This window comes from Cupriavidus necator (assembly GCF_040578825.1).
Taxonomy (GTDB): Bacteria; Pseudomonadota; Gammaproteobacteria; order Burkholderiales; family Burkholderiaceae; genus Cupriavidus; species Cupriavidus necator_E.
In genome coordinates this window covers 1-52,151 of the sequence record NZ_JBEFLI010000050.1, presented here as the reverse complement: position 1 = coordinate 52,151, position 52,151 = coordinate 1, and the positions used below count along the sequence as shown (strand labels likewise).

The window sequence follows — 52,151 nt, the reverse complement described above, 5'->3', positions numbered from 1 at the left end:
CAGCATCATGAACTGCGTCGATGTGTGCCCGAAGGGACTGAACCCGACCAAGGCCATCGGCAAGATCAAGGAGCTGATGGTCCGCCGCGCGGTTTGATCCTGCGGCTGTCTGCAGTAGTAAGCGGCGTGTCAGCCAGAGCGGCTATATCTGGCTGGCGCGCCGAAAGTAGGAAGCCATGACTGAGAGTCCTGCCACCACCTTCTCCCACCAGGCCGACCCGCACAAGCGCGCACGTCTGCGCTGGCGCGCCCGCCGCGGCCTGCTGGAGAACGACATCATCGTCGAACGTTTTTTCAACCGTTACGAGGAGAGCCTGTCCGACGAGGACGTGGCTTCGCTGAGCACCCTGTTCGAACTCAGCGACAACGAGTTGATGGACCTGCTCCTTGCCCGCAAGGAACTGGACGGTGAGCTCGACACGCCCCCGATGCAGCGCGTACTGAGCCTGCTGCGTTCGGTCTGAGTTTTGGTCAACATTATTATTCACAGCATTTGAAGGATCCGACATGACGCCGTCCGATGTGAAAGCCACGCTATCGTTCTCCGATGGTTCCCCCAGCGTTGAGCTGCCGATTTATACGGGCACCGTTGGCCCGGACGTGATCGACATTCGCAAGCTGTACGGACAAACCGGTAAGTTCACCTACGACCCCGGTTTCATGTCGACGGCTTCGTGCAATTCCAAGATCACCTATATCGACGGCGACAAGGGCGAGCTGCTGTACCGCGGCTACCCGATCGAGCAACTGGCGCAGAAGTGCGACCACCTCGAGACCTGCTACCTGCTGCTCAAGGGTGAACTGCCCAACGCCAAGCAGAAGGAAGAATTCGTCGGCCACGTGATGAACCACACGATGGTTCACGAGCAGATGCAGTTCTTCATGCGCGGTTTCCGCCGCGATGCGCACCCGATGGCCGTGCTGACCGGCATGGTCGGTGCCATGAGCGCGTTCTACCATGACGCGATGGACATCGACGATCCGCACCAGCGCGAGATCTCGGCCATCCGCCTGATCGCCAAGATGCCGACCCTGGTCGCCATGGCGTACAAGTACAACATCGGCCAGCCGTACATCTACCCGCAGAACGACCTGTCCTACTCGGGCAACTTCATGCGCATGATGTTCGCCACGCCGTGCGCCCCGTACACCGTGAACCCGGTGCTGGAGCGCGCGCTGGACCGCATCTTCATCCTGCACGCCGACCACGAGCAGAACGCGTCGACCTCGACCGTGCGCCTGGCCGGTTCGTCGGGCACCAACCCGTTCGCAGCCATTGCCGCCGGCGTGGCCTGCCTGTGGGGCCCGGCCCACGGCGGCGCCAACGAAGCCGCGCTGAAGATGCTGGAAGAGATCGGCAGCGTCGACAACATCGGCGAGTTCATCAAGCAGGTGAAGGACAAGAACTCGGGCGTGCGCCTGATGGGCTTTGGCCACCGCGTGTACAAGAACTACGATCCGCGCGCCAAGCTGATGCGCGAAACCTGCCACGAAGTGCTGGAAGAGCTGGGCCTGCACAACGACCCGCTGTTCAAGCTGGCCATGGAGCTGGAAAAGATCGCGCTGGAAGACGAGTACTTCGTCAGCCGCAAGCTGTACCCGAACGTCGACTTCTACTCGGGCATCGTCCAGCGCGCGCTGGGCATCCCGACGTCGCTGTTCACCTGCATCTTCGCGCTGGCCCGCACCCCCGGCTGGATCTCGCAGTGGGAAGAGATGATCACCGATCCGGAATACAAGATCGGCCGTCCGCGCCAGCTGTTCGTTGGCGCCGCCACCCGCGAGGTGCCGGACGTGGCCAAGCGCTAAGCGCCGCGCCTTTCGCCGTGCTGCGCACTGCAGCAATTTCAAACGCCCCGGCCCGCCGGGGCGTTTGTTTTTGTAGCGTCAGCATCCTTTGTGCACTGCGGCGGTGCGAAGGGCAGGAAATTGCACCCCACGCAGTCCGGAGCGCAATACGTGAAAAATTGTGTCGCGTTTTGCCAAAACAGTTCCGCATATATTGTGCGATTCCCCTTTGCAGCAGGAAATTTGACCCTATAATGCGGGCTGCTTTGCCGACGGCAGCCGGGCCACCCTTCCGGCGTGCGGTGCGGCAAGCGGGGCAGGCGAATCGCTTGCGCAATAGAGAACGCATCAACGTTGTCTTTCCGAACCTTGGTCCCCATACGTCAACGGGGGCTGACACATGCCGGGCCCCGCATACGCTGTCTCTTCTTGCAGGCCCGTCTTCCGCGTCTCGGGCCGCTGTTCCGCCAGTCCGATCTCTGTAGCCCGCGGGTGTTGTTCGATTGCGCAGGTCATACCGTTTCTGCCCGGTTGACCCAAACATAAATCGAGGAGCTCCTGATGACGCTGTCCCGTCTTACGTCCCGCATTACGTCCCGCATTACGTCCATTTCGCTGGCCGCCATGCTGGCCACCTTTGGCGCCGCCGCCAATGCCGAAACCGTGAAGATCGCCATTGCCGGCCCGATGAGTGGCTCGGTGGCGCAGTATGGCGACATGGTCAAGGCCGGTGCGCTGACCGCGGTCGAACAGATCAACGCAGCCGGCGGTGCCGGCGGCAACAAGTTCGAAGTGGTGATGATGGACGACGCCTGCGAGCCGAAGCAGGCCGTGGCGGTTGCCAACAAGATCGTCAGCCAGAACATCAAGTACGTGATCGGCCACGTGTGCTCGGGCTCGACTATCCCGGCTTCGGACATCTACGAGAACGAAGGCATCGTGATGGTGACGCCGTCGGCCACCGCCCCGCAACTGACCGAAACCAAGAAGCGCAAGTTCATCTTCCGCACCATCGGCCGCGACGACCAGCAGGGCCCGGCCGCCGCCCAGTACATCATCGGCAAGGTCAAGCCCAAGAAGGTCGCGGTGCTGCACGACAAGCAGTCGTACGGCCAGGGCATCGCCAGCTCGGTCAAGAAAGACCTGGAAGCCGCCAAGATCCCGGTCGCGGTGTTCGAAGGCATCAACGCCGGCGATTCGGACTACTCGGCCGTCATCACCAAGCTCAAGTCGCAGGGCGTGGACTTCGTCTACTTCGGCGGCTACCACCCGGAAATGGGCCTGCTGCTGCGCCAGGCGCGCGAGCAGGGCGTCAAGGCCGCCTTCATGGGCCCCGAGGGCGTGGGCAACAAGGACGTGACCGCGATCGCCGGCCCGTCCTCCGAAGGCATGCTGGTGACGCTGCCGGCCGACTTCTCGGCCGATCCCGCCAACGCCGCGCTGGTGAAGGCCTTCGCCGACAAGAAGCGCGATGCCAACGGTCCGTTCCAGATGCCGGCCTATGCCGCCCTTAAGATCATCGGCGACGCCATCGCCGGGGCCAAGAGCACCGACCCGGCCAAGGTCGCTGCGTACATGCACAAGAACGCCTTCACCACCCCGATCGGCAAGGTCGACTACGACGAGAAGGGCGACCTGAAGTCGTTCAAGTTCGTGGTCTACACCTGGCACAAGGACGCCAGCAAGACCGCGGCCAACTAAGGCATTCGCATCCCGACGGGGTGCTCCCCTCTCCCGCTTGCGGGAGAGGGGCAGGGGGAGAGGGCAGGAGGGTCAAAGGCTGATGTCTTGGGTTTAAACCGTTGGCCCGGCTTGATGTGGCTCCTTGCTAGCCCACCCCTCACCCCAACCCTCTCCCCATGAGGGGAGAGGGACACCTTGCTTTGGCAAGTTCGAATGGTTTTGGCGCATCCCTGCCGAGGCCAGTTCCGGCGGCTTCGAGGCTTCCTCCAATGAATGAATTCCTTCCACAGTTCACCCAGCAGCTCGTCAACGGGCTGACGCTGGGTGCGATCTATGCGTTGATCGCCATCGGCTACACAATGGTCTACGGCATCATCGGCATGATCAATTTCGCGCACGGCGAGATTTACATGATCGGTGCCTATGTCGGCCTGGTCACGCTCACCGCGATCGGCGCCCAGGCGGGCTATCCGCTGCCGCTGGTGCTTGGCGCCGCCTTGCTGGTCTCGGTAATGGTCACCGGGGTCTACGGCTTTGCGGTCGAGCGGGTGGCATACCGGCCGCTGCGCGGCGGACCGCGGCTGGTGCCGCTGATCTCCGCCATCGGCATGTCGATCTTCCTGCAGAACTATGTCCAGATCGGGCAGGGCGCGCGCGATGTCTCCGTGCCGGTGCTGATCTCGGGCGCCATCGAGTTCCAGATGGGCGGCGATTTCATGGTGACGGTGCCGTATTCGCGCCTGCTGATCGTCGGCGTGACGCTGGTGCTGATGATCGCGCTGACCATGTTTATCGGCCGCTCGCGCATGGGCCGTGCCTGCCGCGCCTGCGCCGAGGACATGCGCATGGCCAACCTGCTGGGCATCGACACCAACAAGGTGATCTCGTTCACCTTCGTGCTGGGCGCGATGCTGGCGGCGGTGGGCGGCGTGCTGATCGGGCTGACCATCGGCAAGCTCAATCCCTTTATCGGCTTTATCGCCGGCATCAAGGCCTTTACCGCGGCGGTGCTGGGCGGCATCGGCAGCATCCCGGGTGCGATGCTCGGCGGCGTGCTGCTGGGCCTGGCGGAGACCTTCGCCTCGGGCTACATGCCGGCCGAATACAAGGACGTGGTGGCGTTCAGCCTGCTGGTGCTGGTGCTGCTGTTCCGTCCGACCGGGCTGCTGGGCAAGCCCGATGTGGAAAAGGTCTGAGGGAGGCACGACATGACCAACAATGTTTCTACCGGCGCTGTCACCATCGCTGCCGGGCAAGCGTTCGCGCGTGGCGCAACGCCGGGACAGTCGCTGAAGAATGCGATCACGGCCGCGGTAATGACGGCGATCCTGACCATCCCCATCCTGGGCCTGCAGCTCAAGCTGGAAGGCTACAAGGTCGTGCTCGAGCCGCACTGGCGGCCGGTGTGGATCGCGGTCGCCGCGGTGTTCCTGTTTCAGTTGTTCAAGCCGATGCTGTCGCGCGCGGGCAGCGCGGTGCGCCTGCCGGCGCTGCCGGCAATGGGCGCGCGCGAGCAGCGCGTGGCGGTGTGGGTGCTGCTTGCGGTCGGGCTGGTGTGGCCGTTCTTCGGCTCGCGCGGCGCGGTCGACGTGGCCACGCTGGCGCTGATCTACGTGATCCTGGGACTGGGCCTGAATATCGTGGTGGGCTTTGCCGGCCTGCTCGACCTGGGCTATGTCGGCTTCTACGCGATCGGCGGCTATACCTATGCGCTGCTGAACCAGTACTTCGGTCTGGGCTTCTGGGAATGCCTGCCGATTGCCGCGGCGATGTCGGCGGCCTTCGGGTTCCTGCTCGGCTTTCCGGTGCTGCGGCTGCGCGGCGACTACCTGGCCATCGTCACGCTGGGCTTCGGCGAGATCATCCGCCTGCTCGCCAACAACCTGACCAGCCTGACCGGCGGCCCGGACGGCGTCTCGGGCGTCCCGAAGCCGACCGTATTCGGCATCGAGATGGCGCGCAGTGCGAGCGTGGAGGGCGCGAAAACCTTCCATGACCTGATCGGCCTGGATTACAGCGGCCAGCACATGGTGATCTTCCTCTACCTGCTGGCGCTGCTGCTGGTGGGCTTCACGCTGTTCGTCACCAGCCGGCTGATCCGCATGCCGATGGGCCGTGCCTGGGAAGCGCTGCGCGACGACGAGATCGCGTGCCGCTCGCTGGGCCTGAACCCGACCCGCATCAAGCTGTCGGCGTTCACGCTGGGCGCATCGTTCGCCGGCATCGGCGGCGCCTTCTTCGCGGCGCGCCAGGGGCTGGTCAACCCGGAATCGTTCACCTTCATCGAGTCGGCGCTGATCCTGGCCGTGGTGGTGCTGGGCGGCATGGGCTCGCAGCTTGGCGTGATCCTGGCGGCGATCCTGCTGACCGTGCTGCCCGAAGTGGCGCGCGGCTTTGCCGAATACCGCATGCTGATCTTCGGCCTGGTGATGGTGCTGATGATGATGTGGCGTCCGCAGGGCCTGCTGCCCGCGAGCCGTCCCCACGTGGAGTTGCCGCGATGACTGGTTTGCAACAAGCCGAACTGCTGAAAGTATCCGGCCTGCAGATGCGCTTCGGCGGCCTGCTGGCCGTGGACGGCATCGATTTCGATGTCCGCAAGGACGAGGTCTTCGCCATCATCGGCCCCAACGGCGCCGGCAAGACCACGGTGTTCAACTGCGTGGGCGGCTTCTACAAGCCCACCGCGGGCGACGTCACGCTGGACGGCCACGCCATTGCCGGCCTGCCCAGCCACCAGGTGGCGCGCAAGGGCCTGGTGCGGACCTTCCAGAATATCCGCCTGTTCAAGTCGCTGACGGTGGTGGAAAACCTGCTGGTGGCGCAGCATCTGCAGGTGCAGTCCGGCATCCTGCGCGGGCTATTTGCTACCCCGGCTTACCGCCGCGCCGAGCGCGAGGCGCTGGAGCGCGCCGCGGTCTGGCTCGAGCGCATGGGCCTGACCAGAGTTGCCAACCGCGAGGCGGGCACGCTGTCGTACGGGCACCAGCGCAGGCTGGAAATCGCACGCTGCATGATCACCAAACCGCGCCTGCTGATGCTGGACGAGCCCGCTGCGGGCCTGAATCCGCAGGAGAAGATCGAGCTGCAGCAGCTGATCGACCAGTTGCGGCGTGAGTTCGGCATCTCGGTGCTGCTGATCGAGCACGACATGAGCCTGGTGATGGGCGTGTCGGACCGCATCCTGGTGATGGAGCACGGCAAGCCGATCGTGATCGGCAAGCCGGAGGAAGTGCGCAACGACCCGCGCGTGATCAAGGCCTACCTGGGAGAGGACTGATGCTGAAGCTGGAACAGGTCCATACCCACTACGGCGCCGTCGAGGCGCTGTCGGGCGTATCGATCGAAGTGAAGAAGGGGGAGATCGTCACCCTGATCGGCAGCAACGGCGCCGGCAAGACGACGCTGATGATGACCGTGTGCGGCACGCCGCGCGCTTCTAAAGGCCGCGTGCTGTTCGAAGGGCAGGACATCACCAACCGCTCGACGCACGAGATCATGCGTCTGGGCATGGCGATCTCGCCCGAAGGCCGGCGCGTGTTCCCGAGCCTGACGGTGCTGGAAAACCTGAAGATGGGCGCATTCTTCTCGAAGCGCGACGAGATCGAGGCGGGCATCGAGCACGTGTTCAAGCTGTTCCCGCGGTTGAACCAGCGGGCGGCGCAGCGCGCGGGCACCATGTCGGGCGGAGAGCAGCAGATGCTGGCGATCGGCCGCGCGCTGATGAGCCGGCCGCGGCTGCTGCTGCTGGACGAGCCGACGCTGGGCCTGGCGCCGCTGATCATCGCGCAGATCTTCGACATCATCAGGACGATTCGTGACGAGGGCGTCACGGTGTTCCTGGTCGAGCAGAATGCCAACAAGGCGCTGCAGGTGGCGGATCGGGGGTATGTGCTGGAGACGGGGAAGGTGGTGTTGGCGGATACGGGTGCCAACCTGCTGGCCAACGACCGGATCAAGGCTGCGTACCTCGGCGGTTGACGAAGCCGCCAAAACGCAAAAGAGGAGGGCGGTTTTCGAACTCGCCACGACGCGGACGAGGAGCGCGGTTTTGGGTGCGCCAAAGCCGCCCGAGCTAGCCCAAGCAAGGTGTTCCCTCAGGGGTAGAGGGACCGGGGAGAGGGGTGGGCTAGCAAGGAGCCACATCAAGCGGGGCCAACGGTTTTAACCCGCGGACGTCAGCCTTTGACGCTCCTGCCCTCTCCCCCCGGCCCCTCTCCCGCAAGCGGGAGAGGGAGAAAACCGGCGTCACGCAAACCTTTTCGCCATCCGCGAAATCCCCCTTTCGCCAATCACATTACATTCCCACCCCCACCAGGCCCGGCCCAGGGCCTGACCGCCATACCCCCTGTGGCATAATCGATTGCCAAGTCAAGCATCGCAGCAACGCTTGAAATAACGCTCGCTTCAGGCGGCTTGCGGCGCGATCATCGTCATCATCGTTGTCCGGCTCGTCACCGCGACCGAAGCGGATAAAACCCCTGCAAACTACTGCGCGGTCACCGCGGACCTCTCCTGTCAAGGAGTCGGTCTTCCGGCCCGCCATCGCATCATGGCCAAGACGCTCTACGACAAACTCTGGGATGACCACACCGTCCACGTCGAGGAAGACGGCACCACGCTGCTCTATATCGACCGCCACCTGCTGCATGAAGTGACCAGCCCGCAGGCGTTCGAAGGTCTGAAGATCGCGGAGCGTCCGGTATGGCGCATCAGCGCCAACCTGGCCGTGTCGGACCACAACGTGCCGACCACCGACCGCAGCCACGGCATTGCCGACCCGGTATCGAAGCTGCAGGTCGATACGCTGGATGCCAACTGCGACAGCTATGGCATCACCCAGTTCAAGATGAACGACCACCGCCAGGGCATCGTGCACGTGATCGGGCCGGAGCAGGGCGCGACGCTGCCGGGCATGACGGTGGTGTGCGGCGACTCGCATACCAGCACGCATGGCGCGTTTGGCGCGCTGGCGCATGGCATCGGCACGTCGGAAGTGGAGCATGTGCTGGCCACGCAGACGCTGCTGGGCAAGAAGGCCAAGAACATGCTGGTCAAGGTGGAAGGCAAGCTGCCGCGCGGCTGCACCGCCAAGGACATCGTGCTGGCCGTGATCGGCAAGATCGGCACCGCGGGCGGCACCGGCTTCACCATCGAGTTCGCCGGCTCGGCCATCCGGGACCTGACCATGGAAGGCCGCATGACGGTCTGCAACATGGCCATCGAGGCGGGTGCGCGCGCCGGCCTGGTGGCCGTGGACGACGTCACGCTGGAATACGTCAAGGGCCGCCCGTATGCGCCGCAGGGCGTGGAGTGGGAGCAGGCGGTCGCTTACTGGCGCACGCTGCATTCCGACGCGGGTGCGCACTTTGACCAGGTGGTCGAGTTGCGTGCCGAAGATGTCCGTCCGCAGGTGACCTGGGGCACGTCGCCGGAAATGGTGGTCAGCATCGAAGACCGCGTGCCGGATCCCGAGAAGGAAAAGGACCCGAACAAGCGCAACGCGATGGAGCGCGCGCTCGAATACATGGGCCTGCAGCCCAACGTGCCGGTCGAGAGCATCAATATCGACAAGGTCTTTATCGGTTCGTGCACCAACAGCCGCATCGAAGACATGCGCGCCGCCGCGTGGGTGGTGCAGAAGCTGGGCCGCAAGGTCGCCGCCAACGTGAAGCTGGCGATGGTGGTGCCGGGCTCGGGCCTGGTCAAGGAGCAGGCCGAGCGCGAGGGGCTGGACAAGATCTTCAAGGCCGCGGGCTTTGAATGGCGCGAGCCGGGCTGCTCGATGTGCCTGGCGATGAATGCCGATCGCCTCGATCCGGGCGAGCGTTGCGCGTCGACCTCGAACCGCAACTTCGAAGGCCGCCAGGGCGCGGGCGGGCGCACCCACCTGGTGAGCCCGGCGATGGCAGCAGCCGCCGCCATCGAAGGCCATTTCGTCGATATCCGCAAGCTGGGCTGAAGAAGCAAGGAAAGAGAACATGGACAAGTTCACCGTACACAGCGGCCTGGTGGCGCCGCTCGACCGCGAGAACGTCGATACCGACGCCATCATCCCGAAGCAGTTCCTGAAGTCGATCAAGCGCACCGGCTTCGGCCCCAACCTGTTCGACGAGTGGCGCTACAAGGACGTCGGCGAGCCCGGCATGGACAACAGCAAGCGTCCGCTGAACCCGGACTTCGTGCTGAACCAGCCGCGCTACCAGGGCGCATCGATCCTGCTGACACGCCGCAACTTCGGCTGCGGCAGCTCGCGCGAGCACGCGCCGTGGGCGCTGACGCAATACGGCTTCCGCGCCGTGATCGCGCCCAGCTTCGCCGATATCTTCTTCAACAACTGCTACAAGAACGGCTTGCTGCCGGTGGTGCTGACCGAGCAGCAGGTCGACCACCTGTTCAACGAGACCAACGCCTTCAACGGCTACAAGCTGACCATCGACCTGGACAAGCAGGTGGTGATCACGCCGTCGGGACAGGCCTACGAGTTCGATATCGCCCCGTTCCGCAAGTACTGCATGCTGAACGGCTTCGACGATATCGGCCTGACGCTGCGCCATGCCGACAAGATCAAGGCCTATGAGGCCGAACGCGTCGCCAAGATGCCGTGGCTGAACAACCGCCTGGTCGGATAAGACTCAACGAGGAAAGACAACAATGAAGATCGCAGTCCTGCCGGGTGACGGCATCGGTCCCGAAATCGTTGCAGAGGCCGTCAAGGTCCTGAACGCGCTCGACGAGAAGTTCGAACTGGAAACCGCCCCGGTGGGCGGCGCCGGCTACGAGGCCGAAGGCCATCCGCTGCCCGAGAACACGCTGAAGCTGGCCAGGGAAGCCGATGCCATCCTGTTCGGCGCCGTCGGCGACTGGAAGTACGACAGCCTGGAGCGTCCGCTGCGCCCCGAGCAGGCCATCCTGGGCCTGCGCAAGCACCTGCAGCTCTTTGCCAACTTCCGTCCGGCGATCTGCTACCCGGAACTGACCGGCGCCTCGAGCCTGAAGCCCGAGCTGGTGGCGGGCCTGGACATCCTGATCGTGCGCGAGCTGAACGGCGACATCTATTTCGGCCAGCCGCGCGGCGTGCGCGAGGCGCCGGACGGCTTGTTCCAGGGCGCGCGCGAGGCCTTCGACACCATGCGCTACAGCGAGCCGGAAATCCGCCGCATCGCCCACGTGGCGTTCCAGGCCGCGGCCAAGCGCGGCAAGAAGCTGTGCAGCGTCGACAAGGCCAACGTGCTCGAGACCTTCCAGTTCTGGAAGGACATCGTGATCGACGTCAGCAAGGAATATCCAGAGGTCGAGCTGTCGCACATGTACGTCGACAACGCCGCGATGCAGCTGGTCAAGGCGCCCAAGAGCTTCGACGTGATCGTCACCGGCAATATGTTCGGCGACATCCTGTCGGACGAGGCCGCCATGCTGACCGGCTCGATCGGCATGCTGCCGTCGGCGTCGCTGGATGCCAGCAACAAGGGCCTGTACGAGCCGTCGCACGGCTCTGCGCCCGACATCGCCGGCAAGGGCGTGGCCAACCCGCTGGCGACGATCCTGTCGGCGGCGATGATGCTGCGCTATTCGCTGAACAAGGCCGCGCAGGCCGACCGCATCGAGAACGCCGTCAAGAAGGTGCTGGCCCAGGGCTACCGCACCGGCGATATCCTGACGCCGGGTTGCAAGCAGGTCGGTACCCGCGAGATGGGTGACGCGGTGCTGGCAGCACTGTAAGTCACACCAGAAGGGGGCGCTGCGCGGGTAGTGCCCCTTTGTCTGATTTGTCCCCGTTATTTCCCGTATCTCCACGCTGCGGCAGCGCCGCAAAATCGTGTAGACTCTGCCGATGGCCCGATTTTCCCAGTCCACCCTGACTGCTGTTGCTGTCCTGACCGCTACCCGCGGCCCGGTCGGCACGATTTCGCTCGGCCAGACCGCAACGACGATTAAAACCATTATTAAAACCGCGATCGCCTAGATCCGTTCGTCGTGCCTGCCCGTCTTCCCCGCGCAGCCACGCCGGGCGAGGAAAATGGCGGGGAAGTAAAAATCACATCCGAGGTAAATCATGATTGTAGGTCTCGTCGGTTGGCGGGGAATGGTCGGCAGCGTCCTGATGCAGCGCATGCAGGAAGAGCGTGATTTCGACCATATCGAGCCCGTCTTCTTCAGCACGTCCAACGCCGGCGGCAAGGCGCCCGCCATGGCCAAGAACGAAACCACGCTCAAGGATGCCAACGACATCGAGGCACTGAAGAAGTGCGACGTGGTGCTGACCGCCCAGGGCGGTGACTACACCAACGAGGTCTTCCCCAAGCTGCGCGAGGCCGGCTGGAAGGGCTACTGGATCGACGCGGCGTCGTCGCTGCGGATGAAGGACGATGCCATCATCGTGCTGGATCCGGTCAACCAGGGTGTGATCAAGGACGCGCTGTCCAAGGGCGTCAAGAATTTTATCGGGGGCAACTGCACGGTCAGCTGCATGCTGATGGGCCTCGGCGGCCTGTTCCAGGCCGACCTGATCGAGTGGATGACCTCGATGACATACCAGGCCGCGTCGGGCGGCGGTGCCCAGCATATGCGCGAGCTGCTGACGCAGTTCGGCACGCTGAACGCGTCGGTCAAGCCGCTGCTGGATAACCCGGCCTCGGCCATCCTGGAAATCGACCGCACCATCCTGGCGACCCAGCACGGCCTGTCCGCCGAAGAGACCAAGCAGTTCGGCGTGCCGCTGGCCGGCAACCTGATCCCCTGGATCGACAAGGACCTGGGCAACGGCCAGTCCAAGGAAGAATGGAAGGGCGGCGCCGAGACCAACAAGATCCTGGGCCGCGGCGAAGGCTTCCTGGGTGCGACCGGCGCCACGCCGATCGCCGTCGACGGCCTGTGCGTGCGTATCGGCGCGATGCGCTGCCACTCGCAGGCACTGACCATCAAGCTGCGCAAGGACGTGCCGCTGGACGAGATCGAAGGCATGCTGGCCGCTCACAACCCGTGGGCCAAGGTGGTGCCGAATACGCGTGAAGCCAGCATGACCGACCTGACCCCGGCTGCCGTGACCGGCACGCTGACGATCCCGGTCGGCCGCCTGCGCAAGATGCAGATGGGCGGCGAGTACCTGTCCGCGTTTACGGTCGGCGACCAGCTGCTGTGGGGCGCGGCCGAGCCGCTGCGCCGCATGCTGCGTATCCTGATCGAGTCCTGATCGAGTCCTGATCGGCGCTGTGCCGCGATCCCCTGCCGCGGTTGCCTGCTGCCGTTGCCTGATTAGTCCGTTGCAGGCAGGCAACAGAATGCACCGCTTTGCCGACAACGCCGCGCCCATGCGCGGCGTTGTTGTATCCGGGCGCCTATTTTTCCGGGCGATGCGTCACAATACGCCGGCATGCGCCCTGGCTCGCAGGGGTCGGCGCCTGCGCGCGCGGGTTGGGGAAGGGATGCGTTCAGAATGTCCCGCCAGCCTGCCGGACCTGGTTTATGGGGTCGGTTTGTCGATTCATTTCGCTACTAAAACATAACGGAGCATAAAGGTGAGTGTGAGCCAACATCGCCGGAAAGATGCGCCTACTGCCCGTCAGCGCTGGTCAACGCTGGCCGTCACGGCTCTGGGCCTGCTGCTCGCGCAGCCGGCCGCGTATGCCGCGGGGTTCGGGCAATTGCGGGTTCAGTCGAATCTGGGGCAGCCGCTGCAGGCTGAGATCGACATCAGTGGGGTGACTGCCGAGGAGGCCAACGGGCTCAGCGTCAAGCTGGCGCCGCCGTCGGCCTATGCCGCGGCTGGGCTGACCTATTTGCCGGCGGTCGGCAGCCTGAAGCTGGACATCGAGCGCCGGCCCAATGGCAGCTACGTGGCGCGGGTCAGGTCGACCCAGCCGATCAGCGAGCCGTTCGTCGACATCCTGGTCGACATGAGCTGGTCCAGCGGCAAGGTGTCGCGCGCCTATACCTTCCTGCTTGACCCCGCCGGGTCCAAGCCTTCCAACCTGGCCTTCTCGCCGTCGACGGTGGTGCCGGCCGCGACGCCGGATGCGTCGCCCGCGGCCCCGCCGCAGGCAGCGGCGCCTGCCGCTACGGCGCCACAGCAAGCCGCACCGGCCGCCTCCACGGAGGCCGCCAAGCCTGCGGCGCCCGCACGCCCGGCCCGCCAGAGTGCCAGGCGCGCTGCGCCGGCCGCTGGCGCCAGCAGCGAGATGGCGCCCGGCGGCGGCTATACCGTACAGCGCGGCGACACGCTCTATGCGATCGCAAGCGAAGCGGTGCAGGGCCAGGAATCAGTGTCGCTCGACCAGATGCTGGTCGCGCTCTATCGCAACAATCCCAACGCCTTTATCGGCGGCAATATGAACCGGCTGCGCAGCGGCGCGGTGCTGCAGGTGCCGACCGCGCAACAGGCGCAATCCGTCACGCCGAAGGCCGCGCGCCGCGAGGTGGTGGCGCGCACGCAGGGCTTCGATGCCTACCGCAGCCGCCTGGCCAGCGCTGCCGCCGCCAGGGCGGTCGAGCCCGACAGCGGCCGCCAGCAGTCCGGCAACGTGACCGCCCGCGTGCAGGAGCAGGCCGCGCCGACCACGGCGCGCGACGAGCTCAAGCTGAGCAAGGCCGAGCGTGGCGCGCAGGCCGATGCCGCCGCCAGGGCCGAAGCCGGTGTCGCACGCGACCGCCAGCTCAAGGAAGCCCAGGACCGTCTGGCGCAACTCGAAAAGAACGTCGGCGACATGCAGAAGCTGCTCGAGCTGAAGAACGCCGAGATCGCCAAGCTGAGCCAGGCCAACCAGGCCGCGCTGGCCGAGAAGGACAAGGCGGTCGCCGCAGCCAAGGCTGAAGCGGCGGCGCCCGCTGTGGTGGCGACCCAGCCGCCAAAGGCGGATGCGGCAGCCCCGACAGCGCCCGCCACCACAGCAACGCCCGCGGCCAGCGCCCCGGCGCCGGTGACCGCCGGCGCCAGCGCCGCCGACGCCACGGCGCCCGCCGCGGTGGCGGCCGCAGCCTCGGCCCCGGTCGCCGCTGCAGCCAGCACCCCGCAGACGCCTGCAGCCGCATCGGCACCGGCCGCCAGGCCGGTACCGCCGGTGGCCGTCCAGCCGCCGCAGCCGGTGGCCGGGCCGTCGTTCCTCGACGGCCTGCTGGCCAATCCGATGCTGCTGCCCGGCGGTGGCCTGCTGGTGGCGCTGCTCGGCGTCTACGCGATCTATCGCCGCCGCCAGCAACAGAAGACCAGCGAGACCAGCGGTTTCGGCGACAGCATCCTGTCGCAGGAAAGCACGGTGATGGCAGGCGCCAACTCGCTGTTCGGCACGGCCGGCGGGCAGAGCGTCGATACCTCGCAGCACAGCGTGTTCGGCGCGGACTTCCGCATCGGCAACAACACGCCGGAAGCCAACGAGGTCGACCCGATCGCCGAGGCCGAGGTCTATATCGCCTACGGGCGCGATGTGCAGGCGGAGGAAATCCTGCGCGAAGCCCTGGAGAAAAACCCGGAGCAGCAGCCGGTGCGGCTCAAGCTCCTGGAGATTTACAGCAACAGACAGGATGTGGAAGGGTTCCGCGTGATTGCAGAAGAAATGTTCGCCCAGACCGGCGGACACGGTGCGGAATGGCTGAAGGCAGCAGAAATGGGGCGCGCGCTCGAACCGGGCAACGCGCTGTACATGGCGGTGACGGCCCAGGCCGCGGGGCCGGAGACGGCGTCGCCGGTCATAGACCAGTGGCGCACGCGCGATCCATCGCACGATCCGGCGTCGATTCCGCGGCTGGAGCCCTCGCTGGGCGACCTGGCGCTGCCGCTGGATGCCTTCCCGGCGCCGGCGGCGGGGGATCCGATCGTCGCGCCGGCTTCCGCGGCGATGGTGTTCGGCGCTGACGACGACCGCACTGAGCCCGCAGTTCGCCTTGATCAGGAGCTGGACCTGCCGCCGGCGAGTGCCGACCCGCTGGCCGACGTGCCGAGCCTCGATACGCCCACGCGCGGCCGACCGCTGGAATTCGACATGTCGGGCCTGTCGCTCGACCTCGGCACCGGCACGCAGGAGCCCACGCCTTCGAAGGCTCCGCTCGACGAGGCCACCATGCCGCTGCCCGCGCCGACCATGCTGCGCGACGGCAAGCTGACGGAGCCGATCGACCTGGAACGCGTGGCGGCCGAAAGCAGCGGCGATACCGCGCGCGGGGTGTCGCCCAGCACGCTGTCGACCGATGGCGTCGACGCCGCACGGGACATGCAGATCAAGCTGGACCTGGCCCGCGCGTATATCGAGATCGGCGACAAGGAAGGGGCGCGCGAGCTGCTGCAGGAAGTGGTCGAGCAGTCGCAGGAACCGCTGCAGTCCGAAGCCCGTTCGCTGCTGCTCGAAGTGGCCTGAACGGTGGGCTGAGCTATCATTGTCGGTCCGGCCGCGGCACGCGCTGCCGCGGCACGAAGCGATGCGCCGGAAGCGTCCCTTCCGGCGCATTTGCTTTTCTGGCGGGCCATCGATCCCATGGCCCGCCGCCGCACTGCCTGATCCCCTGACATGAACCGCATCGCTCTTGGCCTGCACTACGACGGCGCCGCCTTTTCGGGCTGGCAGTCGCAGCCGCACCGCAATACCGTGCAGGATCACCTGGAAGACGCCATCGAGCGCTTTGCCGGCGTGCGCCTGCTGACCACCGTGGCGGGGCGCACCGATACCGGCGTGCATGCGCTGGGCCAGGTCATCCACCTCGACACGACGCTCGAGCGCGAGCCCTTTTCCTGGGTGCGCGGCGTCAACGCCTTCCTGCCGCCATCGATCGCGCTGCAGTGGGCGCGCCCGGTCGACGAGGGCTTCCATGCCCGCTTCCTGGCGTTCGAGCGCATGTACTACTACGCGCTCTACACCGGCCCGAACCGCGTACCGCTGGTGCAGGGCCGCGCCGGCTACCAGATGCTGCCGCCGGGCCAGCGGCTCGACGTCGGTGCGATGCGCGAGGCCGCCGCCTGCCTGGTGGGCGAGCACGATTTTTCCGCCTTCCGCGCCGCCGAATGCCAGGCCAAATCGCCGGTCAAGACCATGTATGACGTCACCATCCGGGACGACGGCAACTGGGTGTTCCTGCGTTTTCGCGCCAGCGCCTTCCTGCACCATATGGTGCGCAACCTGATGGGGTGCCTGGTGGCGGTGGGACGCAAGCGCTACCCGCCGCAGTGGCTGGCACAGGTGCTGGCCGGACGCGACCGCAAGCTGGCGGCACCGACCTTCATGCCCGATGGCCTCTACCTGGTGGACGTCAAGTATCCTGATGCTTACCAGATCCCCGCGGGCGACCCGTCCGCGAGCCTCTTCCATGGAGTGTTCGATGACACAGCCTGAGGGCACTGCCGCGCACATGCGGCCCGCCCGCACCCGTATCAAGATCTGCGGCCTGACCCGCGAGGACGACGTGCGTGCCGCGGTCGACGCGGGTGCCGATGCGATCGGGCTGGTGTTCTATCCGAAGAGCCCGCGCTATGTCGACGTGGCGCGCGCCGCCGCGCTCGCCGAAGCCGCCGGTCCCTTCGTCGCGGTGACCGGCCTGTTCGTCAACGCCGACCTGGAAGACATCGCCCACGTGGCCGAGCGCGTGCCGCTGACGCTGCTGCAGCTTCACGGCGACGAGACCCCGCAGTTCTGCACCCAGGCGTCGCAACGCTGCCGGCTGCCCTTTATGCGCGCCGCCCGTGTGCGCCCGGGGCTCGATTTGGTAGAATTCGCCGATCAATACCGTGATGCCGCTGCCCTGCTGCTCGATGCCTTCGTCGAAGGCTACGGCGGTGGCGGCCACGTCTTCGACTGGACCCTGATACCCCAGGCATGGCTTCCGCCCACTGCTCCGGCCACAGCGCCGGCACCCAGCAACCCGAACGGAAACGGCGCTCCTCGCATCGTTTTGAGTGGTGGGTTGAACGCGCAAAACGTCGCTGGCGCGATTGAACGCGTGCGGCCCTACGCTGTAGATGTCAGCAGCGGGGTAGAGGCCGCCAAGGGCGTGAAGGACCACGCCCGCATTGCCGCGTTCGTGCGCGCTGTCCGCAGTGCCGAGGCAGGATGAACCGGGCGGGAACTCCGATTCCAGTCCATGCCGCCCGTGCGGGCACCGCGCACCCCAGTCAACCAGGCGCCCTTGCCGACAGAGAGGCAAGGCCGCTGTTCCGAAGAGCCTAGACATGTACGACCTGCCCGATTCCCGTGGCCATTTCGGCCCCTATGGCGGCACCTTCGTTTCCGAGACGCTGGTCCACGCGCTGGATGAGCTGCGCGAAGCCTATGCGCACTACCAGAAGGACCCGGAGTTCGATGCCGAATTCCGCCGCGAGCTGAAGCACTTCGTCGGCCGCCCGTCGCCGATCTACCACGCGCAGCGCTGGAGCGAGATGCTCGGCGGCGCGCAGATCTACTTCAAGCGCGAAGACCTCAACCACACCGGCGCGCACAAGATCAACAACGTCATCGGCCAGGCGCTGCTCGCCAAGCGCATGGGCAAGCCGCGCGTGATCGCCGAGACCGGGGCAGGGCAGCACGGCGTGGCCACCGCCACCATCGCCGCGCGCTTCGGCATGGAGTGCGTGGTCTACATGGGCGCCGAGGACGTCAAGCGCCAGGCCGCCAACGTCTACCGCATGAAGCTGCTGGGCGCGACCGTGGTGCCCGTGGAAAGCGGCTCGCGCACGCTCAAGGACGCACTCAATGAAGCCATGCGCGACTGGGTCACCAACGTCGAGAACACGTTCTACATCATCGGCACCGTGGCCGGCCCGCACCCGTATCCGATGATGGTGCGCGACTTCCAGTGCGTGATCGGCGAGGAAGCCAAGGTGCAGATGCCGGAGATGACCGGGCGCCAGCCGGATGCGGTGATCGCCTGCGTCGGCGGCGGCTCCAATGCGATGGGCATCTTCTATCCCTATATCGAGCACCAGGACGTGCAGCTGATCGGCGTCGAAGCCGCCGGCGACGGCCTCGATACCGGCCGCCATGCGGCCTCGCTGACCGGTGGCACGCCCGGCGTGCTGCACGGCAACCGCACCTACCTGCTGCAGGACGACAACGGCCAGATCATCGAGACGCATTCGGTGTCCGCGGGCCTGGACTATCCCGGCGTCGGCCCCGAGCACGCCTGGCTCAAGGACAGCGGCCGCGCGCAGTACGTGCCGATCACCGACGAGGAAGCGCTGAAGGCCTTCCACGACTGCTGCCGCATCGAGGGCATCATCCCGGCCCTGGAGTCCAGCCACGCCATCGCCTATGCCTGCAAGCTGGCGCCGACGCTGCCCAAGGACAAGCTGCTGCTGGTGAACCTGTCCGGGCGCGGCGACAAGGACATGCACACCGTGGCCGAGCGCGCGGGGCTCAAGCTCTGATGCGCGCGCTGCCTCATACCGCCGGACTGGCCGTGGGCGGGGCGGATGCCCTGCCTGCGCATCCCGAAGCGCCGCCGCTGCAGCTGTTCCAGGAAGACATGTTCGAGGGCATTGCCCGCCTGCCGGACGGCTCGGTCGACCTGATCGTCGCCGATCCCCCGTACGGCCTGGGCAAGGACTACGGCAACGATTCCGACCTGCTGTCGGGCCAGGCGTATCTCGACTGGTCCGAGCGCTGGATGGATGCGGTCGTGCCCAAGCTCGCGCCCAGGGGCACGCTCTACCTGTTCTGCACCTGGCAGTATTCGCCCGAGCTGTTCGTGATGCTCAAGCGGCGGCTGACGATGATCAACGAGATCATCTGGGACCGCCGCGTGCCCAGCATGGGCGGCACCACGCGCAAATTCTCATCGGTGCACGACAACATCGGCTTCTTCGCCCGCGCGCGCGACTACTACTTCGATCTCGACCCGGTCCGCATCCCGTACGACCCCGAGACCAAGAAGGCGCGCAGCCGCCCGCGTTTCGAGGGCAAGAAGTGGCTGGAGGTTGGCTACAACCCCAAGGACCTGTGGAGCATCTCGCGCATCCACCGCCAGGACCCGGAGCGTGCCAACCACCCGACGCAGAAGCCGCTGGAGATCGTCGAGCGGATGGTGCTGTCGAGCTGCCCGCCGGGCGGGCTGGTGCTCGATCCGTTTGCCGGCAGCGGCACCACCGCGGTGGCCTGCCTGCGCCACGGCCGGCGCTTTGTCGGGTATGAGATCAACCCGGAATACGTGCAGGTGGCGTGCGCGCGCGTGTCAGCCGCCGCGCAGGCGATGCCGGCCATCGAACCTGACGCCACCCCAACCCTGGCCGCCGCCAATGACGATGCCTCGCCGGCGCCGCGGCCTCACCTGATTCCCTGATATGTCCCGTATCCAGAAGACGTTCGCGGCGCTGGCCGCGCAGCAGAAGAAGGGCCTGATTCCGTTTATCACCGCCGGCGATCCCGAGCCGGGCCTGACCGTGGCGCTGATGCACGCGCTGGTGGCGGGCGGCGCCGATGTGATCGAGCTGGGCGTGCCGTTCTCCGACCCGATGGCCGACGGCCCGGTGATCCAGCGCGCCTCCGAGCGCGCGCTGGCGCAGGGCGTGTCGCTGACGCAGGTGCTGCAGTGGGTGCGCGAGTTCCGCCAGACCAACGCCGAAACCCCGGTGGTGCTGATGGGCTATGCCAACCCGATCGAGCGCATGGGCGAGCAGGCGTTTGCCGCGGCCGCGCGCGAGGCCGGCGTCGACGGCGTGCTGGTGGTCGACTATCCGCCCGAGGAGTGCGAGTCGTTCGCCACGCTGATGCGCGACAACGGCATGGACCCGATCTTCCTGCTGGCGCCGACCTCGACCGATGCGCGCATCGAAGCGGTGGCGCGCGTGGCCAGCGGTTACCTGTACTACGTGTCGCTCAAGGGCGTGACCGGCTCGGCCGCGATCGACCTCGACAGCGTGGCGGCGCGGCTGCCGCTGATCAAGCAGCACGCCAACCTGCCGGTGGGTGTAGGCTTCGGCATCCGCGATGCGCAGACCGCGCGCGCGATCGGCAGCGTGGCCGATGCTGTCGTGATCGGCAGCCGGCTGGTGCAGCTGCTGGAAGACACGCCGCGAGAGCAGGCGGTGGCGACGCTGCGGGCGTTTATCGCTGAGATCCGCGAAGCGCTGGACCGCTGAAGTGATGTAATCCCGGCCCGATGGTCGCTCAAAAGTGGCTCGCCGTTCTCAAGCGGCGTGTTCCGCTTAGAGCTCCCCGGCCCGGCGTGGTAAATTTGCGGGTTGATTCCCTGCCATCCGCCGATGTTCGCCCTGACAGAGGGTTTGCCGGCGGACCGCAGCTATCCGAAAGGAGCTTTCATGAGCTGGTTGGATAAACTCCTGCCCCCCAAGATTCAACAGACCGACCCCCGCACCCGCAAGGGCATCCCGGAGGGGTTGTGGGTCAAGTGCCCGTCGTGCGAGTCCACGCTGTACCGGACCGACGTCGAGGCCAACCTGCACGTCTGCCCCAAGTGCGACCACCATATGCGCATCAGCGCGCGGGCGCGCCTGGATGCGCTGCTCGACGCCGAAGGCCGCTATGAGATCGGCCAGGAAATCGTGCCGGTCGACGCGCTCAAGTTCAAGGATTCCAAGAAGTACCCGGACCGCATCAAGGCGGCCATGGACGACACCGGCGAGACCGACGCCATGGTGGTGATGGGTGGCGCGATCCACACCATCCCGGTGGTGGCGAGCTGCTTCGAGTTCGAGTTCATGGGCGGCTCGATGGGCTCGGTGGTGGGCGAGCGCTTCGTGCGCGGCGCGCAGGCCGCGCTCGAGCAGAAGGTGCCGTTCATCTGCTTTACCGCCACTGGCGGCGCGCGCATGCAGGAAAGCCTGCTGTCGCTGCTGCAGATGGCCAAGACCACCGCGATGCTGAACCAGCTCAGCGCGAGCAAGCTGCCGTTCATCAGCGTGCTGACCGACCCGACCATGGGCGGCGTATCGGCATCGTTCGCCTTCCTGGGCGACGTCGTGATCGCCGAGCCCAAGGCGCTGATCGGCTTTGCCGGCCCGCGCGTGATCGAGCAGACCGTGCGCGAGAAGCTGCCCGAAGGCTTCCAGCGTTCGGAGTTCCTGATCCAGAAGGGCGCCATCGACATGATCGTCGACCGCCGCAAGCTGCGCGCGGAACTGGCGCAACTGCTGGCGCTGCTGCAGAAGCAGCCTGCGGACGCGGTGGCATAAGCCGTATCGAACGGTTGGAGCGAGGGCGCGGGCGTTGACCGCGCCTTTTGCTTTTGCTGGACGCGATCGCCGGGCAGTACGCTGCGCGGGGCGCGGCCAGGCTTGACTTTGAGGCCATCTGGCCAAATCTAGTAGCAAAGCATTCCGAGCACCCCCATGCCTGTCTTCCACACCCTTCCCGAATGGCTAGCCCATCTCGAAACCGCCCACCCCGTGGGCATCGACATGGGCCTGACGCGCATCACGCGCGTGAAGGAGGCCCTCGGGCTGCGCATTGACGCGGTGGTGTTCACCGTGGGTGGCACCAACGGCAAGGGCTCGACCTGCGCGATGCTTGAGCGCATCCTGCTGGAGGCGGGCTACAAGGTCGGCTGCCATACCTCGCCGCACCTGATCTCGTTCAACGAACGCGCGCGCATCAACGGCGAAATGGCCACCGATGCGCAGTTGCTGCCGCATTTCGAGGCAGTCGAGCGCGCGCGCACCAGCTTTGCCGACCCCATCAGCCTGACCTATTTCGAGTTCACCACGCTGGCGATCATCCATGCCTTTGCCGGGGCCGGGCTCGACGCGATCATCCTCGAGGTGGGGCTGGGCGGGCGGCTGGATGCGGTCAATGTGATCGATACCGACTGCGCCATCATCACCAGCGTCGATATCGACCATACCCAGTACCTGGGCCATACCCGCGAGGAGATCGGCTTCGAGAAGGCCGGCATCTTCCGCCCGGGCGTGCCGGCGATCTGCGGCGACCCGGTGCCGCCCAAGTCGCTGGTGGCGCACGCCGAGGCCATCGGCGCCGAGCTGTGGCTGGTGGGCCGCGATTTCCATTTCCAGGCCGCCAAGGGCCAGGAGCGGCAGCAATGGGACTGGAGCGGCGGCGACCGCAAGCTCAACGGCCTGGGCTACCCGGCGCTGCGCGGCGCCAATCAGTTGCTGAATGCGGCCGCGGCACTGGCTGCGCTGCAGGCCATGCGCCCGCGCCTGCCGGTGAGCGCACAGGAAGTCCGCAACGGACTGGCCTTCGTGGAACTGCCGGGGCGCTTCCAGGTGCTGCCGGGACGGCCGGCGGTGGTCCTCGACGTGGCGCACAATCCGCATGCGGCGGCCACGCTGGGACAGAACCTGGAGAATATGGGCTTCTTCCGCTACACCTACGCGGTGTTCGGCTCGATGCAGGACAAGGATATCGCCGGGGTGCTGCAGCACGTGGCCGACAAGGTCGACCACTGGTGCCTGTGCGACCTGCCGACGGAGCGCGCGGCCAGCGCCGCCGACCTGCTGGCGAAGCTGGAGGCGAACGGATTCCGCCCCGGCCCCGATGCCACCGCGGCGTGTTTCTCCAGCCCGGAGGCGGCATTCCGCGACGCCATCGAGCGAGCCACCGAGAATGATAGAATTCTGGTCTTCGGATCGTTCTATACCGTCGCCGGCGTCATGGCCTATCGGGCCACGCAGGCGAACTGAAGCGCCAGGGCTTTCCTGCGCTGAAGGACCAATCCCGACGATCATGGGCGCTCGCTGAGCGGCAACTGCAAGGACCGGCCCCCATGGCCGTCGCACCGAACCAATCTATGGGCCTGCTTTCGCTGTTTTCTTCCCGCAAGGGCAACGACCCGGCACCAGAGCGTGCGCGGCGCCAGCGCACCGACCCGGGTGCAGGCATTGCTTCGTCGCGCCGCCTGGCCGAGGAATATGCCGACGACACGCTGGACCCTGAATTCCCGCAGAAACAGCGCGCACGCCGCCGCCTGATCGGCGCCGTGGTGCTGGTGGTGGCAGCCGTGATCGTGCTGCCGATCGTATTCGAGACCAAGCCGCGGCCGGTGTCCGACGATGTCGCGGTCAAGGTCACCAACGGGGTGACCGGGTCCTCGCAAAAGCCCAAGGTGGAGCCGCGCAAGGCCGACCCGCTGCCGCCCACGTCGTCCACCTCGTCCCCGCGCAACGACGCGGCGGCGCTGGACGCCGGCGAGGAAATCGTCAGCACGCCGCAGAAGCCCGCGGCCACGGCCGCGGCTGACAAGCCCGCCGACAAGCCGGCCCAGCGCGCCGAGGCCAGGCCCGAAGCCAAGCCCGCCGGCAGCGGCAAGTACCTGATCCTGATCGGCGCGTTCTCGTCCGAAGAACGGGCGAAGAACTGGCTCGCCAAGCTCAAGGCGAGCAAAGTGCCGGCCTATGTCGAGAAGAAAGTGCTGGCCGATGGCGAGCGCATCCTGCTGCGTGCCGGCCCCTTCAGCGACCGCGAAGCCGCCGACGCCGCCGACAAGCGCGTGCGCGCGGTCGGCCTGACCTCGCGGGTCGTGGAACAGTAAGGGCCTACGCGGCCTGCGCACGAGCGTAGCCGCAAGCAAACGATGCAGCCGACTTTCTTCGATTACGCCGTGGTCTTCATCCTGCTGGCCTCCGCCATGCTGGGCGTGCTGCGCGGCCTGGTGCGCGAGGTGCTGTCGCTGATCGGCTGGGTGGTGGCGTTCTGGATGGCGTTCCGCTTCGGCGCGGTGGCAGCGGGCTGGATGCCCGAGTCATTGCCGGGCGGCGAACTGGCCCGTCATGCGCTGGGCTTCGTGGTGGTGCTGATCGGCACCGTGCTCGGGGCCTCGCTGGCCGGCATGGTGGTCGGGCAGCTGCTGGAGAGCACCGGGCTCAAGCCGGCCGACCGCGGGCTGGGGCTGGTATTCGGATTGCTGCGCGGCGCGCTGCTGGTGATGGTGATGGTCACGCTGGCCAGCCTCACCAAACTGCCGGAAGAACCGTTCTGGCGCGACGCGGTGAGCCGCCCTTATGTGATGCAGGCCATGGAAAGCGTGAAGCCATGGCTGCCGCCGGAGCTGGCGAAATACGTCAAGACATGAAGCCGGGCATGGTGCCCGGCAGGTAGTAACCAACGCAGGCCTTGAGGTCCGGAACAGTGCCGGACCAGGCTGCGCCCCCTGATTCAAAGCCTTTCCTGGGAGCTTGGCAATGTGCGGTATCGTCGGTGTGGTTTCAGCCACGCCTGTCAACCAATTGATTTACGACAGCCTGCTGTTGTTGCAACATCGCGGACAGGATGCTGCCGGCATCGCCACCGCCAACGGCAGTACTTTCCACATGCACAAGGCCAACGGCCTGGTGCGCGATGTCTTCCGCACCCGCAATATGCGCGGCCTGCCGGGTGCCGCAGGCATCGGCCAGGTGCGCTACCCGACCGCCGGTTCGGCGTCGAGCGAGGAAGAGGCGCAACCGTTCTACGTCAACGCGCCGTACGGCGTGATCCTGGCGCATAACGGCAACCTGACCAACTGGGAGCAGCTGCGCGAGGAGATGTTCCGGCGCGACCGCCGCCACATCAACACGCACTCCGATACGGAAGTGCTGCTGAATGTGCTGGCTGACGAGCTGCAGCGTGCCAGCAGCGGCATGGCGCTGGACCCGGACACGATCTTCAGGGCAGTGAGCGGCCTGCACCGCCGCGTGCGCGGCTCGTACGCGATTGCCGCGCAGATCGCCGGCTACGGCATGCTGGCGGTGCGCGACCCGTTCGGCATCCGCCCGCTATGCCTGGGCAGCATCGAAACCCCGACCGGCAAGGAATGGATGGTCGCATCCGAATCCGTGGCGCTGGAAGGCATCGGCTACAAGCTCGAGCGCGACGTGGCGCCGGGCGAAGCGATCTTCATCGACCTGGACGGCAAGCTCTATAGCAAGCAGTGCGCCGACAACCCGGTGCTGACGCCCTGCATTTTCGAGTACGTCTACCTGGCCCGCCCGGATTCGTGCATCGATGGCGTGCCGGTCTACGATGCGCGACTGCGCATGGGCGACTACCTGGCCGAGAAGATCCGCGAGGAAGTGTCGGCCGGCGACATCGACGTGGTGATGCCGATCCCGGATTCCAGCCGTCCGGCCGCGATGCAGGTGGCCAACCGCCTGGGCGTGAACTACCGCGAAGGCTTCTTCAAGAACCGCTATGTCGGCCGCACCTTCATCATGCCCGGCCAGGCGGTGCGCAAGAAGTCAGTGCGCCAGAAGCTCAACGCCATGGGTGTCGAATTCAAGGGCAAGAACGTGCTGATCGTCGACGACTCGATCGTGCGCGGCACCACCTCGTTCGAGATCGTGCAGATGGCGCGCGACGCGGGCGCCAACAAGGTGATCTTCGCCTCGGCCGCGCCGCCGGTGAAGTTCCCCAATGTGTACGGCATTGACATGCCGACTCGCAGCGAACTGGTGGCCCACAACCGCACGCACGAAGAAATCGCGAAGATCATCGGCGCGGACAAGCTGGTGTACCAGGACGTGGAAGCGATGAAGCAGGCGGTGCGCGACATCAACCCGGCCCTGAGGGACTTCGACGCGTCGTGCTTCGATGGCCGCTATATCACCGGCGATATCGACGAGGCCTACCTGGACCGCCTGGAAACGGCGCGCAGCCAGGCCGACCGTGACGGCACCGGCGATACCGAGCGCTCGCAGCTGCACCTGCAGCGTTCGGGCGGCAACGAGTAAGCCGGTCGCCGTCCGCGCCCCCGCGCGTTGACGAATGCGGAGCCCGGCCGTAACATGGCCGGGCGTCGATTTGATAGTCAGCTTGCGGACGCGGGTCCAGCCCGAAACAGCTAAAGAGATGGCGGTCGAGATGGCGGTCAGCAACGTTTGCCGGTTTGCGCAGTCCCTGCACAACTGGCCGAGCCACCGCCACAGCCTGCCGAAGGCCTCCGCAGAACAGCAAGCCCGTCGATCCGACCACCCGATCGCACGGGCTTTTTTCATGGCCGCGCGCTTGTCCACCGCACAGGCGCCGGCCCGTTGAAACCACCGCATTCGCGCGGGTACGACCGCGCTACCAGCATGAACGAACCGCTCAATCCCGAATCGCTCGGCATCGATACCCTTGGCGTGCGCGCCGGCACGCTGCGCAGCGAATTCATGGAGCATTCCGAGGCCATGTACCTGACCTCGAGCTTCTGCTTCAACAGCGCCGCCGAAGCCGCCGAACGCTTCGTCAACTCGGAAGAGGGCTTCACCTACTCGCGCTTCACCAACCCGACCGTGTCGATGTTCCAGTCGCGGCTGGCCGCGCTGGAAGGCGCGCAGGCCTGCATGGCGACCGCGTCGGGCATGAGCGCGATCCTGTCGGTGGTGCTGTCGTCGATGCAGGCGGGCGACCACCTGGTCAGCTCGCGCGCGATCTTCGGCTCGACCATGACGCTGTTCAACAACATCTTCGGCAAGTTCGGCGTGGAGACCACCTACGTCGATCCGACCGACCTGGCTGCATGGCGCGCTGCGGTGCGCCCGAACACCAAGCTGTTCTTCCTGGAAACGCCGTCGAACCCGCTGACCGAAGTGGCTGACATTGCCGCCGTGGCCGAGATCGCCCATGACGCCAACGCGCTGCTGGTGGTGGACAACTGTTTCTGTTCGCCGGCGCTGCAGCAGCCGATGAAGTTCGGCGCCGATATCGTGGTGCATTCGGCCACCAAGCATATCGACGGCCAGGGCCGCGTGCTGGGCGGCGCGGTGCTGGGCACGCACGATTTCATCATGGGCAAGGTGTTCCCGTTCGTGCGCACCGCAGGCCCGACGCTGTCGGCGTTCAACGCATGGGTGCTGCTCAAGGGCATGGAGACGCTGGCGATCCGGATGGAGCGCCATTCGGCCAGCGCGCTGGCGCTGGCGCAGTTCCTGGAGTCGCACCCGGCGGTGGCGCGCGTGTTCCACCCCGCGCTGAAGTCGCACCCGCAGCATGAGATCGCGATGCGCCAGCAGAGCGGCGGCGGTGCGATCGTGTCGTTCGAACTGAAGGGCGCCACGCCCGAGCAGCAGCGTGCCAACGCCTGGCGCGTGATCGACAGCACGCGGCTGTGCTCGATCACCGGCAACCTGGGCGATACCCGCACCACCATCACGCACCCGTACACCACCACGCATGCGCGCGTGAGCCCCGAGGCCAAGGCGGCCGCGGGCGTGGGCGAAGGGCTGATCCGGCTGGCGGTAGGGCTGGAGTCGGTCGCGGACCTGAAGGCCGACCTGCTGCGCGGCCTGGGGGACTGACGCGGGTTACTGCGCCGGCTGCGGCGGCGCGGGCTCGTCGCTGCCGGCCACGGCTTTCACGCCGGCGGCAGTGACGTCATAAGTGGTTTCCACCGCGGTCGAGGCAACGCTGACAGCGGCCGAGCCGACGGTGGCCGCCGTCGACACCGCGGCGCTGCCGACGGCCACGGTGGCACCGACGACCATGCAGCCGGATAGCGCGGCAGTCGCCAGGACGGCCCCCAACGCGAGGGCGGCGCGCTGCAGGGTGGCGGATTCTCCGCTATCGTTGCGAGCGGCACGGCGCAACGGGAATTTTCGGTATGGCATGGACACTGCTGGCCCTCGCGGGGCTGTTTGAGGTGGTCTGGGCGATCGGACTCAAGTACACCGACGGATTCACGCGGCTGGTGCCCAGCGCCATCACGCTGGCCGGCATGGCGATCAGCGTGGTGCTGCTGGCGCTGGCGCTGCGTCACATTCCGGTCGGGACCGGCTATGCGGTATGGACCGGTATCGGCGCGGTCGGCACCGCGATCTTCGGCATCATACTCTTCAACGAGCCCGCCACCGCGGCGCGCCTCGCCTGTATCGGCCTGATCGTGTGCGGGATTGCCGGGCTCAAGCTGGTGGGCAGCGCCTGAGCCCGGCGGTTTTCATTCAGCGCAGCAGGCGCCGGCGCAGCAGCACCAGCGAGGCGATCAGCGCCACCGCCGCATAGGCGGCCAGCACGCCGACATGCAGGCCGACGTCGTCGAGCGGCCGGCCCAGCATCAGCGGCCGGATCAGCGCGACCGCATGCGACAGCGGCAACAGCTTGGTGGCCGCCTGCACGCCTTCGGGCAACTGCTCCAGCGGGAAGAACACCCCCGACAGCAGCAGCATTGGCGTCATCACCAGCGTCTGGTAGAACATGAAGAAGTCATAGCTCGGCGCCAGCGCGGTGACGATCATCGCCAGCGCCGCAAAGGCGATGCCCGCCAGCACGATCACCGGCAGCGCCAGCAGCGCGCCGGGCATCTGCGCATAACCGAGCGCGCCCGCCACCAGCATGATCGCCAGCCCCGACAGCACCGCCTTGCTGGCCGCCCAGAAGATCTCGCCCAGCACCACGTCGCCCAGCGTCAGCGGCGCGTGCATGATCGCTTCCCAGGTGCGCTGCACATGCATGCGCGAGAACGCCGAGTACATCGACTCGAAGCTGGCCGACATCATCACGCTCGAGGCGGTGGTGCCGGCGGCGAGGAAGGCGATATACGAGACGCCGTTGACCTGGCCCACCATCAGCCCCAGCCCGAGGCCCAGGCCGAACAGGTAGATCATCGGGTCGGCCAGGTTGCCGATCATCGACGGGATGGCCAGCTTCTTCCACACCATGTAGTTGCGGTACCAGACCATCATCCAGTTGCGCATATTGCGCGGCAGCAGCGGCTGCGGATAGGTCTGGCGCGCACCCGCCGCGGCGCGGTCGCGGTGGCGCGCAGTCACGGCAGCGGTGCTTTCGGGGGTATCCGCGCGGGGATCCTGTTCGCTCATGTCCGTCCCTCGGTTCAGTCCCGCATCTCGCGGCCGGTCAGCTTGAGGAACACATCCTCCAGGTTGGCCGGGCGGTGCAGGTAGCGCACGCCGCTCCTGCCGTGCAGCGCGGCCAGCAGCGGGGCCGGCTCGCGCACGTAGCAGAACAGCGTCTCGCCGCTCATTTCGGTGCGCTGCGCCAGCGGTGTCAGGCTGCCGCGCAGCGTGTCCAGTTCATCGCCATAGACTTCGACCACATCGCAGCCGATCTGGCTGTCGATCAGCTCGTGCGGCTTGCCTTCGGCGATCTTGTGCCCGCCGTCGATCACGCACAGGTAGTTGCACAGCCGCTCGGCTTCTTCCATGAAGTGCGTGGTCAGCAGGATGGTCTTGCCGCTGGCCATCAGTGACTTGAGCCGCTCCCAGATCAGGTGGCGCGCCTGCGGGTCCAGGCCGGTGGTGGGCTCGTCCATCACCAGCAGGTCGGGGTCGTTGATCAGTGCGCGCGCCACCGTCAGGCGGCGGCGCATGCCGCCGGAGAGGTCGCGCACCTGCGCGTCGGCGCGGTTCTCCAGCCGGGCGAATTCCAGCAGCATCGGCACGCGCCGCTCGATCTCGGCGGACGACAGCCCGAAGTAGCGTCCGAAGATGCGCAGGTTCTCTATCACCGAGAAGTCCGGGTCGAGGTTGTCGAACTGCGGCACCACGCCCACGCGCATGCGCGCCTGCGGCGCGCGCTCCGGGATGGGCTCGCCGCACAGCGTCAGCGTGCCGGCCATGGGCGTGGTCAGGCCCAGCAGCAGGCGCAGGGTCGTGGTCTTGCCGGCGCCGTTAGGGCCCAACAGCCCGAAGCACTGGCCGCGAAACACCTGCAGATCGAGGTCGTCGACCACGACCGTGTCGCCGTATTGCTTGCGCACCTTGCGCAACTGGAGGATGGCAGTCAAGACAGGGTCCGGTGGCGCGCCCGCAGCGGGGGCGCAATATCCGCCATTATGCCGGTCATTGGAAATGCGCTCAGGTGGCGCAGTGCAGCAAAGGCCTCGGCAGGGAAAGCGGCAGGGAAAGCGGCAGGGAAAGCGGCAGGGAAAGCGGCAGGGAAAGCGGCAGGGAAAGCGGCAGGGAAAGGCGCGCGGGCATAAAAAAACCGCCAGCGAACTGGCGGTTTTTTATGCCTTGCTGCCGGAGCAGCAGGCGGCGAGGCGTGCCCGAATCAGTACAGCTTCTTGGGCAGCATCTGCATGCGCAGGCGCTTGCGCAGGCGTGCTTCGGCGGCCTTCTTCTTGCGCTTGCGCTCGGTCGTCGGCTTCTCGTAAGCGGTACGGCTCTTGAGTTCAACGATCAGGCCAGTCTGCAGAATGGCGCGACGGAAGCGGCGCATTGCAACTTCAACGGGCTCACCGGGTTTCAAGACGATCTTAGTCAATTCAGTCCTTTAGGGGATTGCCGCGGTAGCGGCGGGTTCACACGGGGGGAAACTGCGGTCGCCGAAGCGACTGGTATTGCACGCGGGGCATCTGCCCTCGTGCACCCCCGCGAACCTGAAAGATGTGGACGTTTCAGTCCGTGCAACCAGTGTCAGGGGTGATAGCGCCAGGTCCGAAACAACTGGAGCCTGACAGTACCGGTTTCCATGAAAGCTATACGCCCGTAACTATGGCATGTATACGACGCCACTGTCAAGAATGCAGTGCAATGCGCGTAACGGGCCGGGGCGGCCCCCGTAACGAGAGAGTCGATCTTGCCGCACATTGGCACGGTGCATGCCATCCCCTGCGTGGCACAATCTGGCTGCGTCCCCGCCGCTCCAGGCGGAGGACCTCGCAACCATGCCCGAGCAGCGCCAACCCGACCGTCCCGATCCCGACCAGCTGCTGCAGAGCCTGCAGGCCGCCGGCGTGCGCGCCGCGCGCGGGCGGCTGCGCATCTACTTCGGCGCCTCGGCAGGGGTAGGCAAGACTTTCGCGATGCTGGCTGCCGCCCGCGCCCAGCGCGAGCAGGGCACCGACGTGGTCATCGGCGTGGTCGAATGCCACGGTCGCGTTGAAACCGAGGCGCTGGCCGACAGCATCGAGCACGTGCCGCTGCGCCGTGTGGAATACCGTGACCGCGCGCTGCAGGAGTTCGATCTCGATGCGGCGCTGGCGCGCCATCCCGCGCTGATCCTGGTCGACGAACTGGCGCACAGCAACGCGCCGGGCAGCCGCCATCCCAAGCGCTGGCAGGATATCAGCGAACTGCTGTCGGCGGGCATTGACGTCTGGACCACGGTTAATGTCCAGCATCTGGACAGCCTCAACGAAGCGGTGGCCGGCATCACCGGCATCCGCGTGCGCGAGACGGTGCCCGACGCGGTGTTCGACGATGCCGACGAAGTGGTGCTGGTCGACCTGCCAGCCGACGAACTGCTGCGCCGGCTGCGTGAAGGGCGCGTCTACGTGCCCGACCAGGCGCGCCACGCGGTGCGCCACTTCTTTCGCAAGGGCAACCTGATCGCGCTGCGCGAACTGGCGCTGCGCCGCACCGCCGACCGTGTCGACGATGACGTGCGCGCCTATCGCCAGGAAGCGTCGATCGAGCCGGTCTGGCGCACCCGCGAAGCGGTGCTGGCCTGCATCGGCCATGGCGGCGATGCCGCGCAGGTGGTGCGCAGCGCGCGCCGGCTGGCCGGGCAGCTCGATTGCGAATGCCATGTGGTGACGGTGGCGGTGCCGCGGCTGGCGACCGTGCCCGCGGCGCAGCGTGAGCGGCTCGACGAGGCGATGCGGCTGGCCGAGGCGCTGGGCGCGCGCACCGAGACACTGGCCGGCAGCGATATGGTCGCCGCGGTGGCCGGCTATGTACGCCGGCATAACCTGACCAAAGTCGTGCTCGGCCGCACGCCGGCGCGCTGGGGTGCCGGCGATGCCTCGCTGCCCGGACGTGCACGCATGCTGCTGGCGCGCGCGCTGGCGCCGTGGCTTGGCGCACGCGCGTGGCTGTTCGGCCGGACCAGCTTTGCCGATGCGCTCGCCAACGCGTGTCCCGAGATCGATGTGATCCGCGTAGCGGCGGACCGTGGGCACCATGACGCGCCGGTCGAAGCGCGCTCGGGCACCAAGCCAACGCAGGATGACGCCCACCCCTCGCATCTGGCCGGCCTGCTATGGGCCGTGGCCTGGTGCGCCGGCGCCACCGCGGTGTCAGCGCTGGCGCGGCCATGGTTCGACCTGGTCAATATCGCCATGCTGTTCCTGCTGGCGGTGGCGGGTGTGGCGCTGCGGCATGGCCGTGGCGCCGGGGCGTTTGCATCGCTGGTGGCGGTGGGCGCTTTCGATTTCTTCTTCGTGCCGCCGAAGCTGTCGTTTGCCGTCAGCGACGTGCAGTACCTGGTGACCTTTTTTGTGATGCTGGCGGTGGGGCTGGTGATCGGCCAGCTCACCGCCGGCCTGCGCGAGCAGGCGCAGGTATCGGTGCAGCGCGAGACCGAGGCGCGTACGCTGTACGAGCTGGCGCGCGAGCTGTCGGCGGCGCTGACGGACGAGCAGATCGTCGCCATCGGCAGCCGCTTCCTGCGTGCGGCGTTCGATGCGCGTGCCGCGTTCTTCCTGGTAGGGATGGACGGCCGGCTGCAGCCGGCGGTGGTCGATGCCGATGCCGGCGGCGAGGGGCATAGCGACGCGATCGACCACGTGCTCGCGCAATGGGTGTTCGACCACGGCCAGCCCGCCGGCACCGGCACCGACACGCTGCCGTCCGGCACCGTGCTGTACCTGCCGCTGAAGGCGCCGATGCGCGTGCGCGGCGTGCTGGCGGTGGAGCCGCGCACCTGGCGCGCGTTAGCGCAGCCGGCGCTGCGGCGCCAGGTCGATGCCTTCGCCACGCTGATCGCGATTGCGATCGAGCGGCTGCACTATGTCGAGGTCGCGCAGCAGGCGTTGCTGACGATGGAGTCCGAGCGCCTGCGCAGCTCGCTGCTGGCCGCGGTGTCGCACGACCTGCGCACGCCCCTGACCAGCCTGATCGGCATGGCGGAAACCCTGCAGCGCGGCGCGCCGCCGCTGGCGCCCGCAGTCGCCGACACCGTTGCCGCGATGCGCGACCAGGCGCGCCGCATGCAGGCGATGGTCGCCAACCTGCTCGACATGGCGCGGCTGCAAGGCCGTCGTGTGGCGCTGCGCAAGGAATGGCAGTCGTTCGAGGAACTCGCCGGCGCGGCGCTGGCATCGCTGCGCGATGCGCTGGCGCGGCACCGCGTGGTGGTGGCCGACCTGGCGGCTCTGCCGCTGGTGGAATGCGATGGCGTGCTGATGGAGCGGGTGCTGTGCAACCTGCTGGAGAATGCGGCCAAGTACACTGCGCCCGGCACCGAGATCCGGATCCGCGGCGAGGTCTCGGACGATGCCGTGCATCTGCTGGTCGAGGACGACGGCCCCGGCGTGCCGGCCGCGATGGCGCGCGCGGTGTTCGAGAAATTTACCCGCGGCGAGCGCGAGCCCGCCACCGCCGGCGTGGGCCTGGGACTGGCCGTATGCGAGGCCATCGTGCAGGCGCACGGCGGCACCATCCGGGTCGAGCCGGTGCATCCGCAGGCGGGGGCGGACCGGGCCGGCGCGCGCTTCGTGGTGACGCTGCCGCGCGGCAATCCCCCGGTGCTGGAGCCGGAGGTGGCCGGCATGCCGGCCTGAAGCCAACCTCTCACAAGGATCCGAAAGTCGATGCCATTCGAGTTCGCGCCCACGGTGCTGCTGGTGGAAGACGAGCCCCATATCCGCCGCTTCGTGCGCGCGGCGCTGCAGGACGAAGGCTGCACCGTGCATGAGGCCGAATCGCTGCAGCGCGGCCTGATCGAGGCCGGCACGCGCCAGCCCGACCTGGTGATCCTGGACCTGGGCCTGCCCGATGGCGACGGCATGTCGATGATCGGCGATCTGCGCACCTGGACCGAAGTGCCGGTGCTGGTGCTGTCCGCCCGCACCGACGAGACCGAGAAGATCCGCGCGCTCGACGCCGGCGCCGACGACTACCTGACCAAGCCCTTCGGCGTCGGCGAACTGGTGGCGCGCCTGCGCGTGCTGCTGCGCCGGCATGCGCGCGCGGGCGCGCAGGGCAGGGCGCAGGTGGCGTTCGGCGATATCGCGGTGGATCTCGCCAACCGCCAGGTCACGCGCGCGGGCGCGCCGGTGCACCTGACGCCGATCGAATACCGGTTGCTGGCCGTGCTGCTGGCGCATCGCGGCAAGGTGATGACGCACCGCGAACTGCTGCGCGAGGTATGGGGGCCGTCGCACGCCGACAGCAGCCAGTACCTGCGCGTCTATATGGGCCATCTGCGCCACAAGCTCGAGGCCGATCCGGCCCGCCCCGCCTTCTTGCTGACCGAGATCGGTGTTGGCTACCGCTTCGCCGGTTAGCCAGTTCCCTCAGCGTAATTCCTGCCTCACCTTTTGCTATCACGCACGCGTGAGGGTGGCGTTCGGCCGTTTCCCGTCCTCCCGGTAAACCCGCAATCCCGTCAAATTCGTTTGACGAGTGAATTCATGGGTATAAACTAAGATTCATCAATGTGAATTCAGGAGCGCAGCGTGACGGACCGCCCGGCTTATTTCATCTCGACCGACGCGGTCGAGGGCTACCACCCCGCCAACCATGTCGGCACCCTCAACCGCAGGCTGATCGGGCCCGAGACCGTCGGTTCGCGCCATCTTGAAGTGATCCACGGCACCATCGAAAAGGGCAAGGGCGCGCTGCCGCATGCGCATCCCGGCATCGAGCAGGTCTGCTACGTGCTGGAAGGGCGCGCCGTGGCCGAGGTGGGCGGCCAGCGCAAAGAGATGGGGCCGGGCGACTGCTGTTTCTTCCCACCGGACCAGATGCACGTGTTCACCGTTGTCAGCGATGAACCGGCCAAGATTCTCGTCATCTATTCCCCGCCGTACGAGGAGTCGCCCGAGCGCGTGATACGGCCCGCATAAGACGCGGCCGGCCACGGAAAGGGTTCATATAACGACAGGAGACAACGACCGTGAAGTCCTTCAAGAACGCGTTTGCCAGTGTGGTGCTCGGGTGCACCGCGGTGCTGGCCGCAGCCCCTGCAATGGCTGCCGATGAATTTCCTTCCAAGCCGCTGCGCCTGGTGATGCCGTTCGCGGCGGGCAGCGGCACCGATGCCGTCGCGCGGCTGACCGCCAAGTACCTGGGCGAATCGCTGAATCAGCCGGTGGTGGTCGACAACAAGCCGGGTGCCAACGGCACCATCGCCGCCGAGTTCGTGGCCAAGGCGCCGCCGGATGGCTACACGCTGTTCATGACCACCAACACCACGCATTCGGCCAACCCGTCGCTGATGAAGCAGCTGCGCTATGACCCGGTCAAGGATTTCACGCCGGTGTCGCGGATGGGCAACCTGCCGTTCATGCTGGTGGTCAATCCGCAGTTGCCGGTGAAGACGCTGCGCGAATTCATCGACTACGCCAAGGCGCATCCGGGCATGAGCTACGCCAGCGGCAACAGCACCGGCATCGTCGCTGGCGCCACGCTGTCGAAGATGGCCGGGCTGAAGATGCTGCACGTGCCGTACAAGAGCACGCCGCCGGCGATGACCGACGTGATGGGCGGACAGGTGCAGGCGATGTTCGTCGATTTCGCCGCCGGCATCGCCAACGTCCGTGCCGGCAAGCTGCGTGCGCTGGCGGTGACCACCGCGCAGCGCAGCGCGCTGCTGCCCGACCTGCCGCCGGTGGCCAGCGCCCCCGAGCTCAAGGGTTTCGACATCACCTCCTGGAATGGCGTGTTCGGCCCCGCCGGCGTGCCCGCGCCCGTGGTGGAGCGCCTGAACCGCGAACTGGTTGCCATCGCCACCAGCAAGCAGCATGCGGCGCAGTTCCATGCGCTGGGCTTCGAACCGTTCGGCAGCACGCCGGCGGAACTCAACAAGTTTGTCGTGGCCGAGCTGCAGAAGTGGTCGCGGCTGGTGAAGGATGCCGGCATCCAGCCGGAATGAACACGACACCGACAACTAGACTCCACAGTCAACGCATATGAATTTCGATCTCTCCGAAGACCAGGCATCGATCGTCGAGGCTGTGCAGCAGGTCTGCACGCAGTTCGACATGGAGTACTGGGACCGGCTCGACAAGTCCGGCACGTATCCGCACGAGTTCTACAAGACGCTGTGCGAAGGCGGCTGGCTGGGCGTGGCGATGCCCGAGGCGTTCGGCGGCGCCGGGCTCGGCATTCTCGAGGCGGCGCTGGTGATGCAGACCATCTCGCAGTCGGGCGCGGGCATGACCGGCGCGTCGGCGGTGCATATGAACGTGTTCGGCCTGAACCCGGTGGTGGTGTTCGGCACCGACGAGCAGAAGGGCCGCTTCCTGCCGCCGCTGATCGCCGGCAAGGAGAAGGCCTGCTTCGGCGTGACCGAGCCCGATGCCGGCCTGGATACCACCAAGCTGAAGACCTTTGCGCGCAAGGTGCCGGGCGGCTATTCGGTCAGCGGGCGCAAGATCTGGATCTCGACGGCGCAGGTGGCCGACCGCATGCTGCTGCTGGCGCGCACCACACCGCTGGAGTCGGTGAAGAAACCGACCGAAGGGCTGTCGCTGTTCTACACGAAGGTGGACCGCAGCAAGATCGAGATCCGCGAGATCGACAAGATGGGCCGCGCTGCTGTCGATACCAACATGCTGTTTATCGACGACCTCTTTATCCCGGAAGAGGATCGCATCGGCGATGAGGGCAAAGGCTTCGAGTACATCCTGCATGGCCTGAATCCCGAGCGCATCCTGATTGCCGCCGAGGCGATCGGGCTCGGCCGCGCGGCGCTGGCGATCGCTACGCAGTATGCCAAGGAACGCGTGGTGTTCGGCCGTCCGATCGGCATGAATCAGGGCGTGCAGCATCCGCTGGCGCAGGCGTGGATGCAGCTTGAATCGGCCAACCTGATGATGCTCAAGGCCGCGGCGCGCTATGACGCAGGGCAGTCGTGCGGCGCCGAAGCCAACGCGGCCAAGTACCTGGCGGCCGAGGCGGGCCACAACGCCTGCCAGACCGCGATCCTGACACTGGGCGGCATGGGCTATTCGCGCGAATACCGCGTGGAGCGGCTGTTGCGCGAGTCGTATATCCCGCGCATCGCGCCGGTCAGCCCGCAGCTCATCTTGTGCTTTATCGCCGAGCGCGTGCTGGGTTTGCCCAAGTCGTACTGAACAGGAGCGACGATGCCAGACGAGCAAGCGCAGGCTGCCGCCGCCACCGGTCCGCTGGCCGGCATCCGCGTGATCGACATGACGTCGGTCGCGATGGGCCCGTATGCGACGCAGATCCTTGGCGACATGGGCGCCGAAGTCATCAAGGTAGAGCCGCCCGCCGGCGATGTGTTCCGGCACGCCGAGCCGGCGCGGCATGCCGCGATGGGCGCCAGTTTCCTGAACCTGAACCGCAACAAGCAGTTCGTCGTGCTGGACGTGAAGCAGGCCGACGACCTCGCCGCGCTGAAGGCGCTGATCGCCACGGCCGATGTCTTTGTCTCCAACGTGCGGCCACAGTCGCTGCGCAAGCTCGGGCTGGACTATGCCTCGCTGCGCGCCGACCATCCGCGGCTGATCTACTGCGGTGCTTACGGCTATTCGGAGGAGGGGCCCTATGCGGGGGCGCCGGCCTTCGACGACATCATCCAGGCACGCAGCGGCATGGCGCAGTTCCAGGGCGCCAACACCAACGAAGGTCCGCAGTATGTCAACACCATCCTCGCCGACAAGGTCGCGGGGCTGACCGTGGCCTACGCGATCCCGATGGCGCTGTACGAGCGCGAGCGTTCCGGGCTGGGGCAGGCCATCGAGGTGCCGATGTTCGAGACGCTGGTGTCCTTTCTCGCCACCGAGCAGCTCGCCGGCCAGACCTTTATCCCGCCGCTGGGGCCGGCCGGCTATCCGCGCGTGATGTCGGCGCACCGCAAGCCCTATCGCACGCGCGACGGCCATATCGCACTGCTGCCCTATACCAGCGCGCAGTGGCGGCGCTTCTTCGATGTCTCGGGCCATGCGCCACTGGCGCGTGATCCGCGCTATGCGACGCCGGCCGCGCGCAGCGCCAATATCGATGCGCTCTACGCCACGCTGGCCGAGATCGTCGCGCAGCGCACCACCGCGGAGTGGCTCGACCTGTTGCGCGATGCCGATATCCCGCATAGCGAAGTGCCGCACTTCGACAGCCTGGCCGATGACCCGCATCTGCGCGCCACCGGCATGATGTTCGAGTACGACCATCCGAGCGAAGGCAGGCTGCGTGGGGTGGGGATTCCTACGCGGTTTTCGCGAACGCCGGGGAATATCCGGAGTTGGCCGGAGGCGTTGCCGGTGGAGAAAGACGAGGAAGGGGCTGAGCCGCAGCGCATTGCTGACAAAGGCTAGCTTACCGCCGGTTTGCCAAGGGAGGCGGCTTGCATTCAATGCACTGGTGCACCGCGGCCCCGGGGCAGCTACGCCGCCTTCCCGACCGCCCCCGCCGCGTACAATTCCGGCCAAGGGATACTGAAGTCGAGGAAGCCAACAATGGCAGAACACGAACCGGCCGAAAAATCCGGTCACGCCAGCGTCAAGACCGCGCTGCGCGTGATCGAGATCATGGAGATCTATGCACGCGAAGGGCGCTCGCTGACGCTGACCGAGCTGGCCAAGCTGCTGGGCGCGCCCATGTCGAGCTGCCTGGGGTTGATCCGCACGCTGGCGTCGCTGGGTTACCTGTACGAGACCGGCCGCCGCCAGGGGTATTACCCGACGCGCCGTTTGCTGGACATTGCCCAGCGCATCGCCCGCAACGACCCGCTGCTCGAACGCGTGCAGCCGCTGCTGGAATCGCTGCGCGACACCACTGGCGAAACCGTGATTTTCGGCAAGTTGCAGGATGACGGCCGCGTGCTGTACCTGGAGGTGCGCGAGTCCGGCAATCCGGTGCGCTATATCGCCGCGCCGGGCGAGCTGCGCGATGCGCATGTGAATTCGATCGGCCGGGCCATCCTTGGTGCGATGCCAGCCGAAACCCGCGCCGAACTGTTGGCCGGCGTGTCGTTTGCCTCGCGGACGGCACGCACGGTGGACTCGCTGCGCGTATTCGAAGCCGCCATGCAGCAGTGGCAGGCGCAAGGGTGGTATCCGAACTTCGGGGAGTCGTTTCCGGACCTGGGCGCGATCGCCATCCCGGTGGCCATCGGTGGCGTGACCTATGGCATGTCCGTGGCGGGGCCGCTGCATCGGATCGAAGCCAATGCGGACGCGATCGTCGTGGCGCTGAAGGCGGCCGGCGGTTCGCTGCAGGGATAAGAGGAAGGGCAGGCGTTGCGGCGGCCAGGCTGTCGTGACGGCCCGTTGCGGTAGGGCAGCACAGCGCGCAAGCGCGTGCACGAATCCAGCCACCAAACAAAAAAGCCCGGTGCGTTTGCACCGGGCTTCCGTATCGGTTGGCTCCCCGACCTGGGCTCGAACCAGGGACCTGCGGATTAACAGTCCGTCGCTCTACCGACTGAGCTATCGGGGAACAGCAGAGAAAGAAATTATAGCCAGTTTCTCTTTTCTTCGTCAACACCTTTTCGACATTTTATTGTCATCATCAGGTGCTGGAAGGGTCCGGCTTGCTGCATCCCGCGTCGGCGAAGCGCATTTCTGCCGGCTTCAGGCGTCGTGTTCAACAGCGAGGCCGCATTATAGCCACGCTTTAGGATTTGTGCCAGAAAAAAACCGCCTCGCGGCGGTTTTTTTCTGCAGCCAGCAAGCCGGTCAGTCGAACACCGGCGAATCCACGCCGAGGATCTTGTGCAGCTTCGGCGAGGTGGTGGTGTACTGCATGTGGATTTTCTTCTCGGGGAAGATATACGGCGCAGCACCGAACGCGGCCAGCGCGGCCTCGTGGAAGCCCGACAGGATCAGCTTCTTCTTGCCGGGGTAGGTATTGATATCGCCCACCGCGAAGATGCCCGGGATATTGGTTTCGAACTTCTCGGTGTCCACCTTGATCTGCTTGCGCTCCAGGTCCAGGCCCCACTCGGCGATCGGGCCGAGCTTGGGCGACAGGCCGAAGAACACCAGCAGGTCGTCGAGCGGCAGGCGCCGGGTCACGCCGTCGGAGCCCGTCACCTTGATCTCGGTGAGCACGCCGTCCTTCTCTTCATAGCCGCCAATCTGGCCGACCACGAACTGCATCTCCATCTGTTCGCACAGTTCCTTCATCTTGGCGACCGACGCGGGCGCGGCACGGAAGCCGTCGCGGCGGTGAATCATCACCACCGACTCGGCCTTGCCGACCAGGTCCAGCGTCCAGTCCAGCGCCGAGTCGCCGCCGCCGACGATCACCAGGTTGCGGCCGTGGAAGCGGCTCGGATCCTTGACGCGGTAGAAGAGCTGCTTGCCGTCGAACTTGTCGATCCCATCGACCTTCAGCGTGCGCGGCTGGAACGAGCCCACGCCGGCGGCGATAAAGATGGTCTTGGTGATAAAGCGGGTTCCGAGCGAGGTCTCGACGAAGAAGCGGCCGTCTTCACGGCGCTCGACCACGGCGACTTCCTGGCCCAGGTGGAAGGTAGGCTCGAACGGCTCGATCTGCTTGAGCAGGTTGTCGGTCAGTTCCTGGCCGGTGCAGATGGGCACGGCCGGGATGTCGTAAATGGGCTTGTCCGGATACAGTTCCACGCACTGGCCGCCGACCACTTTCAGGGAATCGATCACGTGCGCCTTGATCTCAAGCAGGCCCAGCTCGAAGACCTGGAACAGGCCCACCGGACCGGCACCGACGATCAGCGCGTCGATTTCCTGCGGCTGGCCCCCGGCGGGGCTGCCGCCCTCGACCTGCCTGGTCGCGTCGGCAACGGGATTTGGAATGCTCAAGTCCATATTCGTCCTGATACGTTGGTTGGGCAGCGTGTGCCCGGTATTGCGGAAAGCGCGTGGGGACGGCTTTCTATTGCCTGTCAGCGCTGCAGGTACTGCAGCTTGTCGGTGGCATCCTTCCATTCTTCGGCCTCGGCCAGCGGGGCCTTGGTCTTGGTGATGGAGGGCCATGCGCGCGCCAGCTCGGCGTTCAGATCGATGAACTGCTGCTGGTCGCCCGGGACGTCTTCCTCGGCATAAATGGCGTTCACCGGGCACTCGGCCACGCATACGGCGCAGTCGATGCACTCATCCGGGTCGATCGCCAGGAAGTTGGGGCCTTCGCGGAAACAATCGACCGGACACACGTCAACGCAGTCTGTGTAGCGGCAACGGATGCAGGATTCGGTGACAACGTGAGTCATTTCGGTTCCAGGAAAACGGGTCGGCTTTTAATGGGAAACTGTTCGGGCCGCTTCTTGCCGGCGGACGCGCCCCTCTGCAAATGGTTGCAGCATGGGCTGGACGAGCGCCGGCCGAGGCCTTTCGGAAACCGATATTGTAGCCGAGCCGTCTGCCTAGGATAGCGGCTCTATATAGCCGGATCAGATAGTTTTCTTATTTCTTTATGTGCATTTGATCCAGCGCATGGCGTGCCGCTGGCATGTCGGCGGTGGGCGGGGCATGATGAGATCCGCCTGAATGTCACATGCGTTCGTGCCGGGAGAGATCCGTATGCCACGTCAGCCTCGCCTTTTCCCTTCCTGCCAGCGCGCGGCGCCATGCCGCCCTCGTCCCCGCATCGCGATGATCGCGCTTGTGCTCTTGACGGCATTTTCGGCGCAGGGCGATATCGCGGCCGCGCAGACGCTGGCGCAGCCGCCGATGGCCGACAGCGTGGTGTCGCGCCTGGTGGCGTGGCGCGCGCGTTCCGACGCGCCGGTGACCCTGCCCACGCTGACCGGCTTCGACTGGGACCACTTCAGCGTGACCGACTCTCCCGCGGGCGACGCCATCGCCCATTGCGGCCGCGCCGGGCTGATGCCATGCGGGCCGGAGTTGCAGCCCCAGCCTGGCGACCGGGTTCAGGTGCTGAGCTTCGAGCGCGCCGCCACGCAAGTCTATGCCGAACGCATCCTCGCCAGCGACGGCGCTTTCGCCGAGCCGCTGCCGCGGCAGGTGCCGCGCGCCGCCGCCACGCTGGTGTCATGTCCCGGCTCGGACGGGCGCCAGTTGTGGTGCCTGCAGGGCAAGACGCGGGGCAGGGCGGTAATCCGGCCCCCGCAGCCGTTCCTCGACGGTAGCTGACGCCACGCGCGCGGCCGTTCTTCGGTTAGCATGTGGGGCTGACCCGGCATCGCCGTCTGGCTCGCTATGATCATCCAGTCTCTGCTCGACACCGACCTGTACAAGTTCACGATGATGCAGGTGGTGCTGCATCAGTTTCCGCAGGCACAGGTGGAATACCGCTTCAAGTGCCGCAACGCGGGCGTCGACCTGACGCCGTATATCGATGAAATCCGCGCCGAGGTGGCGCACCTGTGCCAGTTGCGCTTCACCGACGACGAACTGGCCTACCTGCGCGGCCTGCGCTTTATCAAGAGCGATTTCGTCGACTTCCTCGGCCTGTTCCACCTGAACGAGAAATACGTGTCGGTGCGGCCCGCGCCGCAGGGCAATGGCGAGATCGAGATCTCGATCGTCGGCCCGTGGCTGCATACCATCCTGTTCGAAGTGCCGGTGCTGGCCATCGTCAACGAGGTCTATTTCCGCCGCACCCAGCCGCGGCCGGCGCTGGCCGAAGGGCGCCGCCGGCTCGAAGACAAGCTGGCGCTGCTGAAGACGCCCGACGTTGCCGACTGCGTCATTGCCGACTACGGCACGCGCCGGCGCTTCTCGCGCGACTGGCAGGAAGAGGTGCTGCTGACCATGCGGCGCGTGCTCGGGCCCCAGCTTGCCGGTACCAGCAACGTGCATTTCGCCCGGCTGCACAATATGGTGCCGCTCGGCACGATGGCGCACGAATACCTGCAGGCCTGCCAGGCGCTGGGCCCGCGGCTGCGCGATTCGCAGGTGTATGCGCTGGAGCGCTGGGCGCGCGAGTATCGCGGCGACCTCGGCATTGCGCTGTCCGACACCTACGGCTTCGACGCCTTCCTGCGCGACTTCGACCTGTATTTCTGCAAGCTCTTCGACGGCGTGCGCCATGATTCCGGCGACCCGGTCGTATGGGGCGAGCGCATGGTGGCGCATTACACCGCCAACCGCGTCGACCCGCGCAGCAAGACGCTGATCTTCAGCGACAGCCTCGACATTCCGCGCGTGATCGAACTGTACGAGCGCTTCCATGGCCGCTGCCGGCTGGCGTTCGGCGTCGGCACCAACCTGACCAACGACCTCGGCTACACGCCGCTGCAGATCGTCATCAAGATGGTGCGCTGCAACGGGCAGCCGGTGGCGAAGCTGTCGGATACGCCGGAAAAAACCATGTGCGACGATGCCGGCTACCTGGCCTACCTGCGGCAGGTGTTCTCGGTCCACGCGGAGGTGTAGCCAGCTTCGGCACACCGCGGCCGACACTATAATCGGCCAATCCCGCACCCCCGCCGCACCCCCCGCGTCCCGCGACAAGAACAAGCCCTATGGAAACCAACGACGCCCGCGACCGCATCTTTGCCCGCATCCGTGCCGCCCAGGGCAGGCCGCTCAAGCCCACCACGGGCGAGCTTGGGGCGGTGGCCGACTACCTGGCGCGCCACCCGCAGGGTCCGCGGCCAGTGGTGGCGGCCGACCTGGCCGAGGCCTTCCTGGCGCAGGCGCAGCGCATGTCCTCGACCGTCGACCGCGTGGCGACGCTGGACGAGGTGCCCGACGCCACCGTGCGCTTCCTCGACAGCCTGAACCTGGTGCACCGCGCGGTGGCCTGGGACGCCCTTGGCACGCTGCCGTGGCAGGCCGCGGGCATCGAAGTCGAATGCCGCCCGCCGGTGCGCGAGGTAGAGGCCGACCGCCAGCATGGCGACCTGGTCGGCATTACCGGCTGCTTCTGTGCGATCGCCGAAACCGGCTCGCTGATGCTGCTGTCGGGGCCAACGACGTTTGCATCGGCCGCGCTCCTGCCCGAGACCCATGTGGCCGTGGTGCCGCGCTCGCGCATCGTCGCCGGCCTGGAAGACGCCTTTGCGCTGGTACGCAGCGAACGCGGCGAGCTGCCACGCGCCACCAATATCATCAGCGGGCCGTCGCGCACCGGCGATATCGAGCAGACTATCGTGCTGGGCGCGCACGGTCCGTACCGTGTCCACGTCATCCTGGTGGAGCAGGCCTGAGCGCCGGCTGACCTGCCGCAACAATCGTGGCATCAGGCGCGTATCGCAGGGGTGACGCGCAAGGCGGTTGAATTACACTTGCAGGCTTGCCTTGCGCACCGCCCCGGCGTCGCGGCGCTGCGCACCGATGAATGCTGCATTCCCGAGCCAAGGAGATCCTGCCTGATGCGACGTGCCCCCGCGCTGTTGCCGCTGCTGGCCATGCTGGCCATCTTTCCCGTTGCCGCGCATGCGGCGGACCTCGACGGCGCCACGCTGTCGCCGCTGTGGGGGCTGCCGTTCGCCGGCATCCTGTTGTCGATCGCGTTGTGGCCGCTGGCCGGGCCGAAGTTCTGGCATCACCACTACGGCAAGATTGCCGCTGGCTGGGGGCTGCTGTTCCTGGTGCCGTTCGCGCTGGTGTTCGGCGCGCATGCGGCCACCGCCAGCGTGGTGCATGCGCTGCTGGCCGAGTACATTCCCTTTATCGCGCTGATCGCCGCGCTCTACATCGTCGCCGGCGGCATCTGCGTGCGCGGCAACCTGCACGGCACGCCCGGGCTCAATACCGGCATCCTCGCACTGGGCACGGTGCTGGCCAGCCTGATGGGCACCACCGGTGCGGCCATGCTGCTGATCCGGCCGCTGCTGCGCGCCAACGACAACCGCCGCCACGTGGCGCACGTGGTGGTGTTCTTTATCTTCCTGGTGGCCAACGCCGGCGGCGCGCTGACGCCGCTGGGCGACCCGCCGTTGTTCCTTGGCTTCCTGAAGGGCGTGGAGTTCTTCTGGACGCTGCGCAATATCTTTACGGAGACGCTCTTTATTTGCGTGGCGCTGCTGGTGGTGTTCTACCTGGTCGACCGCACCTATTACCGCAACAAGGAAGAGGAGCTGCCGCCGAAGAACGACCCGACGCCCGACTCCGACGGCATCACCATCGATGGCAAGTTCAACTTCGTGCTGCTGCTGGCCGTGGTCGGGCTGGTGCTGATGAGCGGGCTGTGGAAGCCGGGCATCTCGTTCGACGTGCTCGGCACCGAAGTGCCGCTGCAGGCGGCGGTGCGCGATGTGCTGCTGGTGGTGGTGGCGCTGGTGTCGCTGGCGGTGACGCCCCGGTCGGCGCGCGCAGGCAATGAGTTCAACTGGGAGCCGATCCTGGAAGTGGGCAAGCTGTTTGCCGGCATCTTCCTGACCATCGTGCCGGTGATCGCGATGCTCAAGGCCGGCACCGATGGCGCGTTTGCGGGCGTGATCCGCGCGGTCAGCGACAGCAACGGCCAGCCGGTCGACGGCATGTACTTCTGGGCCACCGGCGTGCTGTCCTCGTTCCTGGATAACGCACCGACCTACCTGGTGTTCTTCAACACCGCCGGTGGCGACGCCGCCACGCTGATGACGCGCGATGCCTCGACGCTGGCGGCGATCTCCGCGGGCGCCGTGTTCATGGGCGCCAACACCTATATCGGCAACGCGCCCAACCTGATGGTCAAGGCCATCGCCGAGAACCGCGGCGTGCGCATGCCGAGCTTCTTCGGCTATATGCTGTACTCGGGCATCTTCCTGGTGCCGCTGTTCGTCATCATGACCTTCCTTTTCTTCCACCTGTGATTGCCATGAAGCCGTCCGTCCTCGTTACCCGCGCCATCTATCCCGAAGTCATTGCGCATCTGGCGCAGTATTTCGATGTCGACGACAACCAGCAGGACGCGGTGCTCGACGCCGCCGCGCTGAAGGCGCGGCTGGCGGGCAAGGCCGGCGTACTGGCCAACGCCGCGGACCGCATCGACGGCGAGGTGATCGCCGGGCTGCCGTCGCTGCGCGCGGTATGCAATATGGCGGTTGGCTACAACAACCTGGACGTGCCGGCGCTGACGGCCGCGGGGATCGTCGCCACCAATACTCCGGACGTGCTGACTGAAACCACCGCCGACTTCGGCTGGGCCCTGCTGATGGCGACCGCGCGCCGCGTCACCGAGGCCGAGCACTACCTGCGCGCCGGCAAGTGGCAGCGCTGGAGCTACGACATGCTGGTCGGCGTGGATCTGTACGGCAGCACGCTGGGGATCCTCGGCATGGGCCGCATCGGCCAGGCGCTGGCGCGGCGCGCCGCCGGCTTCGGCATGACCGTGCTGTACCACAACCGCAGCCAGCTCCCGGAAGAAACCGAGCGCACGCTCAATGCGCGCTACGTCAGCAAGGAAGACCTGCTGCGCCAGTCAGACCACCTGCTGCTGGTGCTGCCGTACGGCCCGCAAAGCCACCACGCCATCGGCGCGCCGGAACTGGCGCTGATGAAGCCGACCGCGACGCTGGTCAACCTGGCACGCGGCGGCATCGTCGACGACGCCGCGCTGGCGCAGGCGCTGCGCGAGAAGCGCATCTTCGGCGCCGGGCTCGACGTATTCGAGGGCGAGCCCAGCGTCCACCCGGACCTGCTGACGGTGCCCAACGTCGTGCTGACGCCGCATATCGCCAGCGCGTCGGAGAAGACCCGCCGCGCGATGGCGATGCTGGCCGCCGACAACCTGATTGCCACGCTCGACCAGGGCCCGCAGGCCGGCAACCCGCCTACCGTGATCAACCCGGAAGTGATGCCGCATCGGCGCTGAGCCGGCCGTAACGTTTCGCCCACTTTGTCTTCTGCTGCATGTCCCTGATTCCGTTCCTGACGCTGGCCGTGGCGCTGCTCGCGGTCATCCTCCTCGTTGTTGTGCTGCTGCGCCAGCAGTCGGCCTCGCCCGGCGCCGACCTGGCGCGGCAGCTGGCCGAGGTGCGCGTAGAAAGTGTCCACGGCTTGGAGCGGCTCGAGCGGGAGGTGCGCTCAGAGGTAGCCGGGGCCGCGCGCGGCAACCGCGACGAATCGGCGCAGCAGATGCTGCGTTTCCAGCAGGCGCTGTCGTCGCAGCTGACCGGCATCGCCACGCTGCAGAACAACCAGATCGACACCTTTGCCCAGCAGCTGGCCAAGCTGACCGAGTCCAATACCCAGCAGCTCGAGCAGGTGCGCCAGCACCTGATGCTGCAGGGCCAGCAGGCGCGCGACGAGCAGGCCGGCTCGCTGCGCCGCTTCGGCGACGGGCTGCAGCAGCAGCTCGCGCAGATGTCGGAAGCCAATGAGCGGCGGCTGGCCGAAGTGCGCGCCACGCTCGAACAGAAGCTGCACGACATCGAGGCCAACAACGCCGCCAAGCTCGAGGAGATGCGCCGCACCGTCGACGAGAAGCTGCATGCCACGCTGGAGCAGCGGCTGGGCGAGTCGTTCCGGCTGGTGTCGGACCGGCTCGAGCAGGTGCATCGGGGTCTGGGCGAGATGCAGGTGCTGGCGCAGGGCGTGGGCGACCTGAAGAAGGTGCTGACCAATGTGAAGTCGCGCGGCACGTGGGGCGAAGTCCAGCTCGAGATGCTGCTGGAGCAGATGCTGACGCCGGAGCAGTACGGCAAGAATGTCGAGACGGTGCGCAACTCCGGCGCGCGCGTGGAATTCGCGATCCGGTTGCCGGGGAGGGCCGCGGGCGGTGACAACGCGCCGGTCTGGCTGCCGATCGACGCCAAGTTTCCGAAAGAACAGTACGAGCGGCTGGTCGACGCACAGGAGCGCGGCGACCCCGACGGCGTGATCGCCTTCGGCCGTGAGCTGGAAGTGGCGCTGCGGCGCGAGGCCCAGACCATCGCCGAGAAATACCTGTCGCCGCCGCAGACCACGGATTTCGCGATCCTGTTCCTGCCGACCGAGGGTTTGTACGCCGAAGTGCTGCGCCGCCCTGGCCTGACCGACCTGCTGCAACGCGACTACCGCGTGACCGTAGCAGGGCCGACCACCTTGACCGCGCTGCTGAACAGCCTGCAGATGGGCTTTCGCACGCTGGCGCTGGAAAAGCGGTCGAGCGAGGTGTGGGAGGTGCTGGGCGCGGTCAAGACCGAGTTCGGCAAGTTCGGCGACGTGCTGGCCAAGACCCGCGATACGCTGGAGCGCGCCGCGCGCAATATCGAGCAGGCCGAGGTGCGTACGCGCCAGATGGCGCGCAAGCTGCGGACGGTGGAAGCGCTGCCGGGCGATGCCGCGCAGCAGTTGCTGGGCCTCAATGCGGCGGACGCCGCTGACACGCCGGCAGCGCTGGAAGACAACGGCGGTTGAGCGCCGTGGGACGGGAAGGAAAGCGGCCTCGCAGGAGGCCGTCGGGAAGCGGCCGGCATGTTGCCGGCCAAGGCTTCAGCGCTGCTCAGTCGTCTTCGGGCGCCAGTTCGCGTACGTGGACCTGAATGCCGCCAAAGCGCGCGGCCACCCAGTTATAGGCCTTGCACGCCAGCCACAGCAGCCCGAAGCCGATCAGCGCATTCAGGATGATCGCACTGAAGACAGTAATCGCCGGCAGGTCACCATAGCGGATGAAGGTGACGAACAGCCCGAGCGAAACGATCGGCAGCGAGAAGCACAGGTAGACCAGCACCAGCGCGCGGGCGGTCTTGACGGGGTGGAGGTAGGCGATCTCCTGATTCATCACGGGGAATAGCTCGAATAATTCTGAATCGTGCGCCAAGTGTAACGACTGGACCGTCACCCGCATAGCCCGCTGCCCGCAGGGCAGCCGAAAGCACTGCGCGCGGCGCGCCGCAGCCGCAAATGTGCGGCACAAATACGACACATTGAGACAAAGGCCTGGCGGGCGCCGCTCCTTGCTGGCGCAGTCTGGCCTCAGACTGCGCTCAGACCAGTCCGTCGAACAGCATCACCTCGACCGCATCGCCGGCCTTGACCGAATCCTGTTCGTGGCCGAGCACGATAAAGCAGTTGGCCTCGCTCATCGAGCGCAGCACGCCCGATCCCTGCTGGCCGGTGATGCGCACCTCCCACTGGCCGTCTGCTGCCTGCGCCAGGATGCCGCGCTGGTACTCGGTGCGGCCCGGCTTCTTGCGGATTGCCTGCGCGCTGCGCACGCGCAACAACGGCAATGGCGGCACACTGGCGCCCATCTGCCGGTGCAGCGCGGCGCGCACGAAATGGTAGAAGGTCACCATCACGGCCACCGGGTTGCCCGGCAGGCCGAACAGCAGCGCGTCGCGGCCGTTGGAAGTGATGCGGCCGAACGCCATCGGCCGGCCCGGGCGCATGGCGATCTTCCAGAAGGTGACATCGCCCAGCTGCGCCATGATCTGCTTGGTGTAGTCGGCCTCGCCGACCGAGACGCCGCCGGAGGTGATGACCGCGTCGGCGGTCTCGCAGGCGGTGCGGAAGGCGGCTTCGAGCGCCTCGGGGTCGTCGCGCACCACGCCCATGTCGAGCAGCTCGACGTTCATCCGCCGCAGCATGCCGTGCAGCGTATAGCGGTTGGAATCGTAGACGCAGCCGGGGTCGAGCGGCTCGCCGATCGAGCGCAGCTCGTCGCCCGTGGAGAAGAAGGCCACGCGCAGGCGCCGGCGCACGCGCACCTCGGCCACGCCCAGCGAGGCCAGCAGGCCCAGGTCGGCCGGCTGCACCACGCGACCGGCCTGCAGCGCGGCCTGGCCGCGCGCCAGGTCTTCGCCGCGCAGGCGGCGATTGTCGCCGGTGCGCACGCAGTCGGCGGCAAAGCGGATGCGCGCCCCGTCGGCAACGGTTTCGACGAATTCCTGCGGCACCACGGTGTCGCAGCCGGGCGGCATCACCGCGCCGGTCATGATGCGGACCGCCTGCACGGCGGTGGGGCTGAGCGTGCCGGCGTCGCCGGCGAAGGCGCTGCCGATCACTTCGAGCTCCACCGTCGGAGTCTGCGCGGCAGCCAGCGCTTCGCCCTGGAAGGCGTAGCCATCCATCGCCGAGTTGTCATGCGCCGGCACGTCGATCGGCGAGACGATGTCCTCTGCCAGCACGCGGTCCAGCGCGCTGCGGATCGGCACCTGCTCGACGCCGCTGACCGGCTCTACCACCTCACCGATGATGCGGTTGGCCTGGTCCACCGGCAGCGCGGTGGGGTCGTAGTCCGAAAGGCAGGAAATGACGGATTGCAGGGAGGGCATGGTGGCTCGGCGGCGAGTTTGGCGAAGGGAATGCGACGCGCTTTTGCGGCTGTTCAGCGGCTTTCGTGCGTACGCAGTTCGTCCAGGGTGTTGATATTGGCAAAGGCCGCGGCGTCGTCGAACAACACTTCGGCCAGCCGGTGCGAGGCGGCCCAGGTCTCGATCTTGCGGCCGCCGCCGGAAAGATAAGCCACCAGGCTCTCGAGCGCACTGACCGGCATCAGGCAAAACACCGGTTGGGTCTGGCGCCGGCCATCTTCGTCGAGCGTTACCGGGATCGCCAGCTCGGCGCCTTCGGCCTCGATCGCCTGCGCCAGCCGCGCCACCAGGTCGGTCGGCAGGAACGGCGAATCGCACGGCGCGGTCACCATCCACGGCGTCTGGCATTGCTCGAGCCCGGCCAGCATGCCGGCCAGGGGGCCGGCGAAGTCGGGCACGGAATCGGTGTAGACCGGCACGCCGAACGATTCATAGGCGGCCAGGTTGCGGTTGGCATTGATCATCAGCCCGCCGACCTGCGGCGTCAGCCGCATCATCGTATGCATCGCCATCGGCGTGCCGCGCAGCGGCTGCAGTCCCTTGTCGGTGCCGCCCATGCGGCTGCCCCTGCCGCCTGCGAGGATCAGGCCGGTGATATCGTCGCGTGCAATCATGAAGGAGGGTAGAGTCTGGCGGCGGGATCAGCCGCCGATATAGGACATCTCGATCTTGCGCTGGGCGCGCGCCTGGCGCACGGCCGGGTTGCCGCGCTGCTCGGAGTAATTGTCGGTGCGGGCCTGCCACACCTGCGCGATCGCGTTGGAGATCTCCAGGTCGCTGTAGCCGCCGCGCAGCAGCGCGCGCAGGTCATAGCCCTCGGTGGCGAACAGGCACAGGTAGAGCCGGCCTTCGGTGGACAGCCGGATGCGGCTGCAGTCGCCGCAGAAGGCATGGGTGACGCTGGAGATCACGCCGATCTCGCCGCTGCCGTCGCGGTAGCGCCAGCGCTCGGCGGTCTCGCCCGAATAGTTGGCCTGCATCGGCTCGAGCGGGAATTCGGCGTCGATGCGGCGCACGACCTCGGCAGAGGGCAGCACCTCGTCCATCTGCCAGTGGTTGCTGGCGCCGACGTCCATGAACTCGATAAAGCGCACGATGATGCCGCTATGGCGGAAATGGCGCGCCATCGGCACGATTTCCTGGTCGTTGGTGCCGCGCTTGACCACCATATTGACCTTGATCGGCGCCAGCCCGACCGCCTGTGCGGTTTCGATGCCGTGCAGCACGTCGGCGACGGCGAAGTCGACATCGTTCATGCGGCGGAAGGTGGCGTCATCGATCGCGTCCAGGCTGACGCTGACGCGCGACAGGCCCGCATCGCGCAGCGACCGCGCCTTGCGCGCCAGCAGCGAGGCGTTGGTGGTCAGCGTCAGATCCAGCGGCTTGCCCGAGACGGTCTCGATCTTCGCCAGCATCTCCACCAGGTGCTCGATATTCTTGCGCAGCAGCGGCTCGCCGCCGGTCAGGCGGATTTTCTCGACACCCTGCGCGACGAACAGCCGCGCGGTGCGTTCGATCTCTTCGAAGCTCAGCAATTCGGAATGCGGCAGGAAGGTGTAGTCCTTGTCGAACACTTCCTTTGGCATGCAATAGACGCAGCGGAAATTGCAGCGGTCCGTCACCGAGATGCGCAGGTCATGCAGCGGCCGGCCGCGGGTGTCGGCCACCAGGCCGGTCGGCGCAACCAGCTTGCCGGGAATGCTGGGCGTCATCGAGCGGTAGCGATGATCGCGCAGGTCGAAAATCGGAATGACGGATTCGGTCATGGCCTGTGGGTGGGCGCTGCGTCCGGAGGGCGGCCTGGAAGGGCGCTTGGGGCCGGAGGCGTTCTGCTGACATTCTAGCCGAGGCGGGGGGGGG

General features: G+C 66.7%; 48 protein-coding genes, 1 tRNA gene and 1 pseudogene. 39 read left to right on the top strand and 11 right to left on the bottom strand.

Annotated elements, in window-relative coordinates; genetic code table 11:
• The 25 genes and pseudogenes from sdhB to AB1I47_RS22575 form a co-directional block, all read left to right on the top strand.
• Positions 1–97: pseudogene (gene sdhB / locus AB1I47_RS22695) on the top strand (succinate dehydrogenase iron-sulfur subunit); the annotation flags it as partial.
• A 79-nt stretch (positions 98–176) separates the two neighbouring features.
• Positions 177–464 (top strand): FAD assembly factor SdhE, encoded by a 288-nt coding sequence (locus AB1I47_RS22690; RefSeq protein WP_354685962.1) that lies wholly within the window; start codon positions 177–179, stop codon positions 462–464.
• Between the two features lie 43 nt (positions 465–507).
• A complete protein-coding gene (gltA, locus tag AB1I47_RS22685) occupies positions 508–1,809 on the top strand; it encodes a citrate synthase (protein WP_354685961.1) in 1,302 nt (433 codons plus the stop codon).
• A 540-nt stretch (positions 1,810–2,349) separates the two neighbouring features.
• Positions 2,350–3,489, top strand: a complete 1,140-nt coding sequence (locus tag AB1I47_RS22680) for a branched-chain amino acid ABC transporter substrate-binding protein (RefSeq protein WP_354685960.1) — start codon at positions 2,350–2,352, stop codon at positions 3,487–3,489.
• A 251-nt stretch (positions 3,490–3,740) separates the two neighbouring features.
• Positions 3,741–4,667 carry a high-affinity branched-chain amino acid ABC transporter permease LivH gene (livH, locus tag AB1I47_RS22675; protein ID WP_354685959.1) on the top strand — a complete coding sequence of 309 codons (927 nt, stop codon included), beginning with the start codon at positions 3,741–3,743 and terminating at the stop codon, positions 4,665–4,667.
• A gap of 12 nt (positions 4,668–4,679) precedes the next feature.
• Entirely contained in the window at positions 4,680–5,975 is a 1,296-nt protein-coding gene (locus AB1I47_RS22670) for a high-affinity branched-chain amino acid ABC transporter permease LivM (protein ID WP_354685958.1), read from the top strand.
• A complete protein-coding gene (gene livG / locus AB1I47_RS22665; RefSeq protein ID WP_354685957.1) occupies positions 5,972–6,751 on the top strand; it encodes a high-affinity branched-chain amino acid ABC transporter ATP-binding protein LivG in 780 nt (259 codons plus the stop codon). The genes AB1I47_RS22670 and livG overlap by 4 nt, the downstream gene beginning before the upstream one ends.
• Positions 6,751–7,452: an ABC transporter ATP-binding protein gene (locus AB1I47_RS22660; protein WP_354685956.1), complete on the top strand. Its 702-nt coding sequence runs from the start codon at positions 6,751–6,753 to the stop codon at positions 7,450–7,452. The genes livG and AB1I47_RS22660 overlap by 1 nt, the downstream gene beginning before the upstream one ends.
• Before the next feature lie 571 nt (positions 7,453–8,023).
• The gene (leuC, locus tag AB1I47_RS22655; RefSeq protein ID WP_354685955.1) at positions 8,024–9,433 is read left to right on the top strand and encodes a 3-isopropylmalate dehydratase large subunit; all 1,410 of its coding nucleotides are present in this window, start codon (positions 8,024–8,026) and stop codon (positions 9,431–9,433) included.
• Between the two features lie 19 nt (positions 9,434–9,452).
• Positions 9,453–10,103 (top strand): 3-isopropylmalate dehydratase small subunit, encoded by a 651-nt coding sequence (gene leuD, locus AB1I47_RS22650; protein WP_354685954.1) that lies wholly within the window; start codon positions 9,453–9,455, stop codon positions 10,101–10,103.
• 22 nt (positions 10,104–10,125) lie between these two features.
• Complete coding sequence (gene leuB / locus AB1I47_RS22645) at positions 10,126–11,193, top strand: 3-isopropylmalate dehydrogenase (RefSeq protein WP_354685953.1); 1,068 nt, start codon at positions 10,126–10,128, stop codon at positions 11,191–11,193.
• A 112-nt stretch (positions 11,194–11,305) separates the two neighbouring features.
• The gene (locus AB1I47_RS22640; RefSeq protein WP_354685952.1) at positions 11,306–11,437 is read left to right on the top strand and encodes a hypothetical protein; all 132 of its coding nucleotides are present in this window, start codon (positions 11,306–11,308) and stop codon (positions 11,435–11,437) included.
• A 90-nt stretch (positions 11,438–11,527) separates the two neighbouring features.
• On the top strand, positions 11,528–12,664 hold the full coding sequence (gene asd / locus AB1I47_RS22635; RefSeq protein ID WP_354685951.1) for an aspartate-semialdehyde dehydrogenase: 1,137 nt from the start codon (positions 11,528–11,530) through the stop codon (positions 12,662–12,664).
• Positions 12,665–12,989: 325 nt separating this feature from the next.
• Positions 12,990–15,818, top strand: coding sequence for a FimV/HubP family polar landmark protein (locus tag AB1I47_RS22630; protein WP_354685950.1), 2,829 nt, complete (start codon positions 12,990–12,992; stop codon positions 15,816–15,818).
• Between the two features lie 150 nt (positions 15,819–15,968).
• Complete coding sequence (gene truA / locus AB1I47_RS22625; protein ID WP_354685949.1) at positions 15,969–16,787, top strand: tRNA pseudouridine(38-40) synthase TruA; 819 nt, start codon at positions 15,969–15,971, stop codon at positions 16,785–16,787.
• A complete protein-coding gene (locus tag AB1I47_RS22620; RefSeq protein ID WP_354685948.1) occupies positions 16,774–17,505 on the top strand; it encodes a phosphoribosylanthranilate isomerase in 732 nt (243 codons plus the stop codon). The genes truA and AB1I47_RS22620 overlap by 14 nt, the downstream gene beginning before the upstream one ends.
• A gap of 115 nt (positions 17,506–17,620) precedes the next feature.
• Positions 17,621–18,814, top strand: coding sequence for a tryptophan synthase subunit beta (trpB, locus tag AB1I47_RS22615; RefSeq protein WP_354685947.1), 1,194 nt, complete (start codon positions 17,621–17,623; stop codon positions 18,812–18,814).
• The gene (locus tag AB1I47_RS22610; protein WP_354685946.1) at positions 18,814–19,725 is read left to right on the top strand and encodes a DNA-methyltransferase; all 912 of its coding nucleotides are present in this window, start codon (positions 18,814–18,816) and stop codon (positions 19,723–19,725) included. Before trpB ends, AB1I47_RS22610 begins: the two co-directional genes overlap by 1 nt.
• Position 19,726: 1 nt before the next feature.
• Positions 19,727–20,524, top strand: coding sequence for a tryptophan synthase subunit alpha (gene trpA / locus AB1I47_RS22605; protein WP_354685945.1), 798 nt, complete (start codon positions 19,727–19,729; stop codon positions 20,522–20,524).
• Positions 20,525–20,704: 180 nt separating this feature from the next.
• Complete coding sequence (gene accD, locus AB1I47_RS22600) at positions 20,705–21,577, top strand: acetyl-CoA carboxylase, carboxyltransferase subunit beta (protein ID WP_354685944.1); 873 nt, start codon at positions 20,705–20,707, stop codon at positions 21,575–21,577.
• 156 nt (positions 21,578–21,733) lie between these two features.
• Entirely contained in the window at positions 21,734–23,044 is a 1,311-nt protein-coding gene (folC, locus tag AB1I47_RS22595; protein ID WP_354685943.1) for a bifunctional tetrahydrofolate synthase/dihydrofolate synthase, read from the top strand.
• A gap of 107 nt (positions 23,045–23,151) precedes the next feature.
• Entirely contained in the window at positions 23,152–23,892 is a 741-nt protein-coding gene (locus tag AB1I47_RS22590; protein WP_354685964.1) for an SPOR domain-containing protein, read from the top strand.
• A 42-nt stretch (positions 23,893–23,934) separates the two neighbouring features.
• Complete coding sequence (locus AB1I47_RS22585) at positions 23,935–24,432, top strand: CvpA family protein (protein WP_354685942.1); 498 nt, start codon at positions 23,935–23,937, stop codon at positions 24,430–24,432.
• Between the two features lie 109 nt (positions 24,433–24,541).
• Positions 24,542–26,068, top strand: a complete 1,527-nt coding sequence (purF, locus tag AB1I47_RS22580; protein ID WP_354685941.1) for an amidophosphoribosyltransferase — start codon at positions 24,542–24,544, stop codon at positions 26,066–26,068.
• A gap of 342 nt (positions 26,069–26,410) precedes the next feature.
• The gene (locus tag AB1I47_RS22575) at positions 26,411–27,616 is read left to right on the top strand and encodes an O-succinylhomoserine sulfhydrylase (RefSeq protein WP_354685940.1); all 1,206 of its coding nucleotides are present in this window, start codon (positions 26,411–26,413) and stop codon (positions 27,614–27,616) included.
• Positions 27,617–27,622: 6 nt separating this feature from the next.
• On the opposite strand, the gene AB1I47_RS22570 is transcribed toward AB1I47_RS22575, so the two are convergent.
• Positions 27,623–27,925 (bottom strand): hypothetical protein, encoded by a 303-nt coding sequence (locus AB1I47_RS22570; protein WP_354685939.1) that lies wholly within the window; start codon positions 27,923–27,925, stop codon positions 27,623–27,625.
• On the opposite strand from AB1I47_RS22570, the gene sugE reads away from it, so the two are divergent.
• Positions 27,919–28,239, top strand: a complete 321-nt coding sequence (gene sugE, locus AB1I47_RS22565) for a quaternary ammonium compound efflux SMR transporter SugE (RefSeq protein WP_354685938.1) — start codon at positions 27,919–27,921, stop codon at positions 28,237–28,239. The genes AB1I47_RS22570 and sugE overlap by 7 nt on opposite strands.
• A gap of 16 nt (positions 28,240–28,255) precedes the next feature.
• Here the strand turns inward: sugE and AB1I47_RS22560 are convergent, their stop codons facing one another.
• From AB1I47_RS22560 to rpsU, 3 genes are all read right to left on the bottom strand, one after another.
• A complete protein-coding gene (locus AB1I47_RS22560) occupies positions 28,256–29,131 on the bottom strand; it encodes an ABC transporter permease (RefSeq protein ID WP_354685937.1) in 876 nt (291 codons plus the stop codon).
• Positions 29,132–29,145: 14 nt separating this feature from the next.
• Positions 29,146–30,057: a nodulation factor ABC transporter ATP-binding protein NodI gene (gene nodI, locus AB1I47_RS22555; RefSeq protein ID WP_354685936.1), complete on the bottom strand. Its 912-nt coding sequence runs from the start codon at positions 30,055–30,057 to the stop codon at positions 29,146–29,148.
• A 266-nt stretch (positions 30,058–30,323) separates the two neighbouring features.
• Entirely contained in the window at positions 30,324–30,536 is a 213-nt protein-coding gene (gene rpsU / locus AB1I47_RS22550) for a 30S ribosomal protein S21 (protein WP_008648415.1), read from the bottom strand.
• 403 nt (positions 30,537–30,939) lie between these two features.
• On the opposite strand from rpsU, the gene AB1I47_RS22545 reads away from it, so the two are divergent.
• The 7 genes from AB1I47_RS22545 (at position 30,940) to AB1I47_RS22515 (ending at position 39,408) form a co-directional block, all read left to right on the top strand.
• Entirely contained in the window at positions 30,940–33,777 is a 2,838-nt protein-coding gene (locus AB1I47_RS22545; protein WP_354685935.1) for a sensor histidine kinase KdpD, read from the top strand.
• Positions 33,778–33,807: 30 nt separating this feature from the next.
• Positions 33,808–34,503, top strand: coding sequence for a two-component system response regulator KdpE (gene kdpE, locus AB1I47_RS22540; protein WP_354685934.1), 696 nt, complete (start codon positions 33,808–33,810; stop codon positions 34,501–34,503).
• 171 nt (positions 34,504–34,674) lie between these two features.
• The gene (locus AB1I47_RS22535; protein ID WP_354685933.1) at positions 34,675–35,064 is read left to right on the top strand and encodes a cupin domain-containing protein; all 390 of its coding nucleotides are present in this window, start codon (positions 34,675–34,677) and stop codon (positions 35,062–35,064) included.
• A gap of 50 nt (positions 35,065–35,114) precedes the next feature.
• A complete protein-coding gene (locus AB1I47_RS22530) occupies positions 35,115–36,092 on the top strand; it encodes a Bug family tripartite tricarboxylate transporter substrate binding protein (RefSeq protein ID WP_354685932.1) in 978 nt (325 codons plus the stop codon).
• A gap of 37 nt (positions 36,093–36,129) precedes the next feature.
• Positions 36,130–37,296 (top strand): acyl-CoA dehydrogenase family protein, encoded by a 1,167-nt coding sequence (locus tag AB1I47_RS22525; RefSeq protein WP_354685931.1) that lies wholly within the window; start codon positions 36,130–36,132, stop codon positions 37,294–37,296.
• Between the two features lie 12 nt (positions 37,297–37,308).
• Positions 37,309–38,499, top strand: a complete 1,191-nt coding sequence (locus AB1I47_RS22520; RefSeq protein ID WP_354685930.1) for a CaiB/BaiF CoA transferase family protein — start codon at positions 37,309–37,311, stop codon at positions 38,497–38,499.
• Between the two features lie 141 nt (positions 38,500–38,640).
• The gene (locus AB1I47_RS22515; RefSeq protein ID WP_354685929.1) at positions 38,641–39,408 is read left to right on the top strand and encodes an IclR family transcriptional regulator; all 768 of its coding nucleotides are present in this window, start codon (positions 38,641–38,643) and stop codon (positions 39,406–39,408) included.
• A gap of 138 nt (positions 39,409–39,546) precedes the next feature.
• Here the strand turns inward: AB1I47_RS22515 and AB1I47_RS22510 are convergent.
• From AB1I47_RS22510 to fdxA, 3 genes are all read right to left on the bottom strand, one after another.
• Positions 39,547–39,622, bottom strand: a tRNA-Asn gene (locus tag AB1I47_RS22510).
• Between the two features lie 239 nt (positions 39,623–39,861).
• Positions 39,862–40,971 carry an NAD(P)/FAD-dependent oxidoreductase gene (locus AB1I47_RS22505; RefSeq protein WP_354685928.1) on the bottom strand — a complete coding sequence of 370 codons (1,110 nt, stop codon included), beginning with the start codon at positions 40,969–40,971 and terminating at the stop codon, positions 39,862–39,864.
• A 77-nt stretch (positions 40,972–41,048) separates the two neighbouring features.
• On the bottom strand, positions 41,049–41,372 hold the full coding sequence (fdxA, locus tag AB1I47_RS22500; RefSeq protein WP_022535951.1) for a ferredoxin FdxA: 324 nt from the start codon (positions 41,370–41,372) through the stop codon (positions 41,049–41,051).
• 394 nt (positions 41,373–41,766) lie between these two features.
• Here fdxA and AB1I47_RS22495 point away from each other — a divergent pair, with 394 nt between their 5' ends.
• The 6 genes from AB1I47_RS22495 (at position 41,767) to AB1I47_RS22470 (ending at position 48,393) form a co-directional block, all read left to right on the top strand.
• Positions 41,767–42,255 (top strand): hypothetical protein, encoded by a 489-nt coding sequence (locus tag AB1I47_RS22495; RefSeq protein WP_354685963.1) that lies wholly within the window; start codon positions 41,767–41,769, stop codon positions 42,253–42,255.
• Between the two features lie 66 nt (positions 42,256–42,321).
• On the top strand, positions 42,322–43,500 hold the full coding sequence (gene pncB, locus AB1I47_RS22490) for a nicotinate phosphoribosyltransferase (RefSeq protein WP_354685927.1): 1,179 nt from the start codon (positions 42,322–42,324) through the stop codon (positions 43,498–43,500).
• 89 nt (positions 43,501–43,589) lie between these two features.
• A complete protein-coding gene (locus AB1I47_RS22485; protein ID WP_354685926.1) occupies positions 43,590–44,276 on the top strand; it encodes a LutC/YkgG family protein in 687 nt (228 codons plus the stop codon).
• A gap of 165 nt (positions 44,277–44,441) precedes the next feature.
• A complete protein-coding gene (locus tag AB1I47_RS22480; protein WP_354685925.1) occupies positions 44,442–45,866 on the top strand; it encodes a sodium:proton antiporter in 1,425 nt (474 codons plus the stop codon).
• Between the two features lie 5 nt (positions 45,867–45,871).
• Entirely contained in the window at positions 45,872–46,867 is a 996-nt protein-coding gene (locus tag AB1I47_RS22475; RefSeq protein WP_354685924.1) for a 2-hydroxyacid dehydrogenase, read from the top strand.
• A 38-nt stretch (positions 46,868–46,905) separates the two neighbouring features.
• A complete protein-coding gene (locus AB1I47_RS22470; protein ID WP_354685923.1) occupies positions 46,906–48,393 on the top strand; it encodes a DNA recombination protein RmuC in 1,488 nt (495 codons plus the stop codon).
• A gap of 85 nt (positions 48,394–48,478) precedes the next feature.
• On the opposite strand, the gene AB1I47_RS22465 is transcribed toward AB1I47_RS22470, so the two are convergent.
• The 4 genes from AB1I47_RS22465 to moaA form a co-directional block, all read right to left on the bottom strand.
• A complete protein-coding gene (locus tag AB1I47_RS22465) occupies positions 48,479–48,757 on the bottom strand; it encodes a hypothetical protein (RefSeq protein WP_022535944.1) in 279 nt (92 codons plus the stop codon).
• Positions 48,758–48,962: 205 nt separating this feature from the next.
• Positions 48,963–50,252, bottom strand: coding sequence for a molybdopterin molybdotransferase MoeA (gene moeA / locus AB1I47_RS22460; RefSeq protein WP_354685922.1), 1,290 nt, complete (start codon positions 50,250–50,252; stop codon positions 48,963–48,965).
• A gap of 53 nt (positions 50,253–50,305) precedes the next feature.
• On the bottom strand, positions 50,306–50,905 hold the full coding sequence (gene mobA / locus AB1I47_RS22455) for a molybdenum cofactor guanylyltransferase MobA (protein WP_354685921.1): 600 nt from the start codon (positions 50,903–50,905) through the stop codon (positions 50,306–50,308).
• 27 nt (positions 50,906–50,932) lie between these two features.
• Positions 50,933–52,057, bottom strand: coding sequence for a GTP 3',8-cyclase MoaA (moaA, locus tag AB1I47_RS22450; RefSeq protein ID WP_354685920.1), 1,125 nt, complete (start codon positions 52,055–52,057; stop codon positions 50,933–50,935).
• Positions 52,058–52,151: the final 94 nt, after the last annotated feature.

Bases quoted from the DNA above. Each gene is read 5' to 3' on its own strand.
- AB1I47_RS22690 (WP_354685962.1), top strand. From the start codon at position 177: ATGACTGAGAGTCCTGCCACCACCTTCTCCCACCAGGCCGACCCGCAC.
- gltA (WP_354685961.1), top strand. From the start codon at position 508: ATGACGCCGTCCGATGTGAAAGCCACGCTATCGTTCTCCGATGGTTCC.
- AB1I47_RS22680 (WP_354685960.1), top strand. From the start codon at position 2,350: ATGACGCTGTCCCGTCTTACGTCCCGCATTACGTCCCGCATTACGTCC.
- livH (WP_354685959.1), top strand. From the start codon at position 3,741: ATGAATGAATTCCTTCCACAGTTCACCCAGCAGCTCGTCAACGGGCTG.
- AB1I47_RS22670 (WP_354685958.1), top strand. From the start codon at position 4,680: ATGACCAACAATGTTTCTACCGGCGCTGTCACCATCGCTGCCGGGCAA.
- livG (WP_354685957.1), top strand. From the start codon at position 5,972: ATGACTGGTTTGCAACAAGCCGAACTGCTGAAAGTATCCGGCCTGCAG.
- AB1I47_RS22660 (WP_354685956.1), top strand. From the start codon at position 6,751: ATGCTGAAGCTGGAACAGGTCCATACCCACTACGGCGCCGTCGAGGCG.
- leuC (WP_354685955.1), top strand. From the start codon at position 8,024: ATGGCCAAGACGCTCTACGACAAACTCTGGGATGACCACACCGTCCAC.
- leuD (WP_354685954.1), top strand. From the start codon at position 9,453: ATGGACAAGTTCACCGTACACAGCGGCCTGGTGGCGCCGCTCGACCGC.
- leuB (WP_354685953.1), top strand. From the start codon at position 10,126: ATGAAGATCGCAGTCCTGCCGGGTGACGGCATCGGTCCCGAAATCGTT.
- AB1I47_RS22640 (WP_354685952.1), top strand. From the start codon at position 11,306: ATGGCCCGATTTTCCCAGTCCACCCTGACTGCTGTTGCTGTCCTGACC.
- asd (WP_354685951.1), top strand. From the start codon at position 11,528: ATGATTGTAGGTCTCGTCGGTTGGCGGGGAATGGTCGGCAGCGTCCTG.
- truA (WP_354685949.1), top strand. From the start codon at position 15,969: ATGAACCGCATCGCTCTTGGCCTGCACTACGACGGCGCCGCCTTTTCG.
- AB1I47_RS22620 (WP_354685948.1), top strand. From the start codon at position 16,774: ATGACACAGCCTGAGGGCACTGCCGCGCACATGCGGCCCGCCCGCACC.
- trpB (WP_354685947.1), top strand. From the start codon at position 17,621: ATGTACGACCTGCCCGATTCCCGTGGCCATTTCGGCCCCTATGGCGGC.
- AB1I47_RS22610 (WP_354685946.1), top strand. From the start codon at position 18,814: ATGCGCGCGCTGCCTCATACCGCCGGACTGGCCGTGGGCGGGGCGGAT.
- trpA (WP_354685945.1), top strand. From the start codon at position 19,727: ATGTCCCGTATCCAGAAGACGTTCGCGGCGCTGGCCGCGCAGCAGAAG.
- accD (WP_354685944.1), top strand. From the start codon at position 20,705: ATGAGCTGGTTGGATAAACTCCTGCCCCCCAAGATTCAACAGACCGAC.
- folC (WP_354685943.1), top strand. From the start codon at position 21,734: ATGCCTGTCTTCCACACCCTTCCCGAATGGCTAGCCCATCTCGAAACC.
- AB1I47_RS22590 (WP_354685964.1), top strand. From the start codon at position 23,152: ATGGGCCTGCTTTCGCTGTTTTCTTCCCGCAAGGGCAACGACCCGGCA.
- AB1I47_RS22585 (WP_354685942.1), top strand. From the start codon at position 23,935: ATGCAGCCGACTTTCTTCGATTACGCCGTGGTCTTCATCCTGCTGGCC.
- purF (WP_354685941.1), top strand. From the start codon at position 24,542: ATGTGCGGTATCGTCGGTGTGGTTTCAGCCACGCCTGTCAACCAATTG.
- AB1I47_RS22575 (WP_354685940.1), top strand. From the start codon at position 26,411: ATGAACGAACCGCTCAATCCCGAATCGCTCGGCATCGATACCCTTGGC.
- sugE (WP_354685938.1), top strand. From the start codon at position 27,919: ATGGCATGGACACTGCTGGCCCTCGCGGGGCTGTTTGAGGTGGTCTGG.
- AB1I47_RS22570 (WP_354685939.1), bottom strand. From the start codon at position 27,925: ATGCCATACCGAAAATTCCCGTTGCGCCGTGCCGCTCGCAACGATAGC.
- AB1I47_RS22560 (WP_354685937.1), bottom strand. From the start codon at position 29,131: ATGAGCGAACAGGATCCCCGCGCGGATACCCCCGAAAGCACCGCTGCC.
- AB1I47_RS22545 (WP_354685935.1), top strand. From the start codon at position 30,940: ATGCCCGAGCAGCGCCAACCCGACCGTCCCGATCCCGACCAGCTGCTG.
- kdpE (WP_354685934.1), top strand. From the start codon at position 33,808: ATGCCATTCGAGTTCGCGCCCACGGTGCTGCTGGTGGAAGACGAGCCC.
- AB1I47_RS22525 (WP_354685931.1), top strand. From the start codon at position 36,130: ATGAATTTCGATCTCTCCGAAGACCAGGCATCGATCGTCGAGGCTGTG.
- AB1I47_RS22520 (WP_354685930.1), top strand. From the start codon at position 37,309: ATGCCAGACGAGCAAGCGCAGGCTGCCGCCGCCACCGGTCCGCTGGCC.
- AB1I47_RS22515 (WP_354685929.1), top strand. From the start codon at position 38,641: ATGGCAGAACACGAACCGGCCGAAAAATCCGGTCACGCCAGCGTCAAG.
- AB1I47_RS22505 (WP_354685928.1), bottom strand. From the start codon at position 40,971: ATGGACTTGAGCATTCCAAATCCCGTTGCCGACGCGACCAGGCAGGTC.
- fdxA (WP_022535951.1), bottom strand. From the start codon at position 41,372: ATGACTCACGTTGTCACCGAATCCTGCATCCGTTGCCGCTACACAGAC.
- pncB (WP_354685927.1), top strand. From the start codon at position 42,322: ATGATCATCCAGTCTCTGCTCGACACCGACCTGTACAAGTTCACGATG.
- AB1I47_RS22485 (WP_354685926.1), top strand. From the start codon at position 43,590: ATGGAAACCAACGACGCCCGCGACCGCATCTTTGCCCGCATCCGTGCC.
- AB1I47_RS22480 (WP_354685925.1), top strand. From the start codon at position 44,442: ATGCGACGTGCCCCCGCGCTGTTGCCGCTGCTGGCCATGCTGGCCATC.
- AB1I47_RS22475 (WP_354685924.1), top strand. From the start codon at position 45,872: ATGAAGCCGTCCGTCCTCGTTACCCGCGCCATCTATCCCGAAGTCATT.
- AB1I47_RS22470 (WP_354685923.1), top strand. From the start codon at position 46,906: ATGTCCCTGATTCCGTTCCTGACGCTGGCCGTGGCGCTGCTCGCGGTC.
- AB1I47_RS22465 (WP_022535944.1), bottom strand. From the start codon at position 48,757: ATGAATCAGGAGATCGCCTACCTCCACCCCGTCAAGACCGCCCGCGCG.
- moeA (WP_354685922.1), bottom strand. From the start codon at position 50,252: ATGCCCTCCCTGCAATCCGTCATTTCCTGCCTTTCGGACTACGACCCC.
- mobA (WP_354685921.1), bottom strand. From the start codon at position 50,905: ATGATTGCACGCGACGATATCACCGGCCTGATCCTCGCAGGCGGCAGG.
- moaA (WP_354685920.1), bottom strand. From the start codon at position 52,057: ATGACCGAATCCGTCATTCCGATTTTCGACCTGCGCGATCATCGCTAC.